Raw genomic sequence first — 57,145 nt, forward strand, 5'->3', positions numbered from 1 at the left:
CCTCGTCCGCGCCTTCACCACCGGCGGCTACGCCGACCTGCGCCAGGTGCACGCCTGGAACCAGGACTTCGTGAAGTCGTCCCCGTCCGGCCAGCGCTACGAGGCCCTGGCCCGCGAGATCGACAACGCGCTGAACTTCATGAAGGCGTGCGGTACGGACCCGGCGGAGTTCAAGGCCGTCGAGTTCTACGCCTCGCACGAGGCCCTGCTCCTGGACTACGAGTCGGCGCTGACCCGCGTCGACTCGCGGACCGGCCAGCTGTACGACACCTCGGGCCACATGGTGTGGATCGGTGAGCGCACCCGCCAGATGGACGGCGCGCACATCGAGTTCGCCTCGAAGATCCGCAACCCCATCGGCATCAAGCTCGGCCCGACGACCACCGTCGACGAGGCCCTCGGCTACATCGAGCGCCTCGACCCCGAGCGCGAGCCCGGCCGGCTGACCTTCGTCGTCCGCATGGGCGCCGACAAGGTCCGCGACAAGCTCCCGGAGCTGGTCGAGAAGGTCACCGCCTCCGGCGCGACCGTGGCCTGGGTGACCGACCCGATGCACGGCAACACCTTCGAGGCCGCGTCCGGCCACAAGACCCGTCGCTTCGACGACGTCCTGGACGAGGTCAAGGGCTTCTTCGAGGTGCACAAGGGCCTCGGCACGCACCCGGGCGGTATCCACGTCGAGCTCACCGGTGACGATGTCACCGAGTGCGTCGGCGGCGGCCACGAGATCTTCGTGGACGACCTCCACCAGCGTTACGAGACGGCCTGCGACCCGCGGCTCAACCGCAGCCAGTCGCTGGACCTCGCGTTCCTGGTCGCCGAGATGTACCGGGATCAGTAGGCATCACCGCTGGTAGCGGACGTACGACTGTGGGGCACGGATCGATGTGATCCGTGCCCCACAGGGCGTTCCGGGGCTTTTGCGGGCCTTGAGCGGCGGGTAAGGTTAGGTTAGCCTCACCGATTATCGGGGCGGCGCCCACGATCCATCCCGTCGGGAGGTGAACCGCATGTACGTCTGCTCGTGCTTCGGCGTAACGGAGCAGCAGGTCAAGAAGCATGCGGAAGACGGCGCCTGCACACCCCGCCAGATAGCGTCCGCCTGCAAGGCGGGGACCGACTGCGGCGGCTGCGTCCGCACCATTCAGGCGATGCTCGGCCGCGGCGCCTGCCCGCGCCGCGAGCTGCTCGACCAGAAGCGGACGCCGGGCACCGCGGACCGTGTCACGGCCGACGCCGCTGCCGATGCCGATCAGCGCACCGCCCCCGGCGCCGGCCCCGTTGGCGGGCCGGTCGCTCTTCCCGACGCCGCCTGACGTCGTCCTTGTCCGGTCAGCTGTCGGGCTGCTCGATCAGCTGGGCGATGTAGAGCGGTTCGCCGAGCTTCTCGACCAGTTCCAGCTGGGTGTCGAGATAGTCGATGTGGTGCTCCTCGTCCGCCAGGATCGACTCAAAGATATTTGCTGACGTGATGTCGCCCTTGCCGCGCATCAGCTCGATGCCGCGCTTGAGGCGGTCGATCGCCTCCACCTCGACCTGACGGTCCGCCTGGAACATCTCGGTGACCGTCTGGCCCACTCGTACGTGGAAGAGCCGCTGGTAGTTCGGCAGGCCGTCCAGGAACAGGATGCGGTCGGTCAGGATCTCGGCGTGCTTCATCTCGTCGAAGGACTCGGAACGGGTGTACTTCGCGAGCTTCGTCCAGCCGAAATTGTCCTGCATCTTTGCATGCAGAAAGTACTGGTTGATAGCAGTCAATTCGGCGGTCAGCTGTTCGTTCAGGAACTCGAGGACCTCGGGGTCGCCCTGCATGGCAGAGGCTCCTTCCACCGGTGAACTGGGCAAGTTGGCCGCATCCTCGCACCGCACCCGATGGGCGTCCAGTAAGTGCACGCTTAGTATGAGTTGCCCGAATCGCCTCTGCCCTGGTCATGACCACCCCTGCCTGTCTGTCACCATGGAGTCATGGGTCAGCCGGAAAGCCGGGAACACCACGCGTCAGAGCAGTCCGAGCTTCCGCCGGGACAGCGACTGCAGCGTGGTTGGCCGGTTACCCACTACGGGCCGGTGCCCAAGTTCAAGCCCGACCGCTGGGAATTCCGGGTCTTCGGGGCCACGGCCGACGGTGAGAAGCACTGCTGGAACCATCAGGAGTTCTCCGCGCTGCCGTTCTCCTCGGTCGTCGCCGATCTGCACTGCGTGACCAAGTTCAGCATGCTCGGCGCCGAGTGGGGCGGAGTTCTCGCCCGCGATGTCGTGGCACTCGCGCCGCCCGCGCCACAGGTCACCCATGTGATGGTCTGGGCCGAGTACGGATTCAGCTCGAACCTCCGGCTCGACGACTTCACCTCCGAGCGGGCCCTGTTCGCCACCCACAAGGGCGGCGAACTGCTCACCGCCGAACACGGCTTCCCGCTTCGGCTCGTCGTGCCGCACCTGTACGCCTGGAAGGGCCCCAAGTGGGTCCGGGGCATCGAGTACATGAGCGCCGACCGCCGCGGGTTCTGGGAGGAGCGCGGCTATCACAACATCGGTGACCCCTGGAAGGAACAGCGTTACTCCTACCAGGAGGAGCCCGGGGACGGACCCGAGCTCTGAACCGGCTGTTCCCCGTGTGCCGCCTCAGTGGTGGTACTGGTGCACCACCGCGTGTCCCTTGCCGCGCCCGATCATCCACTTGTTCACCGGTGTGGTGACGACGAAGGCGACGGCGAGCGAGATCGCGAGTGCCCCCCAGAACAGGGCGTCCGCAAGCGTGGCGTCCATGGCGCCGGGCCACAGGACGATCACCCCGTTGTCGATCAGTTCCATCACCGCGATGGAGAGCGTGTCGGCCGCGAGCGCGACCCGGAACGCCGTCCTGAAGTCGACACCCGCCTTGAGGATGGACCGCAGCGTCAGCGTGTAGCCGAAGAAGAACGCCAGGACGATCGCGAGGACCATCGTCGGCAGGTTGCCCCAGCCGAGCGCGGTGCCGATCACCATGCCGAGGATCTCGCCGATGGCGCATCCGGTGAGGCAGTGGAGCGTGGCGCGCGCCGCCATCGCCCAGCTCGCACTGCCCGCACCGTGGCCGGAGTGACCGTGGCTCCCGTGGCCCCCGTGGCCGGCATGGTCCGTGTGCGGTGTGTGCGGTGTGTGCGGTGTGTGGTTCTGCATGGTGAACCCCAATGCCGAGGAGTGGCTCCTGCCGACAGTAAGAACCATATACCCCCCTGGGGTATTCCTCCATGGGTCTCCGCGCGATCAGCCCAGGCCGCGCAGCTCCTTCAGCCGGGCCACGTCGGCCGCATGGCCCTCCTTGCCGCCCGGCGTCTCGATGACCAGCGGAACGCCCTCGGTGGCCGGGTGGGAGAACAGCTCACGGAACGGCTCCTCGCCGATGTGGCCCGACCCGATGTTCTCGTGCCGGTCCTTGTGCGCCCCGGTCACGTCCTTGGAGTCGTTGGCGTGGATCAGCTTCAGCCGGCCCTCGCCGACCGTCTCCACCAGCAGATCCAGGGTCTCCTTCATGCCGGCCGGTGCGGCCAGGTCGTGTCCCGCCGCGAAGATGTGGCAGGTGTCGAGACAGATGCCGAGCTTCGGATGGGTATCGAGCGCGTCGAAGTACGGTCCGAAGTCCCAGGTACGTGAGCAGAGCGAGAATCCCTGCCCCGCGGTCGACTCCAGCAGCAGGAACGGGTCGTCGTCGTGCGTCAGCTCGTCCAGCAGCGGCCGCATATGGGTACGCACCTGCGCCAGCGCCTCCTCCCGCGGCCGTCCGTTGGTCGCCGAGCCGGTGTGTACCACGACGCCCAGGGCGCCGATCTCGCGCGCCCGGCGCAGGGAGTGGCGCAGGGAGTCGACGGACCTCTCCACGGTCGCCGGGGTGTGCGAGCCGAAGTTGATCAGATACGGGGCGTGCACGTACGCCGGTATGGACTCGGCGGCGCACTCGGTGCGGAACAGTTCGTCCTGCGCCGGGTTGCCGGCCGGGGTCGCCCAGCCGCGCGGATTGGCCACGAAGACCTGGACGGCCTCCGCGCCCATCTCGCGCGCGTAGGGCAGGCCGACCTTGGCGAGGCCGCCGGCTACCGGGATGTGGCCGCCGACAGGGTTGCGCATACGTATAGGTCCTGTCTGAAGTCCCGCGTCGTCCGCGCGAAGCGCGGGCGCAGCGGCGGTCGGTGCGTGCGGTCGGTGTGCGTGGTCGTAGGTCCTGCCCTGCGACCACGTGCGGCGGGGCGCAGGCTCGGGACTCCGGACAGGGCCTAGAGCCCCTTGGTCTTGATGGTGATGGTGCTGCCCTCGGGGGCCTGGTCGCCGCCGTCGACGGACTGGCTCGCGATCGTGTCGCTGAAGGAGAGGAACGGGCGGTCGACCTTGACCTCGAACCCCGCGTCCTCCAGCTCGCTGCGGGCGTCGTCGACGTCCTTGCCGGTGACGTCCGGGACGTCGATCATCTGCGGTCCCTTGGAGACCGTCAGCGTGATGCTGTCCCCCTCGGCGGCCTCGGTTCCTTCCGGTACCGACTGGCGGGCGACGTCGCCCTCGTCCTCCGGGGAGTTGACCCGGCCGGGCGCGACGACGGCCTTGAGGCCCGCGTCCTCCAGCTCCGCCGTGGCGTCGTCGACCGACAGGCCGGTGACATCGGGGACGTCGACCGGGCTGCCCTTGGAGACCACGATCGCGACCGCGGAGTCCGGGTGGCGCTCGGCGCCCGCCTCGGGATCCGTACGCACCACCTCACCGGCGCTCACGTCGTCGCTGAACTCCTTGGTGACCATGCCGGGCACCAGGCCCCGCTTCTCCAGTTGCCGTCTGGCTTCGGAGAGCTCGACGCCCTGGACATCGGGCACCGTGACGATCTCGGGACCGCGCGAGACGACCAGCGACACCGAGTCGTTGCCCCGGATCCGGGCGCCCGACTTCGGGTCGCTGCTGATCACCTTGCCGCGGTCGACGGTGTCGCTGTAGGCCCGCCGCACGCCCTTCAGCTCCAGACCGGTGTCCGAGAGCCGCCCCTTCGCCGCCGCCTCGCTCTGGCCCAGCAGCGAGGGGACCCGGGTGAACTGCCCGGAGTTGATGTACCAGACACCACCGCCGACCCCCAGGACGAGCAGCACGGCGAGGACGGCCACGATGACACCCCGCGGCGGCCTCCGGCGGACCGGGCCCGCCCGACGGGCGGGCGGCTGCGGCGGCATCTCCAGCCGGCTGGTGTGGTGGGCGGTGCCCTGGCCGGGCGGAAGCACCCGCGGGATCACGCTCGTACGGTCCTCGGCGGCCTCGCGCACCTCGGCCAGGGCCTGCGGCGGCACGGCGTCCAGTTGCGCGTCGGTGAGGCAGGACCGGGCCCGGCGGGACTCGGCGAGCAGCGCCACGGCGTCGAACGGGCGGACCTCCGGGTCGCGGGCCGTGGCGCTCGCCACCAGCGCGTCGAGCTCGGCCGCGAGACCCGGGACGACGGCGGAGGGGGCCGGGACATCCTCGTTGAGGTGCTGGTAGATGACCTGGGCGGGGGAGTCCCCCGTGTGCGGCTTGGCGCCCGTGAGCATTTCGTACAGCACGACGCCGCACGCGTAGACGTCGGCGCGGGTGTCCGCGGTGCCGTGCTCGATCTGCTCGGGGGCGAGGTAGGAGACGGTGCCCAGGATGGTCCCGGTGGTGTTCGTGACCGAGCCCACGGCCCGGACCAGGCCGAAGTCGGCCACCTTGACCCGGCCGTCGTCGCCTATCAGCACGTTCTCCGGCTTCATGTCCCGGTGGACGAAGCCCGCCCGGTGCGCGGCCCCCAGGGCGGCCAGTACCGGCTCCAGGATGTCCAGTGCGGCCCGCGGCTGCAGGGCGCCCCGCTCGCGCAGCACATCGCGCAGCGTGCACCCCGCGACGTACTCCATTGCCAGGTAGACGTACTGCTCCTGGGCCCCCTGGTCGAAGACGGCGACCACGTTGGGGTGCGCCAGCCGGGCCACGGACTTGGCCTCGCGGATGAAGCGCTCGACGAACGAGGCGTCGGTCGCGAGCGCCGGGTGCATCACCTTGAGGGCGAGCACCCGGTCGAGCCGGGTGTCCATGGCCCGGTAGACCGTGGCCATGCCGCCCACGGCGATGCGGGCATCGACGCGGTAGCGGCCGTCGAGCAGCTGCCCGACGAGAGGGTCCTGGAGGGTCGTATCCACGGTGCTGAGTCTACGAGCCACCGCCGACACGGCCGACTGGCCGGGGCGATCCCGGGGCCGTACTGCAGCCGAGCCGTGACAGGGACATGCGATCCGCTGCCGGGGAACGGGTGTGGCCCCGGGATCGGGACGGGTCGTGACCGGCACATGAGATCCGCCACACGGACCCTCCGGGCGCCCCGGGTCAGAACGCCGGGCGCTCCGGATCCAGCACCGCCCGCCCCGCCACCGGCGACGACGCCTCGGCGAAGTGGCGGCGAGGGATCCGCCCCGCGCGGTACGCGAGCCGACCGCCCTCCACCGCGTGACGCATCGCGGCGGCCATCAGCTCGGGTTCCTGCGCGCGGGTCACCGCCGAGGCGAGCATCACGGCCGCACATCCCAGCTCCATGGCCAGCGCCGCGTCCGAGGCCGTGCCGGCGCCCGCGTCCAGGATCACCGGAACCCGCGCCTGTTCGACGATCAGCTGGAAGTTGTGCGGATTGCGGATGCCCAGGCCGGAGCCGATGGGGGAGCCGAGCGGCATGATCGCCGCGCACCCCACGTCCTCCAGCTTCCGGGCCAGTACCGGGTCGTCGTTCGTGTACGGCAGCACGGTGAAACCGTCGTCCACCAGCGTCTCCGCGGCGTCGAGCAGCTCGATGGGGTCGGGCAGGAGGGTGCGCTCGTCCGCCACCACCTCCAGCTTGACCCAGTGGGTGCCGAGCGCCTCGCGGGCCAGCCGGGCGGTGAGTACGGCCTCGCCCGCGGTGAAGCAGCCCGCCGTGTTCGGCAGCACGCGGATGGAGAGCTTCTGCAGTACGGAGAGCACGGAGCCCTGCACGGTCGGGTCCAGGCGGCGCATCGCCACCGTGGTCAGCTCGGTGCCGGAAGCGGTCAGGGACCGCTCCAGCACGTCCAGGCTCGGTGCCCCGCCCGTCCCCATGATCAGCCGGGAGCCGAGGACGGTGCCGCCGAGCGAGAAGAGGTCGTCGGACATGGTCAGCCTCCCTGGACCGCGGTGAGGACCTCGACCCGGTCGCCGTCGGCGAGCGCGGCCGCGGGCCACTGGCCGCGCGGTACGACGGTCTCGTTCAGGGCGGCCGCGACGCCCGAGGGCGCGCGGGTCAGCGAGGCGACCAGGGCCTCCAGGGTGGTGCCCGGCGCGACGGCGACGGCCTCGCCGTTCACGGAGACGGAGAGGGAGGGGGAGGCGGAGGGGGAGGCGGAGAGGGGGGCGGGCTCGGTCATGCGGGCTGCTCCTGACGTACGGGGGCGGCGGCGGGTGAGAAACGGCCGGGGGAGAAGGGGCGGGCCACCTCGGGCAGCTCGCCTCCGGCCAGCAGCTCCGCCATGGCGTCCCCGGTGACGGGGGTGAGCAGCACCCCGTTTCGGTGGTGGCCGGTGGCGAGGTGCAGGCCGGGCAGCGCGGTGCGGCCGAGCAGCGGGGCGTTGTCGGGGGAGGCGGGGCGCAGACCGGCGACGGTCTCGGTGAGCGGCAGCTCCGTGATGCCCGGCACGAGCTCGTGCGCGTCGCGCAGCAACTCGTACACACCGCCTGCCGTGACGGTGGTGTCCCAGCCCATCTCCTCGCTGGTGGCGCCGATGACCAGTTCGCCGTTCTCGCGCGGTACGAGGTAGACGTGGCTGCCCCGGACCACGGCCCGCACGGTGCGGGAGAGGAAGGGGGCGTACGCGGTGGGCACGGTCAGGCGCAGCACCTGGCCCTTCACCGGGCGGACCGGGGGCAGGACGTGCTCCGGCACCCCCGCGAGCCGGCCGCTGAGGCTGCCCGCCGCGAGCACGACCTGATCGGCTGCCGCCTCCCTGCCGTCGGCGAGCTCGACTCCGGTGGCCCGGCCGCCCGTGACCGTGAGCCGTTCGGCCCGTTGGCGGTGGAAGGTGACCCCGGCCCGCTCGCACGCCGTCAGCAGCGCGGCGGCCAGCCGTCGCGGGTCGACCTGGTGGTCGCCGTCGACCCGCAGCCCGCCGCGTACGCCGGGCGCGAGCATCGGCTCCAGACGGCGGCACTCACGACCGGTGAGCCACTCCGACTCCAGCCCCGAGCGGCGTTGCAGGGCGTGGAGCTCCCGCAGATGGGCGCGGTCGTCGGCGTCGAGCGCGACGGCCAGGGTGCCGCAGGCGCGGAAGCCGATCTCCTGTCCGCTCGCCGCCTCCAGCTCGGCCGCGAACGCCGGATAGCGTGCGGCGGAGGCGACGTTGAGACCGAGCAGCATCTCCTCGCCGTAGTGGAGTTCGGTGACGGCGGCCAGCATGCCGGCCGCGACCTGTGCGGCACCGCCGCCCGGTGCGGGGTCCACGACCGCCGTGACCAGGCCGCGCTGGGCGGCCCGCCAGGCGGTGACCAGGCCGATGATGCCGCCCCCGATGACGAGGACGTCCGACCCGTTCGTCCGGTGTATGCGCATGGGCGTCCAGCCCCTCCCTTCGCCGGCATGACCCGGATCAGGTTCGTACGGTCGGAGGCCGTCCAGCCTCCCTCTCAGCCCGGTCCGTCCGGGCTCCCGCGAGTGATGTGCACGGCCACCCTAAACCCCTGCCCCACGCCGCCTGCAAGGGAGCGGACGCCGGCGCGGGGACGGCGATCCGGTGGGCGCGTCACGGGAACCGACTTCCTGACGTTGTGTCAGGTGCTTAAGGTGGACGGGTGGACGAGCAGACCGGACAGCAGCAGACAGGATCGCGACGCAGCCGCCGCGTCGTGATCGCCGGAGCGGGCATGGCGGGCGTGCAGACCGCCGTGGCCCTGCGCGAACAGGGCTTCACCGGCCCCGTCACGCTGATCGGCGCCGAACCGCACCAGCCGTACGACCGGCCGCCCCTGTCGAAGGCGGTCCTTCTCGGCAAGGCCGAGGACTCGGCCTTCGACATCGACTTCGAGGCGCTGGGCATCACCCTGCGGCTCGGCCTCGACGTGACGGCACTGCGCGCGGCCGACCGCGAACTGGACACCCCGGACGGGCCCGTCCCCTACGACGTCCTGGTCGTCGCCACCGGCGCCGAACCCCTGGTGCTGCCCGGCTCGGAGGGTGTCCCGGGCGTCCACCTCCTGCGCACCCTGGACGACGCCGCCCGGCTGCGCCCGGTCCTCGAACGGCAGCACGACGTCGTGGTCGTCGGCGCGGGCTGGATCGGCGCCGAGTTCGCCACCGCCGCCCGCGCGGCCGGCTGCGCGGTCACCGTGGTCGAGGCCGCCGACCGCCCGCTCGCCGGCGCGCTGCCCGCCGAGGTCGCCGCCCCCATGGCCGGCTGGTACGCCGAGAGCGGCGCCGCGCTCCTCACCGGCGCACGCGTCGCCCGCATCGAACCCGGCCGCGTGGTCCTGACCGACGGCCGCACCCTCCCGGCGGACGCGGTCGTCGTCGGCATCGGCGCCCGGCCCGCTACCGGGTGGCTCGCCGGATCGGGGATCGAACGAGGCCCGGACGGATCGGTGACCGCCGGCGCATCGCTGCGCACCTCGCTCCCCGACGTGTACGCGGTCGGGGACTGCGCATCCTTCCCCTCGGCCCGGTACGGCGAGCGGCTGCTCGTCCACCACTGGGACAACGCCCTTCAGGGGCCCCGGACCGTCGCCGCCGCTGTCGTCCGGGAGGGCGAGGGGCAGCCCCCGGTCTACGACCCCGTGCCCTACTTCTGGTCCGAGCAGTTCGGCCGCTTCGTCCAGTACGCGGGTCACCACACGGGGGCCGACGCCCTGGTGTGGCGCGGCGACCCTTCCGAAGCGACGTGGACGGTGTGCTGGCTCCGGGGCGGCGCGCTCGTCGCCGTACTGGCGGTTGGCCGTCCGCGCGATCTGGCACAGGGCCGCAAACTCGTCGAATCGGGGGCGGAACTCGTCCCCGAGCGGGTCGCCGACCCCTCCGTACCCCTGAAATCGGCCACGCTCTGACGCCCGCCCGACGCCCCGTACGGTCGGCCCGGGTACCGACTGTCGGTCCGGGATGGCACGCTTGTCCCCGTGACCGAGATTGACGTAAAGATCGATGCTCTCGTCCCCGCCTGGCTCCACCTCCCCGACATCGCAGAAATGTTCGATATCGAGGTGACGCGTGTGCGCCAGCTGGTCAAGGACGGCCAGCTCATTGCCGTACGACGTGGTGAGAACCGGGCGCTCCAGGTGCCTGCCGCCTTCATCGACGGCGACAAGGTGGTCAAGGGCCTTTCGGGGACCCTGACGCTCCTGAGGGACGACGGCTACTCCGACGCGGAGATGCTGGAATGGCTCTTCACGCCCGACCCGAGTCTGCCGGGCACGCCCGCGCAGGCACTGAGTGAGAACCGCGGCACGGAGGTGAAGCGTCGCGCCCAGGCGCTCGCCGTCTGAGAGACCGGCGCCGCACAGGGGAGGCGGGCCGCATGTCGCGGCCCGCCTCCCGCGCGGCACCACACCGAACCACCGCCATCGTCGTCCCCGGGGGGAACCGCACCATGTCCACGCCTCGCACGCTGCTGTCCGACGCCCGGCTCTACCTGTGCACGGACGCCCGCCGGCGCCAGGGCGACCTCCCCGCGTTCCTCGACGCGGTCCTCACCTCCGGCGTGGACATCATCCAGCTGCGCGACAAGGGCATGGAGGCGGCCGAGGAGCTCGAACACCTCGCGGTCTTCGCCGACGCCTGCAAGCGCCACGGCAAGCTCCTCGCCGTCAACGACCGGGCCGACGTGGCCCACGCCATCGGCTCCGACGTGCTGCACCTGGGCCAGGGCGACCTGCCGGTCCCGGCCGCCCGCGCGATCGTCGGCCAGGACGTGGTCGTCGGCCGCTCCACGCACGCCGAGTCCGAGGTCGACGCGGCCCTCGCCGAGCCCGGCGTCGACTACTTCTGCACCGGCCCCTGCTGGCCCACGCCGACCAAGCCCGGCCGGTACGCCCCCGGCCTGGACCTCGTCCGCTACGCCGCCTCGCTCGCCCCCGCCCGCCCCTGGTTCGCCATCGGCGGCATCGACGCCGGCAACCTCGACGAGGTGCTGGAAGCCGGAGCACGCCGGGTCGTCGTCGTGCGGGCCGTCACCGAGGCGTCCGATCCGGCGGCGGCCGCCGCCGGGCTGGCGGGAAGGATCCGGGACCGCGCCGAGGCGTGACCGGGAGGACGGCCGGGGGCCTGTTCGGGACGGGAGTGTCCGAAGCGTGGACAAAGTTCGGGCAATCAAGTCAAATCGCCCCAGTTCGGTGGGGAGCCCGCCTCGCCCTGGTTAACCTGCCGGTATGGCCCTTGGCACACCCTCCACCAGGACAGATCACGCGCGCACCGTGCGTGAGATGCTCGCGACCGGCAAGACCTCGTACTCCTTCGAGTTCTGGGCGCCCAAGACCGAGAAGGGTGAGCGCAACCTCTGGAACGCGCTGCGCCGGGTCGAGGCGGTGGGACCGAGCTTCGTCTCCGTGACGTACGGAGCCGGCGGCTCCACCCGGGCCGGGACGGTCAAGGCGACCCAGGACATCGCCGCCGAGTCCACGCTCACCCCGGTCGCGCACCTCACGGCGGTCAACCACTCCATCGCCGAACTGCGCAACATGGTGGGTCAGTACGCGGACGCCGGAATCCGGAACATCCTCGCCGTGCGCGGAGACCCGCCGGGTGACCCGATGGGCCCGTGGGTCGAGCACCCGCAGGGCGTGCGGTACGCGGCGGATCTCGTGCGACTGATCAAGGAATCCGGTGATTTCTGTGTCGGCGTCGCCGCATTCCCCGAACGGCATCCGCGCTCGGAGGACTGGGACACCGACATCCGGCATTTCGTGGACAAGTGCCGTGCCGGTGCGGACTATGCGATCACGCAGATGTTCTTCGACCCGGACGCCTATCTCCGGATGCGTGACCGGGTGGTCGCTGCGGGTTGCGAAACGCCGGTCATTCCCGAGGTGATGCCCCTCACGAGCGTCCGGCAATTGGAGAGATTCGCGCAGCTCAGCAACGCGACCCTGCCCGCGGACCTGAAAGAACGCATCCTCGCCGCCAAGGAGGATCCCGCCGCTGTACGCTCCATTGGCATCGACTTCGCAACGCGGTTCTGCGCGAAGCTGCTTTCCGAGGGTGTCCCCGGGCTGCACTTCATCACGTTGAACAACTCGACGGCGACGCTCGAAATCTACGAGAATCTCGGACTGCACAAGCAGTCGTGACCGGCCGTACCCGCCGCGACCCGGGGCGGTGGCCGTAGAAGGGGGCGGGCATGGGCTGGACGGTCCTCTACATCGCGTTCGGCATCGTTGCGCTGTGGCTGCTCGGTGAGGTGCTGCTGCAGTACAAGGCGCGGCTGCGCTGGCGCCTGCTCGCCTTCACCGGCTTCGTCGGTGTCGTCATCGGTGTCCTGATGCCGTCCGTGTTCGTCATCGTCGTCGGTGCGATCGCCTTCGCGACGGGGCAGACGTACGTCACGCTCTCCTTCCGCCGCGGCTTCTCGACGGGCTGGGCCATAGGGGGCAGCCCCGGGGAGAGCCGGCGCCGGCGCTCCGGAGCCGACCGCGAGCCCACGCTCCAGGTCTCGGACCTGGAGATGGAGTACGACCACCAGGCACCGCCACCGCCGGAGGCCGCACCGCAGGCCGGGCCGGCCGAGGTCTACGCTCCGGAGCCGCTGCCGGACGACACCGGGCAGTACGGCATCTACACCGAACCCCGCCGGCAGGAACAGCCCCAACAGCCCCAGGGACAGCCGCAGTACGCCGCGTACGACCCGTACACCGACCCTGCCGGCTACCCGGCGCAGGGCCAGGACCTCTACGCGGGCCAGGACACCTACGCGGGAGCCGGTCAGTACGACTACGGCACGGACCAGCAGCAGTACGCCGCGTACTCCGACCCGTACATTGGTACCACCGCGAGCACCCCGCAGTACGGCACGTACGGGAACGACGGGAACTACGACAGCTACGGCAGCGGCCAGCAGTTCGCCGACCCGTACGCCCAGCCGCAGTCGTACGCCCAGTCCCAGCCGTACGCCTCCGAGACCCCGCCGGGCGGAGTCTGGGTGCCGCAGCAGCGGGAGGGCGAGCAGTATCCGCCGATGGCTCCGGAGCAGCCCGCCCAGCCGGCGCCGTACCCGAACGGCTACGACACGGGCCACAACGAGCAGTACCGCTACTGAGTCCCGGGCGCCGGTCCCCGCTCGGGCGGAGGCCGCGCCCGGCCCGCAGCGGTCACTGCGATCCGCGGAACCCGTCCCCTTCGACGACGATCCCCGCGACCAGTGCCCCGGACATCCCCGCGTGGGCGGGCCCGCCGCCCGGGTGCGACCAGCCGCCTGCCAGGAGCAGCCCCGGCAGCCGGGTGCGATTGCCCGCGTGGAGCCAGCCCCCTCCGGCGCCCGCCAGCGCGGGCGGGGGGACCGCGCCGCCCGGCGCACCCGTCTCGGCCTCCGACTCCGCGGGCGTCCGCACCTCCATGTGCAGCACCCGGTCCCGCAGTCCCGGAACGGCCGCGCTCGCGGTGTCGATCAGGGTCTCCGCGTACCGCGCCCGCAGGGCCCGGTCCGTCCAGTCCACCGGGCCGTGCGGGGCGACCGTCGCCGTCAGCGTCACGGCCTCGTGGGCCTCGTCGGGGCGGGTCGACGGGTCGTCGGGGCGCAGCACCGTGACGGTGGGGTGCGCGGCCGGCCGGCCGCCGAACACCGCCTCGCGCTCGGCCGCCCCGTCCGCCGGATGCACCAGCGTCCGGTGCGCGGCATCCGCGGGCCGGGCGCCGCGCAGCGACAGCAGCACCAGGAACCGGCCCGTCGGGGCGGCGCCCTCCGGGCGGGGCTGCACCGTCACGTCCCCGTCCTGCCAGAGCTCCTGAGCGGGCATCAGGCCCGGATGCGGCCGGGCCCCCAGCACCACGTGAGCCGCCTCCGCGACCGTGCCGTCCGCCAGCTCCACGCCCGCCGCCCGGCCGTCCTTCTCCAGGACCCGGGCCACCTCCGCGCCGAAGACGAACTCCACCTTCCGGGCCAGACACCGCTCGTACACCGCTTGCGCCAGCGCCCGCATGCCGCCGGAGACGTACCAACTGCCGAACGTCTCCTCCATGTACGGCAGCAGGGCCGCGCTCGCCGGGGCGTGCAGCGGGTCGAGACCGTACGACAGCGCGTACCCGTCCAGCAGGGCAGCCAGCCGGGGGTCCGCCAACTCCCAGGAGCCGATCTCGCTCACCGTGCCGGCCCGCAGAGCGGGGCGCAGCAGCCGCCGTCGCACGGGCGCCGGATACGGGTCGCGGGTCAGGACCTGCCAGTCGGGGCGCAGGGGCTCCTCCAGCAGCGGCCGCCGGGACCGGTCCCACGCGTCCCCGGCCCGGTCGAGGAACGCGCCCCAGGCCGCGCCCGCGCCACCGCCGAGCGCGGCGTCCAGGGCCGCGACGACACCGGCCCGTGAGGCGTTCGGCAGGGACACGTCGGTGCCGTCCGCGAAGACGTGGCGGCTCGCCGGGTCGACCTGGGTCAGGGTGACGCACCGCTCCAGCGGCTCCTTGCCGGTCTTCACGAACAGGTCGCGGTAGACGGCGGGCAGATGGAGCAGGCCGGGACCGGTGTCGAACGTGAAGCCCTCCAGGGCATGGCGGCCGACCGAGCCGCCGAACGTCTCCGACCGCTCGTAGACCGTCACCCGGTGGCCTGCCACGGCCAGCCGGGCCGCCGCCGACATCGCGCCCAACCCGGCGCCGATCACCGCAATACGTGCCATGCCAGCGACCTTAACGGCTGCCACCGACAGCTCAGCCGTCAGGCCGGTGGGAGACCGCTTCCGCCAGGCGTTTCTCCTCGCGCCGCTGTGCCCTGCGGCGCAGGAAACGGCGGATCCGGGAGGCCAGGAAGACCAGTATCACCAGGCCGAGCAGCAGCAGCGCCGCGGAGATTCCCGCCGCGATCCACGGATGGAATACGGCGAACGTGACGATCCCGGCGACCCCGAGGTCCTCGGCGATGCTCACCGCGATGTTGCTGAAGGGCTCGGGGGAGGTGTTGACCGCCATCCTGGTGCCCGCCTTCACGAGATGGCTCGTCAGCGCGGTGGACCCGCCGATGGCCCCGGCGGCGAGCTCCGGCAGCGAACCGCTCTCGCCCGCCAGCAGCGCCGCCACGACCGCCCCGGCGACCGGCCTGATGACGGTGTGCGCCGTGTCCCAGACCGAGTCCACGTACGGGATCTTGTCGGCCACCACCTCGCACAGGAAGAGCACAGCGGCCACGACGAGGACATCGGTGCGCTGCAGCGAGGCGGGCACCTCGTCGGTGACACCGGTCGCGCCGAAGATGCCGAGGAGGAGGACCACCGCGTAGGCGTTGATCCCGCTCGCCCAGCCACTTGTGAACACCAGGGGGAGTACGGACACGGGGGTGATCGTAACCAGGCGGCGTACCGGGGTGGGAGGGCTCGGGTACGCAGCCCTGAGTACTTGTACCTAGGGCGTGAGATGAGTAGGGACGCGGATGGGGTGCGACCTGCGCGGACGGCAGAGTGGGGACCACGGAAGGGGCGCTGCGCCGGTACCGCCGGCACGGGGCGGCGGAGCGGGTGCGGCACTCCTTTCCGAACGGGGGTGCACGGCGGAGGACTCGGGGCCACGGGGGAGAACGGGGTCACGGGGGAAGGTCCTCCGGCTGCACGGAAGGCGCCGGTCGGGCGAGGCTCGGGGGGATCGAGCCCCGTCCGGCCGGCGCCTTCCGTGCGTCCGCGGTCCGGGGCGAGCCGGGGTCAGCGCCCGCTGACCCGCCCGTGCAGCAGCAGGGACAGCGCGGAGTGCACGTCGTCGATCGACCGCTCCGGCTGGAACGCCTGCCAGTCCAGCGCCGCCACCAGCACCATGCCGACCAGCGCGGCCGCCGTCAGTGGGATGTCGATCTCCTCGCTGAGCTCGCCGCCCTCGACACCCTGCCTGAGGACCCCCTCGACCACGGCGACGGCCTCCTGACGCACCACCAGCAGGGTGGCCTGCCAGGCGCGGTTGGTTCGCCACAGCTCGGCCACGTACAGCTGGGTGAAGGCCGGGTAGCGGTCGATGAAGACCAGACCGGACCGGATCATGGCGTCGAGCGCCTCGACCCGGCTGCCCCCGCGCTCGTCGGTCTCCTCCGCCGCCGTACGCAGCGAGGAGGTGAGCAGCCCGACTCCGTGGCGCAAAAGCTCCTCGAAGAGCTCGGTCTTGCTCTTGAAGTTGTAGTACACCGTGCCCTTGGCGACCCCGGCGCGCTCGGCGATCTCGTCCACCGTGGTGGCGGAGAAGCCCTTCTCGGCGATGAGGGTCACGGCCGCTTCGTAGAGCTTCTGCCGGGTGGCCTGGCGGCGTGTGGCGCTACTGCTTTCCATGCTCCTGATTCTCACAGGTCCCGGAGCGCTCACAGACTCAGCTCCGGATGCAGCCGGTCCAGGGTCCAGACCTGCTTGCGGCGCGCGGAGACGGCGGTCAGCGCGAGCGCTCCGACGGTGAAGGCCAGGAGTACCGCACAGCCCTGCCAGACCGGGCCGAGTCCGCCGCCCGTGATCAGCCGGCGCAAACCCTCGACGATGTAGCTCATGGGCAGGTACGGATGGATCGCGTTGAAGAAGCCGGGACTCGTCTGTACGGGGTACGTGCCGCCGGCCGAGGTCAGCTGGAGCATCAGCACGGCGAGGACGAGGATGCGGCCCGCCGCCCCGAAGCGGGCGTTCAGCCACTGCACGATCGCGCCGAAGCAGCAGGTGACCAGGGCGAGGAAGCAGATGGTCCCGGCTGCGTGCGCCATCTGCAGGCCGAGCCCCCAGTGCAGTACGGACATCAGCGCGGCCACCTGGAGCAGACCGATCGCGGCCACCGGCAGCCAGCCCGCGAAGGCGATCCGCCACGCGGGCGCCCCCGCGGCCAGGGCGCGCCGGTTCAGCGGCTGGATCAGCATGTACGCCACCATCGCGCCGACCCAGAGGGAGAGCGGAATGAAGTAGGGGGCGAAGCCGGTGCCGTAGTTGGGGGCGGCGTGCAGCGACTGGGAGGCCAGCTGCACGGGGTCGGCCATGACCTCCGTACGGGCGTCGCGGTCCTTCTTGTCGTAGTCCGGGATCTTGCCGGCGCCGTCGTCGAGCCCCTTGGCGAGCGTGGCCGAACCGTCGCCGAGCCGGATCATGCCGCCGTCCAGGCTCGTCGCGCCCTTCTTGAGGTCGCCGACGCCGGTGTTCAGCTCGGCGGAGCCCGTCTTGGCCGTGGCCAGGCCGGTGTGCAGTTGGTCCGCGCCCTTGGCGACCTTGTGGGCGCCGGCGTTCAGCGCGTTGACCTTCTTGACCGCGCTCTCCAGGTCCTCGTCCAGGTGCGGAGAGCGTTCGGCGAGGGCGTTCGCCTGCTTCTGCAGGGTGGTCAGCTGGGTGCGCAGCTTCTTGAGGTCCCCGTTCTGGTTCTTGACCAGGACGTTCACGTCGTCGGCCACGGCGGCCACATCGGCCGCCGCCGTCACGGCCCGTTTCAGCGGGGCGCAGACGGCTGCGTCGGGGAGCGGCTGCTCCTCGCAGCGGGTGCGGTGGACCTCGGTGAGGTCGTCGGAGGCCGTGTGAGCAGCGGTGGCGGCGGTGGGCGCCGCCTTCACCAGCAGGTCGAGGTTGTCCCGTACGGTCTGCGAGGAGTCGGCGACGAGCCGGGCCGTGTCGCCGATCGCCTTGCCGTTGTCCTTCAGGAACGGGCGGACGTCGGCGGCCACCCCGTTGACCTTGTCGGCGAGCAGCTGGGTGCCGTCCGCGACCTGGCGCGAGCCGGTCTCCAGATCGCCCGCGCCCTTGTTCAGCCGGACGATGCCGGTGGCCAGCCGGCTGCTGCCGGCCTTCGCGTCCTTCAGCCCGTCCGCGAGGTCCTTCGAGCCCTTCTTGGCCTTGCCGATTCCGCCCTCGAGGTCGGCGGCGCCCTTGGCGGCCTTCGCCGTCGCGTCGTGGAGATCGGAGAAGTTGATGAAGATCCGGTCGAGGAAGCCGCGGGAGGCGTTGGTGGACGCGGCGGTGCGGACCTCGGAGAAGACCGTCCGGGAGATCTGGCCGACGATGTAGTTGTTCGCGTCGTTGGTGCGCACCTGGAGCGCGCCCGTCTCGGGGGAGTCGCCGGCGCTGGAGGCGATGCGCCGGCTGAAGTCCGAGGGCATGGTCAGCGAGAGGTAGTACGTGCCGTCCTCGACGCCTTTGTCGGCCTCGGCGGCGCTCACCTCGTGCCACTCGAAGACCTTGGAGTCGAGCAGCTTGCCGGTGATCTCGTCCCCGGCCACGAGGCGCTTGCCCGCGGCGGTGGCGCCCTTGTCGTCGTTGACCAGCGCGACCGGGATGCGGTCCAGGCGTCCGTAGGGGTCCCAGAAGGACCACAGGTACAGGGCGCCGTAGAGCAGCGGCAGCAGCAGGAGCGCGGCCAGTGCGGCGCGCGGCAGCCTTCCCCTGCCGAAGCGCCGGAGCTCAAGCGAGGCCAGTCTCGGCGAACGCATCGGCCGTCCCTTCGTCGTGTGCCGGGGCGGCCGGCGACGCGGGCTCCCCGGGGATGTCGGTGGGCTCCGTCGCGGCGGTGCCGCCGGTTCGCACGGTGACGGTCGCGCCGGTGCGCACGGTGACGGCGTCCTCGGGAGCCTGGCTGCACACGGCCAGCACGGTCGTGCCGTCTGCGGCGAGCGAGCGCAGCAGCTCCCAGGCCTCAGCGCGTTCGGCGTCGGAGAGCTTGAGGTCGGTGTCGTCCACCGCGAGGAGCCGCGGCCGGCCGATCAGCGCGAGGGCGCTGGAGAGCCGCAGCGCCTCCAGCCGCTCCAGATCCCGTACGGAGGTCCGTTCGGCCTTGGGCAGGGCGGCGAGGTCGAGCCCGGCCGCCTCCAGTGCGGCGTCGATCCGGGCCCGGGCCGTGGCGACGCGCTCGCGGCGCGGCCGCAGCAGGGCGCGCAGCGAGCCGTCGAAGCGGCGCTGCAGCAGGGCGCGTTCGCGCAGGTGCTCGGCGACGGTGAACGCCGGGTCGAGTTCGCTGACCCCGGGGACCGGTCCCAGCGCCGCGACGCGGCGTACGGCGGCGGCCCGGCGCGGCAGGCGCAGGCCGCCGGTCGTGGCTTCGCCGTCGGTGGGGCGCATCCGTCCGGTGAGGGCGAGCAGCAGGCAGGTGCGGCCCGAGCCGGACGGGCCCTCGATCGCGATCAGGGACCCGGGGGCGGCGCTGAACGTCACGCCCCGGAACGTCCATCCGCGCGGCCCCTTGAGGCCGAAGCCGTCGGCGGCGACAGCTGCTCCGTGCGGGCTGTCCAGGCTGTCCACAGACCCTCCCCGTCTCTTTTTGTACTGACCGGTCAGTACAAAAAGATAGTCCGAATGTGCGATCGAAGCAAAAGGCCAGGTCAGCTGGGGATCGGAGCTGATTGTCAGTGGGGGCCGTCACGATGGATACAGACGGCCACGAAGCCGTTACGAGACAGGAGGTTCTGTCATGGCCCACTCGTCCGCAGCAGCTGCTCCGCGACGCCGCGCAGACGGCCCTGCCCCCTCACCGACCGGTCCGGCGCACGATGTCCACCCCGTACTCCGGCGCACCACGGCGCCGCCCGCCGCTCTCGATCTCCTCGCCCAGGCCCGTGCCGGCCTCGAAGAGGCAGCTGTTCTCGACGTGCCGAACGAGCGTTATGCCACCGCCCACCTCGCCGCGCTGCGCACCGCCGCCGCGGTGCTCGCCGTCCGCGGGCGCCCCGAGACCTCCCGGCGGCGCCGGGAGCGGATCCGAAGCGCCTGGGAGGTCCTGCCGGAGATCGCCCCCGAGCTCACCGAGTGGAGCGCGCTGTTCGCCTCCGGTGCCCGTCGCCGGGCCCGGGCGGAGGCGGGCATACCCGGCGCGGCCGGGCGACGCGACGCGGACGATCTGCTGCGCGACGCGGCCATGTTCCTGCGGCTGGTGGAGCGGCTGCTGGTGCTCCAGCCGGTCCTCCCGCAACCCCGCGGGGAGCGGTCCGATGCGGGATGACGGTGACGGCGGTGCGAGGCAATAGGGTGGACAGGACCTATCACCTGCGCTGTTCACGCCCCGCCCTAAGCGGCGGCACCGTGCCGAGGAGTCAACTGCCGTGTCGGACCAGCTGCGCCCCCGCGCCTCCCTCCGTACCGCCGTGGTCTGGGAGGTCCTCAAGGACGCTCTCGACCGCCAGGTCAAGGCGACCGGCAGGGACGCCCTGGACGTGCTGGACACCGGCGGCGGTACGGGGAACTTCGCCGTGCCCGTCGCGCGCCTGGGCCACCGGGTCACCGTCGTCGACCCCAGCCCCAACGCGTTGTTCGCGCTGGAGCGCCGTGCGGCCGAGGCCGGCGTCGCCGACCGGGTCCACGGGGTGCAGGGCGACATCCTCGGCCTGTTCGACGTGGTCGGGCGCGGGGGCTACGACGCGGTGCTCTGCCACGGAGTCCTGGAGTACGTGGACGACCCCGCCGAGGGCGTTCGGCACGCGGCGGATGCGCTCCGCCCGTCCGGCGCCCTCAGTCTGCTCGCCGCCGGGCTCGGTGGCGCGGTCCTGGCCCGGGCGCTCGCCGGTCACTTCACCGAAGCCCGCCACGCGCTCAGTGACCCGGCCGGCCGCTGGGGCGAGGGTGACCCGGTGCCGCGGCGGTACACGGCGGAGCAGCTCACCCAGCTCGTCGAGGGCGCGGGCGTCGAGATCGGCGCGGTCCACGGGGTGCGCGTCTTCGCTGACCTGGTGCCGGGCGTGCTGGTGGACACCGAGCCGGGTGCGATGGAGGCCCTGCTCAAGCTGGAGACGGCTGCCGCCGAACTGCCGGCGTTCCACTCGGTGGCGACCCAGCTCCACGTTCTGGGCACCAGGCGGGCCTGAGCCACTGGCCGGATCGCGACGGCAGCGTGGCTGATCAGCAACGCAGCTGCAGACGGAGTACGCCCCAGCAGCCCCGATCGGAGCCTTGGCCCCGTATGATCGGGGGACACCATCCGGCATGACGGATCGGAGGTTGGGGAATCAACGCCTCAGCAGCTGAGCCGTCGTGGCGGCCCGGACTGGCTGATTGGCAATGAGGGCGGGTTTCACGGGGGCGATTCCCTGCCTATCCTGGAAGGGCCGCATACCGGCCGCCCCCCGCGGCCGACGACGAGGAGGACTCCGTGCCGCTCTCGGAGCACGAGCAGCGAATGCTCGAGCAAATGGAGCGAGCGCTGTACGCCGAAGATCCCAAGTTCGCGACAGCGCTCGAGGGAAGTGGGCTGCGTACATACACCCGGCGACGGGTCTACCAGGCAGTTGCTGGCTTCCTGGTGGGAATCGCGCTCCTCATGGCCGGAATGGTCGCCCAGCAGATCTGGATCAGCGTGGTGGGATTCCTCGTCATGCTGGGCTGCGCGGTGCTCGCGGTGACGGGTTGGCGCAAAGCGCCGAAGCCGGGCGAGCAGCAGGCAGTCCGTGCGGGCGGTGCGGGCGAACGGCGACAGCCCAAACAGCGCCGGTCCGTGATGAACCGGATCGAGCAGCGGTGGCAGCGCCGCCGTGATGAGCAGGGCCAGTAAGCGCTCGGAACACTTATGGGTGAGGGGCGGTCGCATTTCTGCGACCGCCCCTCACGCGTGCGCCTGCACGGAGGCCTACGGGCCTGATGCTCGGGCGGACCCGACGCCCGGGGCGGGCCAGATGCCCCAGGGCGGGCGTGGCCTGATGCTCCAGGGCGGCCGTGGCCTGATGCCCCAGGGCGGGCTTGCCGCCCGGGGCTGACCCGATGCCCCGGGCGGACCCGATGCCCCGACCAGATGCCACGGGCGGACCAGATGCCCTGGGGGTTTTATGCCCCCGGCAGACCCGAGGCCCGGGCGGACCCGAAGTGCGGTTCTGCCCGGGGCGCCGTCGTCAGCCCTCCTGGCGGGACGGGCGTCGCAGCCACGCCGGTCGCCGAGGTGCCTGCCACCGGCCGGCCAGTGCCGCCCGGCGCTCCGACACCGCCCACACCACCCGGACGGCCGATCGCGGTGCCACGACCGCGCGGAACCGGGCGAACCGGTCCGCGGAGCCCCGGAGGCCCGCCCGTACCGCCTGCGCGTCCTCCGCGAGCCCCGAGGCCGGCCGTGGCTCGGGTGCGTAGAGCACCTGCTCCACCGCGCCCGCCACCCGGTGCACCGCCCCGGCCGCCTCGGTGTCCAGCTGTCCCACCCGTACCACCCTTGCCGCGGTCTTCCGCGGGGTCTGGGACTCGTCCGGCTCGATGCCGTGGTCCCAGGCGGTATCGGTGATCTCCTGCCAGGCCGCCAGCGTTCTCGCGGCCGTGTCCGCCGGGGTGCGCCCGGTGGAGGAGCCCAGTCGCCTGGCCCGTACCCGGATGCGCCAGAGCATGGGCAGCAACGGGAGCAGCAGGACGAGCACCGCCGCCAGGACCACCCCGAGGACGACCCCCGTCGACGGGCCCGTGTCCGAGGGCGCCGCGGCCCCCGGCAGTGCGGAGCTGCCGCACTCGCCCTGCCGGCGCATCTGCGCGGGGCAGCTGTCCGAGGCGGACGGCGCGGCCGGCACCGCCGCCGAGGCATCCGTGTCCGGCAGGGCCGGATCGGCGGCGTCACCGGAAGGGGCGTCCGGCAGGGTGTAGGAGGGTGCGGAGCCACGCGTCGGCGTGGGCTCGAAGCGGGTCCACCCCACGCCCTCGAAGTACAGCTCCGGCCAGGCATGCGCATCGCGCAGACCCACCGACATCGCGCCGTTCGACTGTGCCGTGCCGGGCGTGAAGCCCACGGCGACCCGGGCCGGGATGCCCAGCGTGCGGGCCATCGCGGCCATGGTGAACGAGAAGTGGACGCAGAAGCCCCGCCGGTCCTTCAGGAAGCGGCCGATCGCCGCGCTCCCGGTACCCGAGTTCACCGCGGTGTCGTACGTGAAGCCGCCCTCGGAGGCGAAGTAGTTCTGCAGCTTCACCGCCTGCTCGTAGGCGTTGGCGGACCCCTTGGTCACCTTGTCGGCCGTCTCCCTCACCACCTTGGGCAGGGAGGCCGGAACCTGGGTGTACTCGCGGCGCAGGGCTGCCGGGACCTGGCCCGCGCTCGCGAGCTCGTCGGCCGTCGGCTGCACGACCAGGCTGGAGACCTCGTACTGCGCGCCGCCGGTGGTCTCCCCGTCGTCCCCGACGAGGGTGCGGCCCTCGGGCTCGAACCGCCAGCGCCCGCCGACCCGCACCTCGGTCGCCGGGTAGGGGAGCGGCAGGTACGTCTGCTGGTACGAAGCGGACGCGGAGATGTTCGTACTGATCTCCGTCACCGTGACGTCCGGCGACAGACCCGGCGGGTTGGGCAGCCGCTTCGGTACGTCCTTCAGCCGGCGGGTCGAGGCCCGCCACTCGGTCCCGTTGAACTGGTCCAGCGCGAGGATGCGGAGGTAGAAGTCCTGCACACCGGTCGAGTTGGTGCGGTACGACATCACCTCCCGGTTCTCCGGCTGGTTGAGGTTGTTCTGCAGCGAGACCAGCGGGTTCACGGCGGAGATGGTGCCGCCACCGCTCCCCTTGCCGTTGCCGCCCCCCCTGCCGGCCAGCAGCCCGCTGTCGAGCGCGGGCAGGGCCGCGGGCACGACCAGCGCGATTCCCAGGGCGAGCGCGCCGATGCGCCGCCCCGTGCGCACCGGGGCGAGCGCCCCGCCGCCCGAGGCGCCGATCCCGGAGGACAGGCCTCCGCCCCGGGACGCGGCGGCCCCGGCGAAGACCCGCCCCCACTGGGAGAGCCGGTCACGCCCCTCGGCCAGCAGGAGGAGCAGATAGCCGCAGGCGGCCAGCAGGAACCACAGCCAGTCCGCCCCGCCGTCGGAGAGGCCGGCGGCGACGGAGTAGAGGGCCAGTAGGGGCAGCCCCGCCGGGGCGGCGCTGCGGAACGTGACGGCCAGCGCGTCCACCGCGAGCCCGATCAGCAGGACACCGCCCACCATCATCAGCCGGATGCCCGCCGTGTCCGGTGCCGGGATCGCGTACCGCCCGACATCGTCCGCGCCCACCGTCAGCAGATCCACGAGCCGCTGCACGGACTGCGGGCCGGGCAGGAAGCCCGCCAGCGCCTGCTCCCGGGCGAACGCCACGGTCAGCAGCACCACCAGGACCAAGGCCTGTACGGCGACGGTCGCCGGCCGCGGCAGCGGCACCCGCCGGGCGAGCGCACCCACGCCCGCCTGGATGGCCAGCAGGAACGAGGCCTGCAGGATCCAGGTGACGGGATCGACCAGCGGCAGCATCGAACAAGCCGCCATCAGCGTCGCCGCAAAGGCGCACAGGGCCAGCCGACCACGACCGCTCATGACCGTCCTCTCATGACCAACCACCGGAGAAACCTGTCGTGCCACCCGTCGTGCCGCCCACGGCGGCGGACTGGGTCAGCGAACCCTGATGGCTCGCCTGCTGCCACAGCCGGGCCAGATCCATGCCGGGCCGGACCGGTACCACCGTCCACCCCGACTCGCGCAGCTGCCTGAGCCGTTGCTCGCAGGCCGCGTCGGAGGCGGCCGTGCCGCCCTGCATCCAGGCGGCGCTGTCCAGGACGAACGCCACGGCCCCGCCGCTGCGCCGGCGCATCCGGGCCGCCACCTCGGCCTGCTCCTCGTCCAGCTCGCCGAGGAAGGCGATCAGCAGGCCCTCGTTGCCGCCGCGCAGCACGTCGTAAGCGCGGGCGAGACCGCCGCCGTCGGAATGGTCGACCACGGCGAGGGCGTCCATCATCAGTCCGGCCGAGTCCGCCGAGTCCTGGGTGGAGCCGGCGAAACCGCCCTCGCCCTCGCCCGGCACCGCCGTGCCGTCGTCCGTCAGCAGCCGGACCGCGAAGCCCCGCTCCAGCATGTGCACCAGCGCGGACGCCGCGCCGGAGACGGCCCACTCGAACGACGAGTCGGGCCCCGTGCCCTGGTAGGCGATCCGGCGCGTGTCCAGCAGCACCGTGCACCTGGCCCGCTGCGGCTGCTCCTCGCGGCGCACCATCAGCTCGCCGTAGCGCGCGGTGGAGCGCCAGTGGACACGGCGCAGATCGTCGCCGTGCCGGTAGCCGCGCGGGATAACGTCGTCCTCACCCGCCAGCGCGAGCGACCGCTGCCGCCCCTCGCCGTAACCGGATGCCTCGCCGGCCAGCCGCACGGGGGGCAGCGGTTCGGTCCGCGGGATGACGACGAGCGTGTCGTACGCGCTGAACGAACGCGTCAGCTCGCACATCCCGAACGGATCGCTCAGCCGCAGTTGCAGGGGGCCGAGCGGGTAGCGTCCGCGCAGATCCGACCGCACCCGGTAGGACACCTCGCGCCGGCCGCCCGCCTCCACCCGGTCCAGGACGAACCGGGGCCGCGGCCCGAGCACGTACGGCACCCGGTCCTGGAGCATGAGCAGACCGGTGGGCAGCCGCGAGACGTTGTCCATCCGCAGATGGACCCGCGCCTCGGTGCCCGCGGGCACCCGGGACGGTGAGAGACGCCGAGTGCCGGCGACCCGGTAGCGGGTCCGGAAGAGCACCGTCACACAGACCAGCGGCAGCACGGCGAGCAGCAGGCCGACCCGCAGCAGATCCCCCTGGCCGAGCACATAGGCGCAGACCGCGGCGGCCACACCGGCCGCGAGGAAGGACCGTCCGCGCGTGGTCAGGCCGCCCAGAGCGGCCCGCAGGCCGCCCTTGTCGTCGCTGTCGTCCATCGCGGGCGGCCCCCCGGCCGCCATCAGAGCCGCCGCGCGCCGGGCTGCTGCCGGCCGTCGTACACAGAGCCCGGCTGGTGCTGGGGCACCGGGACGGCCGCGCCGCCCGAGGCCGTCGGTACGGGGGTCTGCTGCAGGATCTCCAGCACCACCTGTTCGGCGGTCCTGCGGTTCAGCTGAGCCTGGGCGGTCGGCAGCAGCCGGTGGGCGAGGACGGCGGCGGCAAGGGCCTGCACATCGTCCGGCAGGCAGTAGTCCCGGCCGCTCAGCGCGGCGGAGGCCTTGGCGGCGCGCAGCAGGTGCAGGGTGGCACGCGGCGAGGCGCCGAGCCTGAGGTCGGGGTGGTTGCGGGTGGCCCCGACGAGCTGCACCGCGTACCGCCGGACGGCCTCGGCGACGTGGACCGAGCGCACCGCCTCGATCAGCTTGACGATGTCGTGGGCGTGCGCCACCGGCTGGAGGTCGTCGAGCGGTGAGACGCCGCCGTGCACGTCGAGCATCTGCAGCTCGGCCTCGGCGCTGGGATAACCGATCGACACCCTGGCCATGAACCGGTCGCGCTGGGCCTCGGGCAGCGGATACGTGCCCTCCATCTCCACCGGGTTCTGCGTCGCCACGACCATGAAGGGGTCGGGCAGCTCGTAGGTGTGCCCGTCAATGGTGACCTGGCGCTCCTCCATCGACTCCAGGAGCGCGGACTGGGTCTTGGGCGAGGCGCGGTTGATCTCGTCGCCGATCACGATCTGGGCGAAGATCGCGCCCGGTTTGAACTCGAAGTCGCGGCGCTGCTGATCGAAGATGGACACACCGGTGATGTCCGAGGGCAGCAGGTCCGGTGTGAACTGGATGCGGCGCACCGAGCAGTCGATGGACCGTGCCAGCGCCTTGGCCAGCATGGTCTTGCCCACTCCGGGCACATCCTCGATCAGCAGATGGCCCTCCGCGAGCAGCACGGTCAGCGAGAGGCGCACGACCTCGGGCTTGCCCTCGATCACGCTCTCCACCGACCTGCGCACCCGCTCCGCTGTGGTGGTCAGATCTGTGAGGCTCGCTCGATCGTCATAGGTCGTCACCCGGCCCTCCTCGGCCCTGCCCCACGCTCACCAGAGCACGGGATTCCCCAGTCACGGGCCGGCGCCCTTGTGCGGCCCGGCCCACCCCGAAACACGGACACCGCGCCGGACGGGGTCCGGCGGGGTGTCACACCCGCATTCTTGTTGCCGTTACCGCTTCGTGTCACTCGCCTGTGGATAACCGGGGCCGAAATGTCGGGCCGATGGGGATTTTCACTGCCGGAATGTGCTCGTCCCGCACCCTCGGGACGGGAAGGGTCAGGAAACCGGAAGGATCTCGCGCAGGAGACCGGTGGTCACGTCGAAGACGAAACCGCGCACGTCGTCGGTGTGCAGCAGGAACGGCGAGGTGCGCACCCGCTGCATCGACTGCCGCACGTCCTGGTCCGCGTCGCTGTAGGCCTCCACCGCCCAGGCCGGCCGCTGGCCGACCTCCATCTCCAGCTCCCGGCGGAACTCCTCGGTGATCGACTCCATGCCGCAGTTGGTGTGGTGGATCAGGACCACGCTGCGCGTACCGAGGGCCCGCTGGCTGATCGACAGCGACCGGATGACGTCATCGGTGACCACGCCGCCCGCGTTGCGGACGGTGTGACAGTCGCCGAGCGCCAGACCGAGCGCCTTGTGGAGGTCGAGCCGGGCGTCCATGCAGGCGACCACGGCTACGCGCAGTACGGGCTTCGCGTCCATGCCGGGATCGGTGAACTCGGAGGCGTACTGGGTGTTCGCCTCGACCAGGCGGTCCGTGACGGTGCCGCCGGTGCGGGCCTGGCCCGGGGCAGGGGAGTGCGCAGAAGTCGACATGGACAAGACGTTAGCCTTCGGCGGCCCCACCGGCGTGGTGTCGAAGCGGACAAAGAACGTCAACGACGCTTGTTGTGAGGTAACCCACAAGCCTCACACTCGGTCACCCGGCCGGGTGAACAAAGCGAGGCCGACGCGCTGTCGGGTTGATTGATCGGGAATCGATCGAATGGCAGGGTGGACTAAAGTGACGGGAAGTTACCGACACCCTGCACATTCCGATGTTTTCCCCGTGTGCGCGGCGTACGTACGGCCCGGCCCTCTCCCGCTCGCCGGTCGGCTGACGCCACTTCCCCGGCGCCGGCGGACCTCCCCTTCGCGAGCGGGCGGGGACCAGGCCGTACGTGCAGCGCCCCCGGGACCTGAGCCTGAGAGGGCGCATGAGCCAGACCCGACACGTCCCGGTGATGCTCCAGCGGTGCCTGGACCTGTTGGCCCCGGCTCTGGAGGCCCCCGGCCCGCAGCCGCCCGTGGTCGTCGACTGCACCCTGGGCCTCGGCGGACACAGCGAGGCGCTGCTCTCCGCCTTCCCCACAGCCCGGCTGATCGCGCTCGACCGGGACAAGGAGGCGCTGCGGCTCTCCGGCGAGCGGCTCGCCCCGTACGGCGACCGCGCCACGCTGGTGCACGCCGTCTACGACGAACTGCCCGAGGTGCTCGACCGCCTCGGCATCCCCAAGGTCCAGGGCATCCTGTTCGACCTCGGCGTCTCCTCCATGCAACTGGACGAGGCCGACCGCGGATTCGCGTACGCCCAGGACGCCCCGCTCGACATGCGCATGGACCAGACGACCGGCATCGGCGCGGCCGAGGTGCTCAACACCTACGCGCCGGGCGAGCTGGTCAGGATCCTGCGCGCGTACGGCGAGGAGAAGCAGGCCAAACGGATCGTCTCCGCCGTCGTGCGCGAACGCGAGAAGGAGCCGTTCAGCAACAGCGCCCGGCTCGTCGAGCTGATCCGTGACTCGCTGCCGCAGGCCGCCAAGCGCACCGGCGGCAACCCGGCCAAGCGCACCTTCCAGGCGCTGCGCATCGAGGTCAACGGTGAGCTCACCGTGCTGGAACGGGCGATCCCGGCCGCGGTGCGGAGCCTCGCCGTCGGTGGGCGCATCGCCGTCCTCTCGTACCACTCGCTGGAGGACCGCCTGGTCAAACAGGTGTTGGCGGCGGGCGCCGCCAACACGGCGCCGCCCGGCCTGCCGGTCGTCCCCGAGCGCTACCAGCCCCGCCTCAAGCTGCTGACCCGCGGCGCCGAGCTGCCCACCGAGGAGGAGGTCGCCGAGAACCGGCGCGCCGCCCCCGCCCGCCTGCGCGGAGCCCAGCGGATCCGCGAGGAGGAGCGATGAGCAGCCGGCACCCGGAGACCTCGCGCAACCCGGACGGAGTGGCGCGGTGAGCAAAGCGGCCGGCCGGCTGAAAGGGCGCGCGGCGCGGCTCAGCCGGCTGATGCCCTCCGGGCCGAGCAACGCGGCCCGGGCCCCCTTCGTCCTGCTGGTCGTCCTGCTCCTGGGCGGCGGCCTGATCTCCCTGCTGCTGCTGAACTCCGCGCTCAACGAAGGATCGTTCCGGCTGAGCGAGCTGAAGAAGCGGACCACGGACCTCACCGACGATCAGCAGGCCCTCCAGCGCGACGTCGACAGCGCCTCCGAACCCGACGCCCTGGCGCGGCGCGCGCGGGAACTGGGCATGGTCCCCGGCGGCAGCCCCGCCTTCCTCGACGCGAACGGCAAGGTCCGCGGCGTACCCTCCCCCGCCGGTGCGGCGCCGAAGCCCGAAACCCCCGCGGCCTGGCCCCGCCCCACCTCTTCGCCCACCGCGTCGGCCACCGCCACGCCACGGCCGAGCACGACCGCGGCCGATCCCGGCGCGTCCGCGACCACGACCGGCACCGCCCCGGCGAAGCCGAGCACCCCCGCGAACGCGCGTACCCCGGCAGACCAGCCCTCCACGAGCCCCGGCAGGTGACGCAGTGCCTTCCCAGGAACCACCGCGCCGCCGGGTACCCGGCCCCGCGCGTCCGCGTAACGCGGCCGCCCGCTCCGGCCGTCCCCGGCCCGCAGCCCGCCCCGAACCGCGACGGCGGCCCTCGTCCGCGGCGCCGCGCGGGCGGACCCCCCGCGCCCGATCGGGCCTGCCGCTGCGCCTGGGCAGCCCACGGCCGCGGCTGCGGCTCGTCAGCCTGGCCCTGACCCTCGTCATGATCGCGTTCGTCGTCCGGCTCCTCCAGGTACAGGCCGTGGACGCCAACGCGTACGCGGCCAAGGCCGAGAAGAACCGCTACCTCAGCTACACCGTCGCCGCCGAGCGCGGCGAGATCACCGACCGCGGCGGCATCGCGCTGGCCACCAGCGTCGACGCGTACGACATCACCGCCGACCCCAAGATGTTCACTCCCGAGGACAGCAAGGCACCCGACGCGCCCCAGCAGGCCGCCGCGCTCCTCGCGCCCATCCTCGGCGTCGACGCGGCCGAACTGACGAAGAAGCTGGCCAAGCCCAAGAGCCGGTACGCGGTGCTGGCCCGCAGGCAGACCCCGCAGGTCTGGACGCAGATCAAGGACCTCAAGTCCGTCTTCGCGGAGAAGGCCGCCAAGGACAAGGCAGCCGGCGGCGTCGGGGCCAATGTGCTGGCCGGTGTCTTCCAGGAGTCGACCACCAAGCGCGTCTACCCCAACGGCGGCCTCGCCGCCGGGATACTGGGTTACGTCAACGCCGAGGGCACGGGCGCGGGCGGCCTCGAATCGCAGCTGGACAAGGAGCTCGCGGGCGAGGACGGAACGATCAAGTACGCCCAGTCCGGCGGCCGCCGGGTGCCCACCGCGGGCACCAAGGAGGTCCCCGCCGTCGCGGGCTCCGACATCGAGCTGACCATCGACCGCGACATCCAGTGGGCGGCCCAGAAGGCCATCGCCGACCAGGTCAAGAAGTCCAAGGCCGACCGCGGCTACGTCGTCGTGCAGAACACCCGCACCGGCGAGGTCCTCGCCATGGCCAACGCGCCGGGCTTCGACCCCAACGACCTCTCGCAGGCCGACGCCGCCTCACTGGGCAACGCGGCGCTCCAGGACGTGTACGAGCCCGGTTCCACCAGCAAGGTCATGTCGATGGCCGCCGTGCTGGAGGAGGGCGTCGCCACCCCCGGCACCCACGTCACCGTCCCCAACCGGCTGCACCGCGGTGACCGGTCGTTCAAGGACGACATCGACCACCCCACCTGGTACCTGACCCTCAACGGCGTACTCGCCAAGTCCAGCAACATCGGCACCATCATGGCCACCGGCCAGCTGGGGAAGACCCAGGCCGAAGCCAACAAGGTGCTCTACGACTACCTGCGGAAATTCGGCATCGGCTCGCCGACCGGACTCGGCTACCCGGGTGAGACCGCCGGAATCCTCGCCAAGCCGCAGGACTGGTCGACCTCGCAGCAGTACACGATCCCGTTCGGCCAGGGCCTCTCGCTCAACGCCATGCAGGCCGCCTCGATCTACTCCACGATCGCCAACGGCGGGGTCCGCATCGAACCCAGCCTCGTCCGCGGCACCAAGGGCGCCGACGGCCGCTTCACCCCGGCCGATGCACCCGAACAGACGAGGGTGGTCAGCAAGAAGACCGCCAAGACGCTGGCCGGGATGCTGGAGTCGGTCGTCGGCGACGAGGAGGGCACCGGAACGAAGGCCAAGATCCCCGGCTACCGGGTCGCGGGCAAGACCGGTACGGCCAACCGAGTCGATCCGGTACGCGGCGGCTACCACGGCTACACCGCCTCCTTCGCCGGCTTCGCCCCCGCCGACAACCCCCAGATCACCGTCTACTGCGCCATCCAGAACCCCACCAAGGGCAGCTACTTCGGCGGCCAGATCTGCGGACCCATCTACAAGCAGGTCATGGAATTCGCGCTGAAGACACTGCAGACCGCACCCTCCGGCAACGAGCCGGCCCGGCTGCCGGTGTCCTTCAAACCCGGCGAGTGAACTCGGGGAGACCACCAGTGACAACCATCACCCCCGATCCAGGGAACCGGAACGGGAACCACCGCGCCCCCGCCCCCTCACTTCGCGAGAGGCCGGGTGCGCCCGGTACGCTCACCGCCGTGCCCCACGCTGAACAGTCCCGAACCACCCAGAAGGACGCCCCTGTGAACTACCCGGGAGCGCCCCGCCCGGATCGGCTGCGGCCGACCTCCCTGGTCACGCTGGCAGCCCTGCTGGGAGTAGAACCGCCGGGCAACGGCGAAGTCACCGGCATCACCCACGACTCCCGGGCCGTACGCCCCGGGGACGTGTACGCGGCGCTGCCGGGTGCCCGTCTGCACGGTGCCGACTTCACCGGCCAGGCCGCCGGTCTCGGCGCCGCCGCGATCCTCACCGACCCGGCGGGCGCCGGACGCGCCGCCGCCACCGGACTCCCGGTGCTGGTCACCGAGGACCCGCGCGGCCGGATGGGCGAACTCGCCACCGAGATCTACGGCCACCCCGGCACCGGCCTGCTCCAGATCGGCATCACCGGAACATCCGGCAAGACCACGACGGCCTACCTCATCGAGGGCGGCTTCCGCGGCGCCGGACGCAGCACGGGCCTCATCGGCACCGTGGAGATGCGGATCGGCGACGAGCGCATCAAGTCCGAGCGCACCACCCCCGAAGCCACCGATCTGCAGGCCCTGTTCGCCGTCATGCGCGAACGCGGCGTGGACGCGGTGACGATGGAGGTCTCCAGCCACGCCCTGGTGCTCGGCCGGGTCGACGGCTGCGTCTTCGACGTCGCCGTCTTCAACAACCTCAGCCCGGAGCACATGGAGTTCCACTCCGGCATGGAGGACTACTTCCAGGCCAAGGCGCGGCTGTTCACCCCGCAGCGCAGCAGGCAGGGCGTCCTCAACTACGACGACGAGTACGGCCGCAGGCTGATCACCGAGGCGTCCGTCCCCGTCACCACGTTCTCCGCCGAGGGCCACCCGGACGCCGACTGGCGCGCCGAGGACGTCGAGGTGGGCCAGCTCGGCTCCACCTTCACCGTTGTCGGGCCCAAGGGGGAGCGGGCCACCGCCAAGGCCCCGCTGCCCGGCCCGTTCAACGTCGCCAACACCCTGGCCGCGATCGTCACCCTCGCCGTCGCCGGCATCGACCCGCAGACCGCGGCCGACGGCGTCGCCGCCGTGCCCGGTGTGCCCGGCCGGCTGGAACGGGTCGACGCCGGACAGCCGTACCTCGCGCTGGTCGACTACGCACACAAGACCGACGCCGTCGAGTCGGTGCTGCGCTCCCTGCAGAAGGTCACCGAGGGCAAGGTGCACATCGTCCTCGGCTGCGGCGGCGACCGCGACACGACCAAACGCGGCCCGATGGGTGCGGCCGCGGCCCGGCTCGCCGACACCGCCGTACTGACGTCCGACAACCCCCGCTCCGAGGACCCCCTCGGCATCCTCGCAGCCATGCTCGCGGGCGCCGCCGAAGTACCCGTGCACGAACGCGGTGACGTCCTGGTCGACGCCGACCGGGCCGCCGCCATCGCGGCCGCGGTCGGCCGCGCCGGCCCCGGAGACACCGTGCTGATCGCAGGCAAGGGCCACGAGCAGGGCCAGGACGTCCACGGCGTGGTGCGCCCCTTCGACGACCGGGTGGTCCTGCGTACGGCCATCGAGCGGTCCCTGGGACACGAGAACGGCACCCACCGTGCCCCCACCCACGAGAACAACAGTCAGGGATGACCAAGTGATCGCCCTTTCCCTCGCCGAGATCGCCGAAATCGTCGGCGGGCAGTCGTACGACATACCGGATCCGGCCGTGATCGTCAGCGGGCCCGTCGTCATCGACTCCCGGGAGGTGAAGCAAGGCAGCCTCTTCGTCGCGTTCACCGGTGAACGGGTCGACGGTCACGACTACGCCCAGCGCGCCGTCGAGGCGGGCGCGGCAGTCGTCCTGGCCGCCCGCCCCGTCGGTGTGCCCGCGATCGTCGTCGACGACGTGGTGGCGGCGCTCGGCGCGCTCTCCCGTGCCGTCGTCGGACGCCTCGGCACCACCGTCGTCGCCCTCACCGGATCCGCCGGCAAGACCTCCACCAAGGACCTGATCGCCCAGCTCCTGGAGCGCAAGGGCCCCACCGTCTACCCGGCGGGCAATCTCAACAACGAGATCGGCCTGCCCCTCACCGCGCTGCGCGCCACCGAGGAGACCCAGCACCTGGTCCTCGAAATGGGGGCCCGCTACATCGGCGACATCTGTTACCTCACCGGGCTCGTCCCGCCGCGGATCGGCCTCGTCCTCAACGTCGGCACCGCGCACATCGGCGAGTTCGGCGGCCGCGAGCAGATCGCCAAGGCCAAGGGCGAGATGGTCGAGTCCCTCCCCGAGGACGGACTCGCCGTACTCAACGCCGACGACCCGCTCGTCCGCGCCATGATCTCCCGGACCAAGGCCCGGGTGCTGCTCTTCGGCGAAGCCGCGGATGCGGACGTACGGGGTGAGAACGTCCGTCTCACCGAGGACGGCCGCCCCTCGTTCAGGCTTCACACACCCACCGGGTGCAGTGATGTGACCATGCGCCTGTACGGTGAGCACCACGTGTCGAACGCGCTCGCCGCGGCCGCCGTCGCCCATGAGCTGGGCCTGTCCGCAGACGAGATCGCCGTGGCGCTCTCCGAGTCGGGCACCCTCTCCCGCTGGCGCATGGAGGTCACTGAGCGTCCGGACGGCGTGACGTTCGTCAATGACGCCTACAACGCCAACCCCGAATCCATGAAGGCCGCGCTGCGCGCGCTGGCCGCCATGGGGAAGGGGCGTCGTACGTGGGCGGTGCTCGGCCAGATGGCCGAGCTCGGCGACGCCTCGCTCACCGAGCACGACGCGGTCGGACGGCTTGTCGTCCGGCTCAACGTCAGCAAGCTCGTCGCGGTCGGGGGCAGAGAAGCCTCCTGGCTGCAACTGGGCGCATACAACGAGGGTTCGTGGGGTGAGGAGTCGGTGCATGTGTCCGACGCACAGGCTGCCGTCGACCTGTTGCGCAGTGAACTGCGCCCGGGAGACGTCGTGCTGGTGAAGGCGTCCCGGTCGGTCGGCCTGGAGCAGGTCGTTACGGCACTGCTGGAGAACGCGACCGAGGGCGAGGTCGCCGGCCGATGAGGCAGATCCTCTTCGCGGGGGCCATCGGGCTCTTCCTGACCCTGGTCGGTACCCCGCTGCTGATCAAGCTGCTGGCCCGCAAGGGATACGGGCAGTTCATCCGGGACGACGGCCCGCGCAGCCACGGATCGAAGAAGGGCACGCCCACCATGGGCGGCATCGCCTTCATCCTGGCGACGATCATCGCGTACGTCCTGGCCAAGGTGATCACCGGCGAGGAGATGCGCTTCTCCGGTGTGCTGGTCCTCTTCCTGATGGCCGGTATGGGAGTCGTCGGCTTCCTCGACGACTACATCAAGATCGTCAAGCAGCGTTCGCTGGGTCTGCGGGCCAAGGCCAAGATGGCCGGCCAGCTGATCGTCGGCATCGCCTTCGCGGTGCTCTCGCTCCAGTTCGCCGACGCCCGCGGCAACACCCCCGCCTCCGACAAGCTCTCGTTCGTCGAGGACTTCGGCTGGTCGATCGGCCCGGTGCTCTTCGTGCTCTGGGCACTCTTCATGATTCTCGCCATGTCCAACGGCGTGAACCTGACGGACGGTCTGGACGGCCTGGCCACCGGCGCGTCGGTGATGGTCTTCGGCGCGTACACCTTCATCGGGCTCTGGCAGTTCCAGGAGTCCTGCGCCAACGCGGCGACCCTCACCAACCCGAGCGCCTGCTTCGAGGTACGAGATCCACTCGACCTCGCGGTCGTGGCCTCCGCGCTCATGGGTTCGTGCTTCGGCTTCCTGTGGTGGAACACCTCGCCCGCCAAGATCTTCATGGGTGACACCGGTTCGCTCGCCCTCGGCGGCGCGCTCGCCGGCCTGGCGATCTGCTCCCGCACCGAGTTCCTGATGGCGGTGCTCGGCGGTCTCTTCGTGATGATCACGATGTCCGTCGTCATCCAGGTCGGCTCGTTCAAGATGACCGGCAAGCGCGTCTTCCGGATGGCGCCACTCCAGCACCACTTCGAACTCAAGGGGTGGTCCGAAGTCCTTGTCGTGGTCCGCTTCTGGATCATCCAGGGCATGTGCGTGATCGTCGGCCTCGGCCTCTTCTACGCAGGATGGGCAGCCAAGAAGTGAGCAACGTGGACTGGCAGGGCAAGCACGTCACGGTCGCCGGACTCGGGGTCTCCGGGATCCCGGCGGCCCGGGTGCTGCACGGCCTCGGCGCCGTCGTCACCGTGGTCAACGACGGCGACGACGAGCGCTCCCGAGTCCAGGCCGCGGAGCTGGAGGCGCAGGGCATCACCGTGCGCCTCGGCGACGGGGCCACCCTGCCGGAGTCCACCGAGCTCATCGTCACCACCCCGGGCTGGAAGCCCGACAAGCCGCTCTTCGCCGCAGCCGCCGAGGCGGGCGTCCCGGTCTGGGGCGACGTCGAACTCGCCTGGCGGCTGCGCGGGCCCGATGCCGCACCCTGGCTCGCGGTCACCGGCACCAACGGCAAGACCACGACCGTACGGATGCTCGCCTCGATCCTGGAGGCCGCAGGGCTGCGCACCGCCGCCGTCGGCAACATCGGGGTCTCGCTCCTGGACGCGGTCCTCGGCGAGGAGACGTACGACGTCCTGGCCGTCGAGCTCTCCAGCTACCAGCTGCACTGGTCGCCGTCAGTGCGCGCCCACTCCGCGGCCGTCCTCAACCTGGCCCCCGACCACCTCGACTGGCACGGCTCCATGGAGGCGTACGTCGCCGACAAGGGCCGGATCTACGAGGGCAACACCGTCGCCTGCGTCTACAACGTGGCGGACCCCGCCACGGAGGACCTGGTGCGCGAGGCGGACGTCGAGGAGGGCTGCCGGGCGATCGGCTTCACCCTCGGCGCCCCCGGGCCCTCCCAGCTCGGCGTCGTCGACGGCATCCTCGTCGACCGCGCCTTCGTGACGAACCGGCAGAAGCAGGCCCAGGAGCTCGCCGAGGTCACGGACGTCAACCCGCCCGCCCCGCACAACATCGCCAACGCGCTGGCGGCCGCGGCGCTCGCCCGGGCCTTCGGCGTGGCGCCCGCCGCCGTGCGTGACGGGCTGCGGGCCTTCCGCCCCGACCCGCACCGCATCGAGCACGTCGCCGACGTCGCCGGAGTGGCGTACATCGACGACTCCAAGGCCACCAACACCCACGCCGCCGAGGCATCCCTGGCGTCCTACGACCCGATCGTCTGGATCGCCGGCGGACTGGCCAAGGGCGCCACCTTCGACGAGTTGGTGACCGGGTGTGCGAAGCGCCTGCGGGGCGTCGTACTGATGGGCGCAGACCGGGCGCTCATCCGGGAAGCCCTCGCGCGACACGCGCCCGAGGTCCCGGTGACCGACCTCGACCGGACCGACACTGGGGCGATGTCCGAGGCGGTCCGCGAGGCGGCACGGCTCGCCCGGCCGGGAGACACCGTACTGATGGCCCCGGCCTGCGCCTCGATGGACATGTTCGTCAATTACAACAAGCGGGGCGAGGCCTTCGCGGACGCCGTCCGCACGCTGGCCGCCGAGAGCGCCTGACGGGCCCGGCCTCCGCGCCGTACCGTCCCGGAGTACCCGGGTACGTACGGCTGTGCCGGGGCCCGGACCCTCGGCACCGAAGCCCCGGGCACGAGCAGTGGAGGGGACAGGGACCATGCCGGCCGAAGAGAGCTCTGCCGCAGGTGGCAGGGACCGCTCACGGGCGACCTCGGCGATCAGCCGGGCGCTCCAACCGCCCCTCCTCGCGGCCGGGGGCGCACCGCTGCCCGCCGGCCTCGCGCTGCGCGTGCGGCCCGCCGCCGGCGCCCGGCGGCCCTCCGCGGCGCGCTCCGGGACGTCCGGCGGCCCTCGTACCCCCCGGAGCGGCGGACCGCGGCGGCTGTACGAGCAGGCCCGCAGGGCGTGGGACCGCCCGCTGACCGCGTACTACCTGATCCTGGGCGCCGGACTGCTCATCACCGTGCTCGGTCTTGTGATGGTCTACTCCGCCTCGATGATCAAGGCGCTGGAGCTGGGCAAGCCGGGCACGTACTTCTTCCGCAAGCAGTTCCTCGCCGCCGTCATCGGGGCCGGGCTGATGGCGGCCGCCGCCCGGATGCCCGTCAAACTGCACCGGGCCCTGTCCTACCCACTGCTGATGGGCGCCGTCTTCCTGATGGTGCTGGTCCAGGTGCCGGGGATAGGGATGTCGGTCAACGGCAACCGGAACTGGCTCTACCTGGGCGGCCCCTTCCAGCTCCAGCCCAGTGAGTTCGGCAAGCTGGCCCTCGTCCTGTGGGGGGCCGACCTGCTCGCCCGCAAACAGGACAAACGGCTGCTGACCCAGTGGAAGCACATGCTCGTGCCACTGGTCCCGGTCGCCTTCATGCTGCTCGGCCTGATCATGCTCGGCGGTGACATGGGCACTGCGATCATTCTCACGGCCATCCTCTTCGGACTGCTCTGGCTGGCCGGAGCGCCGACCCGGCTGTTCGCCGGAGTCCTCGCCTCCGCGGGCTTGATCGCCTTCCTGCTGATCAAGACCAGCCCGAACCGGATGTCCCGCCTCGACTGCATGGGGGCCAGCGAACCGGGCCCAGGGGGCTCGTGCTGGCAGGCCGTGCACGGCATCTACGCTCTGGCGTCCGGTGGATGGTTCGGATCCGGGCTCGGTGCAAGTGTGGAAAAATGGGGCCAACTACCCGAACCGCACACCGACTTCATCTTCGCCATCACCGGGGAGGAACTGGGGTTGGCGGGGACGCTGTCGGTACTCGCCCTCTTCGCGGCTCTAGGCTATGCGGGTATCCGCGTGGCCGGACGCACGGAGGACCCCTTCGTGAGGTACGCAGCGGGAGGTGTGACCACCTGGATCACGGCTCAGGCCGTGATCAACATCGGTGCGGTGCTCGGCCTGCTGCCGATCGCCGGTGTCCCGCTCCCGCTGTTCTCGTACGGGGGGTCGGCCCTGCTGCCGACCATGTTCGCTGTCGGGCTGCTGATCGCGTTCGCGCGAGCGGATCCCGCCGCGAAGGCGGCCCTGGCCATGCGGAGGCCCGGGGTGAGATGGAAGACGATGAGACGGCGCGTCAAGAAGCGTCCGTCCGGAGAGCGGTGAATTTCGGTGCATGTCGTACTCGCCGGTGGGGGGACCGCCGGCCACATCGAGCCCGCGCTTGCCCTCGCGGATGCCCTGCGCAGGCAGGACCCGAGCGTGGGAATCACCGCTCTCGGCACGGAGCGCGGACTCGAGACCAGGCTCGTACCCGAGCGGGGGTACGAACTCGCCCTGATCCCGGCCGTACCGCTGCCGCGCAAACCCACCCCTGAACTCATCACCGTCCCGGGCAGGCTGCGCGGCACCATCAAGGCCGCCGAGCAGATCCTGGAGCGCACCAAGGCGGACTGCGTCGTCGGCTTCGGCGGCTACGTGGCGCTGCCCGGCTACCTGGCGGCCAAGCGCGCCGGCGTGCCGATCGTGGTGCACGAGGCCAACGCCCGGCCGGGCCTGGCCAACAAGATCGGTTCGCGGTACGCGCACGGGGTCGCTGTCTCCACCCCCGACAGCAAGCTGCGCGGGGCCCGCTACATCGGCATCCCGCTGCGCCGCACCATCGCCACGCTGGACCGGGCCAGGGTCCGCCCCGAGGCGCGTGCCGCCTTCGGCCTCGACCCCAACCTGCCGACGCTGCTGGTCTCCGGCGGCTCGCAGGGCGCCCGCCACCTCAACGAGGTGGTCCAGCGGGTCGCGCCGCTGCTCCAGCGCTCCGGGATCCAGATCCTGCACGTGGTCGGCCCGAAGAACGAAATGCCGCGCGTCGACAACATGCCCGGGATGCCGCCCTACATCCCGGTACCGTACGTGGACCGGATGGATCTCGCGTACGCCGCGGCCGACATGATGCTCTGCCGCGCGGGCGCGATGACCGTCGCCGAACTCACCGCCGTCGGGCTCCCCGCCGCCTACGTCCCGTTGCCGATCGGCAACGGCGAACAGCGGCTCAACGCCCAGCCGGTGATCAACGCCGGCGGCGGTCTGCTGGTGGACGACGCGGCGCTCACTCCCGAGTGGGTGCAGGGCAACGTCCTTCCGGTGCTGGCGGATCCGCACCGGCTGTACGAAATGTCCCGCGCCGCCGCCGAGTTCGGCCGCCGGGACGCCGACGACCTGCTGGTCGGCATGGTGTACGAAGCGATCGCCGCACGCCGAGGCGCGTGAGGCGGACGGGTCCGGGGGCGGTGCCCCCGGACCCGGCATAAGGAGCGAGCGTGGCCGGACCGACGACCGCCCAGCGCGGTGCAGGGCAGCAGAAGGACACCCCGGACCCCCCGCCGCGCCCACGGCAGGACGGGCGCCGGATGTCCCGGCGCACGCTCCTGATCGTGATCGCCGCGGCCGTGCTGCTGCTCGGCTCCGGCGCCGTCTGGGCGCTCTATGGATCCTCCTGGCTCCGCGCCGAACAGGTCCGGATCACCGGTGTCGACGTACTGACACCGGCCGAGGTGGAGACGGCGGCGGCGGTGCCGATGGGTGCCCCGCTGATCTCGGTCGACACGGACGCCGTCGCCGCGAGGTTGCGCCAGAAGTTGCCTCGTATCGACTCGGTGGATGTCGTACGGTCATGGCCGCACGGGATCGGACTTAAAGTGACCGAACGACAGCCGGTCCTGTTGGTGAAAAAGGGCGCAGAGTTCATTGAAGTGGACGCCGAAGGCGTGCGCTTCGCCACGGTGGACAAGGCGCCCGGGCGCGTACCCCTGCTGGAACTGACACCTGGTCAGTCCGCGGGCCTGCGCCGATTCGGCAGTGACCGACTGGTGCGGGAAGCGGTCCGGGTCGCGGGAGATCTTCCGGCCGGAGTCGCCGGGGAAACCCAGGTCGTGCGGGTCGTCTCGTACGATTCGGTCTCCCTGGGGCTCACCGGGGACCGCACGGTGATCTGGGGGAGCAGTGAAGAAGGTGTGGTGAAGGCGAAAGTCCTCACCGCTCTCATGAAAGCCGCTCCCAAAGCGGGACACTTCGACGTGAGTGCACCCACCGCTCCGGCGGTGTCGGGTAGTTGACGCACATTTGGCCTGGCCAGCACCCTGGTTGGTCAGCGCTACGGGTGATCACATAGGGTGAAAAGAAAAACGGGAGGTTCGGCGTGTTCGTTGAACGTGCGCCACTTGTCGACTTAGTGTCCTGTTCGGAAGAGTCCATGAAGCAGACACACTGGTAACCCTAAACTTCAACGTTAGGGTTTGGGTCGGCGTTCGGACCGTCCCAATCGGCATCCGTCGTCGCGGCGGGACTACCGCCAAGCGACGACACGTAACTCGAGGCGAGAGGCCTTCGACGTGGCAGCACCGCAGAACTACCTCGCAGTCATCAAGGTCATCGGTGTCGGCGGCGGTGGTGTCAATGCCATCAACCGAATGATCGAGGTCGGTCTCAAGGGCGTCGAGTTCATCGCGATCAACACGGATGCGCAAGCCCTGTTGATGAGCGACGCCGACGTCAAGCTCGACGTCGGTCGTGAACTCACCCGCGGCCTCGGCGCCGGGGCGAACCCGGCCGTCGGTCGTAAGGCGGCAGAGGACCACCGTGAAGAGATCGAGGAGGTCCTCAAGGGGGCCGACATGGTCTTCGTCACCGCAGGCGAAGGCGGCGGCACCGGCACCGGTGGCGCCCCCGTCGTCGCCAATATCGCGCGCTCGCTCGGCGCCCTGACGATCGGTGTGGTCACCCGCCCGTTCACCTTCGAGGGCCGGCGTCGCGCCAATCAGGCGGAGGACGGCATCGCCGAACTCCGCGAAGAGGTCGACACCCTCATCGTCATTCCCAACGACCGACTGCTGTCCATCTCGGACCGCCAGGTCAGCGTGCTCGACGCCTTCAAGTCGGCCGACCAGGTGCTGCTCTCGGGTGTCCAGGGCATCACCGACCTCATCACCACCCCGGGTCTGATCAACCTCGACTTCGCCGACGTCAAGTCGGTCATGTCCGAGGCCGGATCGGCGCTCATGGGCATCGGCTCGGCCCGCGGCGACGACCGCGCGGTGGCCGCGGCGGAGATGGCGATCTCCTCGCCGCTCCTGGAGGCGTCCATCGACGGCGCCCGCGGTGTCCTGCTCTCCATCTCCGGCGGCAGCGACCTCGGTCTCTTCGAGATCAACGAGGCCGCCCAGCTGGTGAGCGAGGCGGCACACCCCGAGGCGAACATCATCTTCGGTGCGGTCATCGACGACGCACTGGGCGACGAGGTGCGGGTCACCGTGATCGCGGCGGGCTTCGACGGCGGACAGCCGCCGGCCCGGCGGGAGAACGTCCTGGGTGCGAGCTCCACCAAGCGCGAGGAGCCGGCTCCGCCGGTCCGGGCCGCCGAGCCCGTGCGCCAGACGAGCGGGCTGGGCTCCGTGCCGCCGCGCGAGGAGTCCCCGGTCCAGGCCCAGCCGGTTCCGGTGGCTCATGAGAGCCACCTCCCGCCGGTCGCTCCGCCGCACGTCCCGCCGGCCCGTCCCTACCAGGACTCCCAGGCCGAAGAGCTGGACGTTCCGGACTTCTTGAAGTGATAGGTCCGTATCACTCGGTGAGCAACAAGGATTCTGTTTCTTCGGACGGCGGCGCTCACTTCTCCTTCACCGACAGGTGGGGCGGGGTGAGCGCCGCTCCGTACGCGGAGCTCAACCTCGGCGGCGCGGTCGGTGACGACCCCGCCGCCGTTCTCGCCAACCGGGAGCGGGCCGCCCGGGTCCGAGGACTCGATCCGGCGCGGGTCGTCTGGATGAACCAGGTGCACGGGCGGGATGTCGCCGTGGTCGACGGGCCCTGGGGTGAGGCCCCCGAGATTCCCGCCGTGGACGCGGTGGTCACCGCGCGACGCGGACTGGCGCTCGCCGTCCTCACCGCCGACTGCACCCCCGTACTGCTCGCCGACCCGGTCGCCGGGATCGTCGCGGCGGCACACGCGGGCCGTCCCGGTCTGATGGCCGGAGTCGTGCCCGCCGCGGTCGGGGCCATGACCGAACTGGGCGCGGACCCCTCCCGGATCACCGCCCGCACCGGACCGGCCGTCTGCGGCCGGTGCTACGAGGTGCCGGCCGAGATGCGGGACGAGGTCGCGGCGGTCGTCCCCGCCTCGTGGTCCGAGACCAGCTGGGGCACCCCGGCGGTGGACGTCACCGCCGGAGTCCACGCGCAACTGGCGGACCTCGGCGTCACCGACCGGCACATGTCGCCCTTCTGCACCCTCGAATCGGGCGACCACTTCTCGTACCGACGCGACCGCACCACCGGGCGGCTCGCCGGATATGTCTGGCTGGACGGATAGGGCATGACGGAACGTAAGGCGCAACTTGCCGCGAATCTGGCCCAGGTGGAGGAGCGCATCGCTTCCGCCTGTGCCGCCGCCGGCCGCAAGCGGGAGGAGGTGACCCTCATCGTGGTCACCAAGACCTACCCCGCGAGCGATGTGCGGATCCTGCACGAACTCGGTGTGCGTCATGTCGCGGAGAATCGTGACCAGGATGCCGCCCCCAAGGCCACCGAATGTTCTGATCTGTCCCTCACGTGGCACTTTGTCGGTCAATTGCAGACGAACAAGGTCCGTTCTGTGGCGAGTTATGCCGATGTCGTGCAGTCGGTGGACCGTACGAAGCTGGTGACCGCCCTCTCCGCCGCGGCCGGCCGTGACGGGCGTGAACTCGGGTGCCTCATCCAGGTCGCGCTCGACGCGGAGAGCGGTGAGCGGGGGGAGCGTGGCGGTGTCGCTCCCGACGGGATCGAGGAGTTGGCCGACGCGGTCGCGTCCGCGCCCGGGCTGCGGCTGGACGGCCTCATGACCGTCGCGCCGCTCGCCGGACCGTTCGCCGGAAGGCAACGGGCGGCGTTCGACCGGCTGATGGAATTCTCATCCCGGCTGCGCGGGAACCATCCGGCTGCGAACATGGTCTCTGCAGGGATGAGTGCGGACCTCGAGGACGCGGTTGCGGCCGGAGCGACACATGTGCGCGTCGGTACTGCGGTACTCGGAGTCCGACCCGGGCTCGGGTAACGTCGCCAAGCAAGTCGGACCACAGCAGAAAATATGGTCATTACCGCCTTTGGCGGGCAGGCCACAGTGGATCGCGGGCACTTGGTGACAGATGCCGATCCACCACAGAGCGGAGGACTCAGAGCATGGCCGGCGCGATGCGCAAGATGGCGGTCTACCTCGGCCTCGTGGAGGACGATGGGTACGACGGTCCGGGGTTCGACCCCGACGACGAATTCGAACCCGAGCCGGAGCCCGAGCGCGACCGGCGCCGGCACCAGCCCGCGCATCAGGTGGAGCGGGAGCGGGACGAACCGGTACGAGTGGTGCAGCCCCCCGCGCAGCGGGAGCCGGTTCAGATCCCGGCCGAAAGGGAGCGACCCGCCCGAATCGCCCCCGTGGCATCCATCACACCTGAACGCCCGAACATGGAGAAGAACGCACCGGTGATCATGCCCAAGGTCGTGTCCGAGCGGGAGCCGTACCGCATCACCACGCTGCACCCCAGGACGTACAACGAGGCCCGTACCATCGGGGAACACTTCCGTGAGGGCACTCCGGTGATCATGAATCTCACGGAGATGGACGATACGGATGCGAAGCGACTTGTCGACTTTGCCGCAGGGCTCGTCTTCGGCCTCCATGGCAGCATTGAGCGCGTGACACAGAAGGTGTTCCTGTTGTCGCCTGCTAACGTCGATGTCACGGCGGAGGACAAGGCCCGCATCGCAGAGGGCGGATTCTTCAACCAGAGCTGAGAACACGACACCGGGAACAACCCGGCCGCGAGGCCGGAGCTACGAGAGCCAGGGGAGAGGGAAGCGCGAGGATGGGCGTCGCACAAAGTGTTGTCTACATCGCGTTGATGTGTTTCCTCATCGTGCTGATCTTCCGGCTGGTCATGGACTACGTCTTCCAGTTCGCACGTTCATGGCATCCGGGCAAGCCGATGGTGGTCGTCCTTGAGGCCACTTACACGGTCACCGATCCACCACTGAAGCTCCTGCGGCGGTTCATTCCGCCGCTGCGTCTCGGGGGCGTGGCACTCGACCTGTCCTTCTTCGTTCTGATGATCATCGTTTCCATCCTGATCAGCATCGTGACCAAGCTGTGAGCGATACGGTCCTGCCGACTGCCGACGACTACGTAGAGGTGAAGAAGAGATGCCGCTGACCCCCGAGGACGTGCGGAACAAGCAGTTCACGACCGTCCGCCTCCGAGAAGGCTATGACGAGGACGAGGTCGATGCCTTCCTCGACGAGGTCGAATCCGAGCTGACCCGCCTGCTCCGTGAGAACGAGGACCTGCGCGCCAAGCTGGCCGCCGCCACGCGTGCCGCCGCGCAGAACCAGCAGCAGCAAGGTATGCGCAAGCCGGAGCCGCAGGACCGTCCCGGTGCACCTGTGCCCGCCGCCATATCTGGTCCGCCGGTCCAGCAGCAGCCCCCGCAGATGGGTCCCCCCCAGCTGCCCGGTGGAGCGCCTCAGCTGCCGGCCGGTCCCAGCGGTCACGGACCCCAGGGTCCGCACGGCCCCGGTCCGCAGGGCCCGCACGGCCCCGGCCCGATGCAGGGTGGTCCCATGGGCGGACCGATGGGTGGCCCCATGGGCGGTCACAACCCGCAGCAGCAGCAGATGCAGCAGATGCAGCAGCAGCAGCCGCCGCAGATGCAGCAGCAGGGCCCCGGTGGCGACAGCGCCGCCCGTGTCCTCTCCCTGGCGCAGCAGACCGCCGACCAGGCGATCGCGGAGGCCCGTTCCGAGGCCAACAAGATCGTCGGCGAGGCGCGCAGCCGTGCCGAGGGCCTGGAGCGCGACGCGCGCGCCAAGGCTGACGCACTGGAGCGGGACGCGCAGGAGAAGCACCGCGTGGCGATGGGCTCGCTGGAGTCGGCCCGCGCGACGCTGGAGCGCAAGGTCGAGGACCTGCGCGGCTTCGAGCGCGAGTACCGGACCCGTCTGAAGTCCTACCTGGAGAGCCAGCTGCGTCAGCTGGAGACCCAGGCCGACGACTCGCTGGCTCCGCCGCGGACGCCGGCTGCCGCTTCGCTGCCGCCGTCGCCCTCGCTGGCTCCGGCCGGTGCCGGTGCCATGGGTCACACCATGGGCGGCAACCACGGCGGTCACGGCAACCAGCAGATGGGCGGCAACCCGTCCATGGGCGGTGGGCCCTCCTACGGTGGCCAGCAGCAGATGTCGCCGGCGATGACCCAGCCGATGGCACCGGTGCGGCCGCAGGCGCCGCAGCCGATGCAGCAGGCGCCCTCGCCGATGCGTGGGTTCCTGATCGACGAGGACGACAACTGAGCGGTTCGCGCTCGCTGAGCGCGTAGCCGTCGGCAGGCTGAGGGCCGGGCCCCGGGGATTCCCGGGGCCCCGGCCCTTTGCCGTGGGCGGGTGCGGGTGGGGCTTGGGGGCCGCCGCGCGGGGCTTGTTCCCCGACCCGCCCCTTCCCGAACCTGGGGCTCCGCCCCAGACCCCGCGCCTCAAACGCCGGCGAGGCTGGGTGTGCGGGGCAGAGTCAAGCCCCTCCGGCGATTGAGGAGCGGGGGTTCGGGGGCAGCGCCCCCAAATACGGGGAGGGCCCGGCCGGAACGTGTCCGGCCGGGCCCCTTGCGCACTGCGTGGCTAGTGCTCCGTCTTGCGGAGGCGGAACGTGAGGGCCAGGCCCTCGTCCTCGAAGGGCTCGCCGTACGCCGCGTCCGCCTCGCCCTCGGCGTAGTCCAGGGCCAGGACCTCGTCCGCGATCAGGGACGCGTGCTCGGTCAGGGCCTCGGCCGTCGCGGGCGACGTGGACGTCCAGCGGACGGCGATACGATCCGCCACGTCCAGACCGCTGTTCTTGCGGGCCTCCTGGATCAGGCGGATCGCGTCACGGGCCAGGCCCGCACGCCGCAGCTCCGGGGTGATCTCCAGGTCCAGGGCGACCGTGGCGCCCGAGTCGGATGCGACCGACCAGCCCTCGCGCGGGGTCTCCGTGATGATGACCTCGTCGGGGGCCAGGGTGACCTGCTCCCCGTCGACCTCGACCGACGCCGTGCCCTCGCGCAGGGCCAGCGAGAGCGCCGCCGCGTCCGCGTTCGCGACGGCCTTCGCCACCGCCTGGACGCCCTTGCCGAACCGCTTGCCCAGGGCCCGGAAGTTCGCCTTGGCCGTCGTGTCGACCAGCGAGCCGCCCACCTCGGACAGGGAGGCCAGGGAGGAGACGTTCAGCTCCTCCGTGATCTGGCCGTGCAGCTCGGGGGAGAGGGTCTCGAAGCCCGACACGGCGACCAGGGCGCGCGACAGCGGCTGACGGGTCTTGACGCCCGACTCGGCACGCGTGGCGCGCCCCAGCTCGACCAGGCGGCGGACCAGGGCCATCTGTGTGGACAGGCCCGGGTCGATCGCCGACAGGTCCGCCTGCGGCCAGGTGGAGAGGTGGACCGAGGAGGGGGCGCCCGGCGTGACCGGCGTGACGAGGTCCTGCCAGACCCGCTCGGTGATGAACGGGGTCAGCGGGGCCATCAGCCGGGTGACCGTCTCGACGACGTCGTGCAGCGTGCGCAGAGCCGCCTTGTCGCCCTGCCAGAAGCGGCGGCGGGAGCGGCGTACGTACCAGTTGGACAGGTCGTCGACGAACGCGGACAGCAGTTTGCCGGCGCGCTGGGTGTCGTAACCCTCCAGGGCCTGGGTGACCTGGTCCACCAGGGCGTTGAGCTCGCTCAGGAGCCAGCGGTCCAGGACCGTGCGGTCCGCCGGCGCCGGGTCGGCGGCCGAGGGCGCCCAGTTCGACGTACGGGCGTACAGGGCCTGGAAGGCGACCGTGTTCCAGTAGGTGAGGAGCGTCTTGCGGACGACCTCCTGGATCGTGCCGTGACCGACGCGGCGTGCCGCCCAGGGGGAGCCGCCCGCCGCCATGAACCACCGGACCGCGTCGGCGCCGTGCTGGTCCATGAGCGGGATCGGTTCGAGGGTGTTGCCCAGGTGCTTGGACATCTTCCGGCCGTCCTCGGCGAGGATGTGGCCGAGGCAGACCACGTTCTCGTAGGAGGACTTGTCGAAGACGAGGGTGCCGATCGCCATCAGCGTGTAGAACCAGCCGCGGGTCTGGTCGATGGCCTCCGAGATGAACTGCGCCGGGTAGCGGCTCTCGAAGATCTCCTTGTTCCGGTGCGGGTAGCCCCACTGCGCGAACGGCATCGAGCCCGAGTCGTACCAGGCGTCGATGACCTCGGGGACGCGGTACGCCTCCAGCTGGCAGCTCTCGTGCGAGCAGGTGAACGTGATCTCGTCGATGAACGGCCGGTGCGGGTCCAGGCCGGACAGGTCGGTGCCGGTCAGCTCGGTGAGTTCGGCGCGCGAGCCGACGCAGGTGAGGTGGTCGTCCTCGCAGCGCCAGATCGGCAGCGGCGTGCCCCAGTAGCGGTTGCGGGAGAGCGCCCAGTCGATGTTGTTGTTCAGCCAGTCGCCGTACCGGCCGTTCTTGACCGAGTCGGGGAACCAGTTGGTCTTCTCGTTCTCCTCGAGGAGCCGGTCCTTGACCGCGGTCGTGCGGATGTACCAGGACGGCTGCGCGTAGTAGAGCAGCGCGGTGTGGCAGCGCCAGCAGTGCGGGTAGCTGTGCTCGTACGGGACGTGGCGGAAGAGCAGGCCGCGGTCCTTGAGGTCCTCGGTGAGCGCCTCGTCGGCCTTCTTGAAGAAGACGCCGCCGACCAGCGGCACGTCCTCCTCGAAGGTGCCGTCGGGGCGGACCGGGTTGACCACCGGGAGGCCGTACTCCTTGCAGACCAGGAGGTCGTCGGCGCCGAAGGCGGGGGACTGGTGGACCAGACCCGTACCGTCCTCGGTCGTCACGTACTCGGCGTTCACGACGTAGTGCGCGGGCGCCGGGAAGTCCACCAGGGCGAACGGGCGCTCGTAGGTCCAGCGCTCCATCTCACGGCCCGTGAAGGACTGGCCCGTGAGCTCCCAGCCCTCGCCCAGCGCCTTCTCGACCAGCGGCCGGGCGACGACGAGCTTCTCCTCGCCGTTCGTCGCGACGACGTACTCGACCTCGGGGTGCGCGGCGACGGCCGTGTTGGAGACCAGGGTCCAGGGGGTCGTCGTCCAGACCAGGAGGGCCGCCTCGCCGGCCAGCGGACCGGAGGTCAGCGGGAAGCGCACGAAGACCGAGGGGTCGACGACCGTCTCGTACCCCTGGGCCAGCTCGTGGTCGGAGAGGCCGGTGCCGCAGCGCGGGCACCAGGGGGCGACGCGGTGGTCCTGGGTGAGCAGCCCCTTGTTGAAGATCTCCTTCAGCGACCACCACACGGACTCGACGTACTCGGGGTCCATCGTGCGGTACGCGTCGTCGAGGTCGACCCAGTAGCCCATCCGGGTCGTGAGGTCGGTGAAGGCATCGGTGTGCCGGGTGACGGACTCGCGGCACTTGGCGTTGAACTCGGCGATCCCGTACGCCTCGATGTCCTTCTTGCCGTTGAAGCCCAGCTCCTTCTCGACCGCGAGCTCGACCGGCAGGCCGTGACAGTCCCAGCCGGCCTTCCGGCCGACGTGGTAGCCCTGCATGGTGCGAAAGCGCGGGAACACGTCCTTGAAGACGCGGGCCTCGATGTGGTGGGCGCCCGGCATGCCGTTGGCGGTCGGCGGGCCTTCGTAGAAGACCCACTCGGGACGGCCCTCGGACTGCTCGAGGCTCTGGCTGAAGACCTTGTTCTCGCGCCAGAAGTCGAGCACGGCGTGCTCCAGCGCGGGCAGGTCGACCTGGGCGGGTACCTGGCGGTACTGCGGCGATGTCATGTGCGGGCTTCCTCCGGCGGACGTTTTCCACTTCCGTCGGAGGGACGAGAACCGATGCCGGATCCCGCGGTACCACCCTCCTTGGCCCCGGGCGTGCCGCCCGTGGCCCCCTCATTGGGGTGCGATGCCGGTTCTACTGGCCCTGCGCCCGTGGGCGGAGCCCACTGTCCAGAGCTTTCTTCCGGCGGCTCCGGGATGATCTTCACGGCGCGCTCGCCCCCGGGCTTCCACCGTCCCCGGGTCGCTCTGGGCTGCGTACGACGCTACTCGTCCCATCGATGCCTCTCGCTGTGGCCAGTGTACGGGCCCCCGGGGCCGGCGGCCGACCGGATTTCCGGCGGCCTCCCGCGTGACCCGAATGGCCAGACGGGCGTACGGGTTCCGGGCGCTGCCCGGCGGGCGGCCGGAAGGCGGATTACCGGGCGGGGAGCTGGGCACAACGGTTTCAGGCGCGCGGTGATCCGGACACGGGGAGGGGCGATGCGGCGGCGTGCCCCGTTGCCGCGGGGCTGGGGTCGACTTATCGTCCCAGCACGACTCGCGAGCAAGATCACAATGCGTGAAGGGGCCGCGGCCATGGTGGCGAAGAAGACCGCCGCAGAGAAGACGGCGTCAGCGACATCCACGGGCGCGGCAGCCGGGGAGACGACCGGAGAGACCGGCCGGGACGGCGCGTCCGACACGGACGCGCGGACCGGGCCGGAGCACACGGCCGCGAAGACCACCGCGGCCGCCGAAGCCACGGAGACGACCACGAAGAAGGCAGCCAAGAAGGCGGCCAAGAAGACGACGGCGAAGAAGGCGACGACCAAGAAGGCAGCTGCGAAGAAGAGCGCGGCGAAGAAGAGCGCGGCCGGGAAGTCCACGGCCGAGAAGGCTTCGAAGACGGCCGCCGACGCGGCCACGGGGGCGGCCGAGGCCGCCGAGCAGACGGGAGCCCACACGGTGGTAGCCAAGAAGAGCGCGGCCAGGACCCGGAGGGCCGGCCGGAGCACGGCACCCGTGCCCCCGGCACGGGCCGCGGCGACGACCCCGGGAGAGCTGGCCGTACGGCCGGGAGAGGACCCCTGGACGCCGGAGGAGGTCGCGGCCGCGCGCACCGAGCTGACCGGCGAGGTCACCCGGCTGCGCAACGAGCTGGAGGCGTCGGGCCTGGCGCTGGCCGGACTGATGCGGGACTCCGGCGACGGGGCGGGTGACGACGAGGCGGACACCGGCACCAAGAACATCACCCGCGAGCACGAGATGTCGCTCGCCGCCAACGCCCAGGAGATGCTGGAGCAGACCGAACGGGCACTGGCCCGGCTCGACGCGGGTACGTACGGACTCTGCGAGATCTGCGGCAATCCGATCGGCAAGGCACGGATGCAGGCGTTCCCCCGGGCCACCCTGTGCGTCGAGGACAAACAGAAGCAGGAGCGACGCGGCTGATCCCCACCGGTGTGTCGTACCCTCGTCCTCAGTCGGGAACTAGGTTGAGGGACTCACGTGGCAGAGGCGGAGCGCATCATCGGTACGCCGGACATCCCTGAGGCTGAGGGACACGAAGGAGCCGAGCCGGAGCAGGCGGACGGGAACGTGTCCCCGGGGGCCGTCGAGCCGGACGGACAGGACGCCGGGGACGCCGAGAACGGGGAAGCGACGGTCGACCGGTCGCCGGCCACACGCCGGCGCCGGATCATCCTGCTCTTCTGCGTCGCCGTCCTCGCCTACCTGCTCGACCTGGGCAGCAAGATGCTCGTGGTGGCGAAGCTGGAGCACCAGGAGCCGATCGAGATCTTCGGCGACTGGCTCAGGCTCGACGCGATCCGCAACGCGGGCGCCGCGTTCGGCATCGGCGAGGCCTTCACGATCATCTTCACCATCATCGCGGCGACCGTCATCGTGGTGATCGCCCGGCTCGCGCGCAAGCTCTACAGCCTGCCGTGGGCGATCGCGCTCGGCCTGCTGCTCGGCGGCGCCCTGGGCAATCTCACCGACCGCATCTTCCGCGCGCCCGGTGTCTTCGAGGGCGCGGTGGTGGACTTCATCGCCCCCGCGCACTTCGCCGTCTTCAACCTGGCGGACTCCGCGATCGTCTGCGGAGGCATCCTGATCGTGCTGCTTTCCTTCAGGGGCCTGGACCCCGACGGCACCGTGCACAAGGACTAGGACGCGCAAGGCATACTCGACAGGTGAGTACGCATCCCGAGATCCGAACCCTGCCCGTACCCGATGGCCTGGAAGGCGAGCGTGTCGACGCCGCCATCTCCCGCATGTTCGGCTTCTCCCGCACCAAGGCCGCAGAGCTGGCCGCCGCCGGGAAGGTGCAGGTGGACGGTTCGGTGGTCGGGAAGTCCGAACGGGTGCGGGGCGGCGCCTGGCTGGAAGTGGAGATGCCGCAGGCTCCCGCTCCGGTCCAGGTCGTCGCCGAGCCCGTCGAGGGCATGGAGATCGTCCACGACGACGACGACATCGTCGTGATCATGAAGCCGGTCGGCGTCGCCGCGCATCCGAGCCCCGGCTGGACCGGCACCACGGTCATCGGCGGTCTCGCCGCAGCCGGGTACCGGATCTCGACCTCGGGCGCCGCCGAGCGCCAGGGCATCGTGCACCGACTCGACGTCGGCACCTCCGGGCTGATGGTCGTCGCCAAGTCCGAGCGCGCCTACACCCTGCTGAAGGCCCAGTTCCGCGACCGGGTCGTCGACAAGAAGTACCACGCGCTGGTCCAGGGCCACCCGGACCCGATGAGCGGCACCATCGACGCCCCCATCGGCCGCCACCCCACCCACGACTACAAGTGGGCCGTCGTCGCCGAGGGCAAGCCCTCCGTGACGCACTACGACCTGATCGAGGCGTACCGCGCCGCCAGCCTCCTGGACATCAAGCTGGAGACGGGCCGCACCCACCAGATCCGGGTGCACATGTCCGCCCACCGCCACCCCTGCGTCGGCGACCTGACCTACGGCGCCGACCCGACCATGGCCAAGCGGCTGGGCCTGACCCGGCAGTGGCTGCACGCGGTCCGGCTCGGCTTCGAGCACCCCTCGGACGGCAGCTGGGTGGAGTTCTCCAGTACCTACCCGGACGACCTCCAGCAGGCCCTCGACAGGATCGCGGCAGAGAGCGAATGACCGCCTACACCACCCGCACGGTCACCGCTGAGCAGGACCGCGCCGCCTGCTTCCAGGTCCGCAAGGACGTCTTCGTCGGCGAGCAGAACGTGCCCGAGGAGATCGAGTACGACGCCTACGACGCGGACGCGGTGCACGTCATCGCCGTCGCCGCGGACGGCACGGCGCTCGGCACCGGACGGCTGCTGCACGGTCCGGCCGCGGCGGCGAAGACCGGCGGCGAGCCCGCCGTCGGCTCGCTCGGCCGGCTCGCCGTGACCAAGGAGGCGCGCGGCCTCGGCGTCGGCGCGGCGCTGGTGCGGGCCATCGAGGACGCCGCCCGCGAACTCGGCCTGTCCGCCGTCGACCTGCACGCCCAGACGCATGCCCTCGGCTTCTACGAGCGGCTCGGATACGTGGCCTACGGACCCGAGTTCCCGGACGCGGGAATCCCGCACCGGGCGATGCGCCGGGCCGTGGATTCGTAGGGCCCCTCGTTCGGATCATGCCGGCCCGCGGGGTCCGCGGTGGGGGTGTTGTCCGGATTGCGGGGCCCGCATGGCAGGGTTGAACCCGAGGCCGGCCGGCCACCGAGACCGGCCCGGCGCGCTCCGGAAGGCACCTCGTGGATCAAATGGCCCTGCTGCTCCTGTTGTTGCTCGGAGCCGTGGTCACCGTGCCACTGGGGGACCGGCTCGGGCTTCCCGCGCCGGTGCTGATGACCCTCATGGGCGTCGTGATGGCCTTCCTCAGCTTCGTACCGAACGTGGACATCCCGCCCGAGATCATTCTTCCCGCGCTGCTGCCGCCACTGCTCTACGCCTCCGTGCAGCGCACCTCCTGGCGGCAGTTCGCCGCCAACAAACGGCCGATCTTCCTGCTCGCCGTGGCCCTGGTCTTCCTCACGACGGCGGCCGTCGCCGCGGTGGCCAACGCGGTCATCCCCGGACTTCCCCTCGCCGCGGCCGTCGCGCTCGGTGCGCTCGTCGCCCCGCCCGACCCGGTCGCGGCCACCGCCGTCGCCGGTTCGGTCGGACTGCCCCGCAGGCTTGTCTCCATCCTGGAGGGCGAGGGGCTGTTCAACGACGTGACCGCGATCGTGCTCTACCACGTGGCGATCGCCGCTGCGGTCAGCGGCACCTTCTCGGTGCCCGAGGCGTTCGGGCTGCTGGTCCTGTCCGCCGTCGTCGCCGTGGCGGTGGGTGCCGCGCTCGGCTGGCTCACCATCAAACTCATGGGCCTGCTCGGCGATGCCACCCTCCAGGTCGGGCTCACCCTGCTGGTGCCGTTCGTCAGTTATGTGCTCGCCGAGGAGCTGATGGGCTCCGGTGTGCTCGCCGTCCTGACCACCGCGCTCTTCCTCGCCGAGCACACCGCCGACGCCGACGACGTCCTCGGCCGGCTCACCGGCCGCACCTTCTGGGAGATCGTCGACACCCTCGTCACCGGTGTCGCCTTCGGGCTGATCGGCCTCGAACTGCACAACGTCTTCGGGACCGCCGACGGTCGTGAACTGGAGATGGCCGGCTGGGCCCTGGCCGTCGTCGCCGTCGTCGTCGGCGTACGGCTGCTCTATCTGCTCCCCGCGACCTGGCTGGCCAAGCGGCTGCACACCCGCCGCGACGTCAGCGAGGAGATCCCCACCAGCTGGCGGGAGACCGTGATCATGTGGTGGGCCGGGATGCGCGGCGTGGCCTCGGTCGCCCTGGCGCTCGCGATCCCGCTGAAGACGGACGACGGGAAGCCGTTCCCCGGCCGCGACGAGATCGTCTTCATCGCCTTCGCCGTGATCATGGTCACCCTCGTCTTCCAGGGCCTCACGCTTCCCTGGCTGGTGCGCCGGCTGGGGGTCCGGGCGGACACCGACGCCGAGGCCGCGCTGGAGCGGGACCTCGCGATCCGCGCCGCCAAGGCGGCCAAGCAGCGGCTCAAGGAGATCCAGGAGGTCGAGGAGTTCCCCGAGGACGTCGTCGAACGCCTCCAGCGGCTGGCCTACGACGTGGGCGCGCGGATCAGCCCCGACATGGTCGACGACGAGCGGCGCGAGGCGTACGCCCAGCGCACCGAGCGGTTCAAGGCGGTCAGCCGGATCCAGCGCGAGATGATGTCGGCCGCCCGCCACGCGGTGCTCGCCGCGCGCAGCGAGGCCGGTGCGGACCCCGAGGTGGTCGACCGGGTGCTGCGACAGCTGGACGTACGCAGCCTGCGCTGACGGTCGGGCCCCGGCGTCGGGAGCTCAGCCGCGCCCGGTGCGCGGCGCCCTGCCCCAGCCCGCCGGCTTCTCGTCCGGGCCGCCCGCGCCGTTCACGGTCGGCCACGCGTCACCTGGCGGCAGCGCGGCGGGGGCCGTGGCGATCCGCGGCAGCGCGTACGGATGATGGTCGCGCAGCCAGCCGATCAGCTGCTCACGGACCGCGCAGCGCACCGTCCAGATGTCGTCCGCGTCCTTCGCCGTGACCACCGCGCGCACCTGGATCGTGGAGGGTGTGGTGTCGGTGACCGCCAGCGACCAGTTCCGGCCGTCCCACGCGGCGCACTCGCCCAGGATGTCCCGCAGTTGCTCGCGCATCGCGGCGACCGGCGCCGCGTGGTCGAGGTGGAAGAAGACCGAGCCGGTCATCTGGGCCCCGCCGCGCGACCAGTTCTCGAAGGGCTGGCTGGTGAAGTACGAGACCGGCATCGTGATCCGCCGCTCGTCCCAGGTCCGGACCGCGAGGAAGGTCAGCGTGATCTCCTCGACCGTGCCCCACTCGCCGTCCACCACCACCGTGTCACCGATCCGCACCATGTCGCCGAAGGCGATCTGCAGGCCCGCGAAGAGATTGCCGAGCGTGGACTGGGCGGCGACACCCGCGACGATGCCGAGGACACCGGCCGAGGCCAGCATCGAGGTGCCGACGGCCTGCATCGCGGGGAACGTCAGGAGCATCGCGGCGACGGCGACGGTCGTCACGATCGCGATGACCACCCGCTGGATCAGCGTCACCTGCGTCCGTACCCGGCGCACCCGCGCCGGATCGCGGGTGTTCGCCGCGTAGCGGGCGTACACCGAGTCCACCACCGCCACGGCGATCCCCACCACCAGCCAGGCCGACGCCCCGATCAGCACCAGCGTCAGCACCTGCCCGATGCCCGTCCGGTGATCGCTGACCAGACCGAGCCGGGTGTGGGTGTACGTGGCCCGCAGCAGCGCCGTGCCCAGCGTCAGCTGGAACGGGATCCGGCAGCGCCGCAGCAGCCCCCACAGCGGCGTCTCGTGGTGGCGGCCGTCGGCACGCCTGAGCAGCAGGTCGACCAGCCAGCCCGCCAGCAGCGTGATCACGACCGAGCTGCCGAGGACGATCAGCGGACGCAGTACGTTCTCCATCCTGTCGCTCTCCATCCTCTCGACGGTAAATGGCACCATGGGCCTCATGAACATCATGCTTTTCCACTCGACGTACGGTCTGCGCCCCGCGGTGCACGCGGCGGCCGACCGGCTGCGCGCCGCCGGGCATGAGGTGCACGTGCCCGATCTCTTCGCGGGACACACCTTCGAAACCGTCGAGGAGGGCCTTGCCTTCAAGGAGGAGACGGGCAAGGAGGAGCTGCTGAAGCGGGCCGTGCTCGCCGCGGCGCCCTACTCCGACCGCGGTCTGGTCTACGTGGGCTTCTCCCTCGGCGCGTCCGTGGCCCAGACGCTGGCGCTCGGGGACGCGAAGGCGCGCGGGCTGCTGCTGTTCCACGGCACCTCGGACATCGCCGAGAGCGCCTCGGTGGACGAGCTGCCCGTGCAGTTGCACGTCGCCGACCCGGACCCGTTCGAGACGCACGACTGGCTGAACTCCTGGTATCTGCAGATGCAGCGGACCGGCGCCGACGTCGAGGTCTACCGGTACCCCGGCGCGGGGCACCTGTTCACCGACGCCGAGCTGCCGGACTTCGACCAGGCGTCGGCCGAGCTGGCCTGGAAGGTGGCGATCGGCTTCATCGCCACGCTGTGAGCACGCGAGAGGCTGCTTTGCCCGTCGTTATGCGGAGCGGCGAAGTGCTGCCAGCCCCGGTCTTCGCCGGAAATCCCGGCCTCCGGACGGGCGGGGATGCGGTCTCATTGCTGCTCTGACGTGACGTGACGGAGCGGACGTTCCGCTGCTTGATGTACTGCTTGGCGGCGTTCGCGCAGCGGTCTCGAATGACTGGGAGACCTTGTCACTCCTGGTCACTCCTGCGAGTGAGGCGGGTTGGTTCGCGGCGTGCTGATGTTTGTCAGCAGTAGGTTGGTTCATGGAGCCGGGTGGAGGGGATGGGCCGGTTGATTCGTGCGTACAAGTTTCTGTTACGGCCCACGGTGGGTCAGTCGATTGCGCTCGGTGAGATGCTGCGTGATCATTGCTCGCTCTACAACGGTGCGTTGCAGGAACGCCGTGACGCCTACCGGCACCCGTCGAGGACGAGTATCAAGTACGGGGTGCAGTCCGGGCAGCTCAGGGACATCCGGGCCTTCGATCCCGAGCGTCAGGGTCGCTGGTCGTTCAGCTCCCAGCAGGCCGCGCTTCGAAGGCTGGACAAGGCGTTTACCGCGTTCTTCCGCCGGGTCAAGGCCGGGGACAAGCCCGGATACCCGCGCTTTCGAGG

Annotated in this window: 52 protein-coding genes and 1 riboswitch (2 of these 53 only partly in view); of the genes, 34 read left to right on the forward strand and 18 right to left on the reverse strand. The window is 71.2% G+C overall.

The genetic code is table 11. From position 1 onward, the window contains the following. On the forward strand, positions 1 to 841 hold the 3' portion of the coding sequence (locus tag ACIBJG_RS08370; protein ID WP_399305528.1) for a class II 3-deoxy-7-phosphoheptulonate synthase. It extends 506 nt beyond the left edge of the window; the window shows 841 of its 1,347 coding nt (coding positions 507-1,347); the start codon falls outside the window, past its left edge; its stop codon occupies positions 839 to 841. Between the two features lie 169 nt (positions 842 to 1,010). Further along, positions 1,011 to 1,316 carry a bacterioferritin-associated ferredoxin gene (locus ACIBJG_RS08375; protein WP_399305530.1) on the forward strand — a complete coding sequence of 102 codons (306 nt, stop codon included), beginning with the start codon at positions 1,011 to 1,013 and terminating at the stop codon, positions 1,314 to 1,316. 16 nt (positions 1,317 to 1,332) lie between these two features. Here ACIBJG_RS08375 and bfr read toward each other — a convergent pair whose 3' ends face one another. After that, positions 1,333 to 1,812 carry a bacterioferritin gene (bfr, locus tag ACIBJG_RS08380; protein ID WP_124718145.1) on the reverse strand — a complete coding sequence of 160 codons (480 nt, stop codon included), beginning with the start codon at positions 1,810 to 1,812 and terminating at the stop codon, positions 1,333 to 1,335. A gap of 153 nt (positions 1,813 to 1,965) precedes the next feature. On the opposite strand from bfr, the gene ACIBJG_RS08385 reads away from it, so the two are divergent. Continuing rightward, positions 1,966 to 2,598, forward strand: coding sequence for a sulfite oxidase-like oxidoreductase (locus ACIBJG_RS08385; protein ID WP_399305533.1), 633 nt, complete (start codon positions 1,966 to 1,968; stop codon positions 2,596 to 2,598). Between the two features lie 24 nt (positions 2,599 to 2,622). On the opposite strand, the gene ACIBJG_RS08390 is transcribed toward ACIBJG_RS08385, so the two are convergent. The 6 genes from ACIBJG_RS08390 to thiO all read right to left on the reverse strand — a co-directional run bounded on the left by ACIBJG_RS08390 (position 2,623) and on the right by thiO (position 8,569). Next, positions 2,623 to 3,159, reverse strand: a complete 537-nt coding sequence (locus ACIBJG_RS08390) for a DUF4396 domain-containing protein (protein WP_399305535.1) — start codon at positions 3,157 to 3,159, stop codon at positions 2,623 to 2,625. 87 nt (positions 3,160 to 3,246) lie between these two features. Next, a complete protein-coding gene (locus tag ACIBJG_RS08395; RefSeq protein WP_399305538.1) occupies positions 3,247 to 4,104 on the reverse strand; it encodes a deoxyribonuclease IV in 858 nt (285 codons plus the stop codon). 146 nt (positions 4,105 to 4,250) lie between these two features. Further along, complete coding sequence (pknB, locus tag ACIBJG_RS08400) at positions 4,251 to 6,161, reverse strand: Stk1 family PASTA domain-containing Ser/Thr kinase (protein ID WP_399305540.1); 1,911 nt, start codon at positions 6,159 to 6,161, stop codon at positions 4,251 to 4,253. A 184-nt stretch (positions 6,162 to 6,345) separates the two neighbouring features. Further along, complete coding sequence (locus ACIBJG_RS08405; RefSeq protein WP_399305543.1) at positions 6,346 to 7,140, reverse strand: thiazole synthase; 795 nt, start codon at positions 7,138 to 7,140, stop codon at positions 6,346 to 6,348. 2 nt (positions 7,141 to 7,142) lie between these two features. Then, a complete protein-coding gene (gene thiS, locus ACIBJG_RS08410; RefSeq protein ID WP_399305546.1) occupies positions 7,143 to 7,391 on the reverse strand; it encodes a sulfur carrier protein ThiS in 249 nt (82 codons plus the stop codon). Continuing rightward, complete coding sequence (gene thiO / locus ACIBJG_RS08415) at positions 7,388 to 8,569, reverse strand: glycine oxidase ThiO (protein WP_399305549.1); 1,182 nt, start codon at positions 8,567 to 8,569, stop codon at positions 7,388 to 7,390. Before thiO ends, thiS begins: the two co-directional genes overlap by 4 nt. After that, positions 8,567 to 8,679: riboswitch (TPP riboswitch) on the reverse strand. Its footprint overlaps the gene before it by 3 nt. A 201-nt stretch (positions 8,680 to 8,880) precedes the next feature. Here thiO and ACIBJG_RS08420 point away from each other — a divergent pair. The 5 genes from ACIBJG_RS08420 to ACIBJG_RS08440 all read left to right on the forward strand — a co-directional run bounded on the left by ACIBJG_RS08420 (position 8,881) and on the right by ACIBJG_RS08440 (position 13,253). Next, complete coding sequence (locus ACIBJG_RS08420) at positions 8,881 to 10,053, forward strand: NAD(P)/FAD-dependent oxidoreductase (protein WP_399306259.1); 1,173 nt, start codon at positions 8,881 to 8,883, stop codon at positions 10,051 to 10,053. 69 nt (positions 10,054 to 10,122) lie between these two features. Further along, entirely contained in the window at positions 10,123 to 10,488 is a 366-nt protein-coding gene (locus tag ACIBJG_RS08425; RefSeq protein ID WP_399305552.1) for an Rv2175c family DNA-binding protein, read from the forward strand. Between the two features lie 104 nt (positions 10,489 to 10,592). Further along, on the forward strand, positions 10,593 to 11,246 hold the full coding sequence (gene thiE / locus ACIBJG_RS08430) for a thiamine phosphate synthase (RefSeq protein ID WP_399305554.1): 654 nt from the start codon (positions 10,593 to 10,595) through the stop codon (positions 11,244 to 11,246). A 124-nt stretch (positions 11,247 to 11,370) separates the two neighbouring features. Then, positions 11,371 to 12,288: a methylenetetrahydrofolate reductase [NAD(P)H] gene (metF, locus tag ACIBJG_RS08435; protein WP_399305557.1), complete on the forward strand. Its 918-nt coding sequence runs from the start codon at positions 11,371 to 11,373 to the stop codon at positions 12,286 to 12,288. Positions 12,289 to 12,338: 50 nt separating this feature from the next. Then, the gene (locus tag ACIBJG_RS08440) at positions 12,339 to 13,253 is read left to right on the forward strand and encodes a hypothetical protein (RefSeq protein ID WP_399305560.1); all 915 of its coding nucleotides are present in this window, start codon (positions 12,339 to 12,341) and stop codon (positions 13,251 to 13,253) included. A gap of 52 nt (positions 13,254 to 13,305) precedes the next feature. On the opposite strand, the gene ACIBJG_RS08445 is transcribed toward ACIBJG_RS08440, so the two are convergent. The 5 genes from ACIBJG_RS08445 to ACIBJG_RS08465 all read right to left on the reverse strand — a co-directional run bounded on the left by ACIBJG_RS08445 (position 13,306) and on the right by ACIBJG_RS08465 (position 19,359). Further along, positions 13,306 to 14,823: a phytoene desaturase family protein gene (locus ACIBJG_RS08445; RefSeq protein WP_399305563.1), complete on the reverse strand. Its 1,518-nt coding sequence runs from the start codon at positions 14,821 to 14,823 to the stop codon at positions 13,306 to 13,308. 31 nt (positions 14,824 to 14,854) lie between these two features. Then, positions 14,855 to 15,472 carry a DUF4126 domain-containing protein gene (locus ACIBJG_RS08450; protein ID WP_399305566.1) on the reverse strand — a complete coding sequence of 206 codons (618 nt, stop codon included), beginning with the start codon at positions 15,470 to 15,472 and terminating at the stop codon, positions 14,855 to 14,857. A gap of 362 nt (positions 15,473 to 15,834) precedes the next feature. Further along, positions 15,835 to 16,446 (reverse strand): TetR/AcrR family transcriptional regulator, encoded by a 612-nt coding sequence (locus tag ACIBJG_RS08455; protein ID WP_399305569.1) that lies wholly within the window; start codon positions 16,444 to 16,446, stop codon positions 15,835 to 15,837. 29 nt (positions 16,447 to 16,475) lie between these two features. Then, positions 16,476 to 18,563: a YhgE/Pip family protein gene (locus tag ACIBJG_RS08460; RefSeq protein WP_399305572.1), complete on the reverse strand. Its 2,088-nt coding sequence runs from the start codon at positions 18,561 to 18,563 to the stop codon at positions 16,476 to 16,478. Beyond that, the gene (locus ACIBJG_RS08465; protein ID WP_399306261.1) at positions 18,535 to 19,359 is read right to left on the reverse strand and encodes an ATP-binding cassette domain-containing protein; all 825 of its coding nucleotides are present in this window, start codon (positions 19,357 to 19,359) and stop codon (positions 18,535 to 18,537) included. Before ACIBJG_RS08465 ends, ACIBJG_RS08460 begins: the two co-directional genes overlap by 29 nt. Positions 19,360 to 19,537: 178 nt before the next feature. On the opposite strand from ACIBJG_RS08465, the gene ACIBJG_RS08470 reads away from it, so the two are divergent. From ACIBJG_RS08470 to ACIBJG_RS08480, 3 genes are all read left to right on the forward strand, one after another. Further along, positions 19,538 to 20,065, forward strand: a complete 528-nt coding sequence (locus ACIBJG_RS08470; RefSeq protein ID WP_399305575.1) for an SAV_6107 family HEPN domain-containing protein — start codon at positions 19,538 to 19,540, stop codon at positions 20,063 to 20,065. Positions 20,066 to 20,165: 100 nt separating this feature from the next. Then, positions 20,166 to 20,924 (forward strand): methyltransferase, encoded by a 759-nt coding sequence (locus tag ACIBJG_RS08475; protein ID WP_399305578.1) that lies wholly within the window; start codon positions 20,166 to 20,168, stop codon positions 20,922 to 20,924. A gap of 284 nt (positions 20,925 to 21,208) precedes the next feature. Next, positions 21,209 to 21,607: a DUF3040 domain-containing protein gene (locus tag ACIBJG_RS08480; RefSeq protein ID WP_350998553.1), complete on the forward strand. Its 399-nt coding sequence runs from the start codon at positions 21,209 to 21,211 to the stop codon at positions 21,605 to 21,607. A 334-nt stretch (positions 21,608 to 21,941) separates the two neighbouring features. Here ACIBJG_RS08480 and ACIBJG_RS08485 read toward each other — a convergent pair whose 3' ends face one another. The 4 genes from ACIBJG_RS08485 to ACIBJG_RS08500 form a co-directional block, all read right to left on the reverse strand. Next, positions 21,942 to 24,356, reverse strand: coding sequence for a DUF3488 and DUF4129 domain-containing transglutaminase family protein (locus ACIBJG_RS08485; protein ID WP_399305580.1), 2,415 nt, complete (start codon positions 24,354 to 24,356; stop codon positions 21,942 to 21,944). 10 nt (positions 24,357 to 24,366) lie between these two features. Continuing rightward, on the reverse strand, positions 24,367 to 25,752 hold the full coding sequence (locus ACIBJG_RS08490) for a DUF58 domain-containing protein (protein WP_399305583.1): 1,386 nt from the start codon (positions 25,750 to 25,752) through the stop codon (positions 24,367 to 24,369). Further along, positions 25,752 to 26,801 carry an AAA family ATPase gene (locus tag ACIBJG_RS08495; protein ID WP_399305586.1) on the reverse strand — a complete coding sequence of 350 codons (1,050 nt, stop codon included), beginning with the start codon at positions 26,799 to 26,801 and terminating at the stop codon, positions 25,752 to 25,754. Before ACIBJG_RS08495 ends, ACIBJG_RS08490 begins: the two co-directional genes overlap by 1 nt. Before the next feature lie 258 nt (positions 26,802 to 27,059). Then, the gene (locus ACIBJG_RS08500; protein ID WP_399305589.1) at positions 27,060 to 27,605 is read right to left on the reverse strand and encodes a beta-class carbonic anhydrase; all 546 of its coding nucleotides are present in this window, start codon (positions 27,603 to 27,605) and stop codon (positions 27,060 to 27,062) included. Between the two features lie 380 nt (positions 27,606 to 27,985). On the opposite strand from ACIBJG_RS08500, the gene rsmH reads away from it, so the two are divergent. The 16 genes from rsmH to ACIBJG_RS08580 all read left to right on the forward strand — a co-directional run bounded on the left by rsmH (position 27,986) and on the right by ACIBJG_RS08580 (position 45,965). Further along, the gene (gene rsmH / locus ACIBJG_RS08505) at positions 27,986 to 28,951 is read left to right on the forward strand and encodes a 16S rRNA (cytosine(1402)-N(4))-methyltransferase RsmH (RefSeq protein ID WP_399305592.1); all 966 of its coding nucleotides are present in this window, start codon (positions 27,986 to 27,988) and stop codon (positions 28,949 to 28,951) included. 46 nt (positions 28,952 to 28,997) lie between these two features. After that, positions 28,998 to 29,570 (forward strand): hypothetical protein, encoded by a 573-nt coding sequence (locus ACIBJG_RS08510; protein WP_399305595.1) that lies wholly within the window; start codon positions 28,998 to 29,000, stop codon positions 29,568 to 29,570. 4 nt (positions 29,571 to 29,574) lie between these two features. Further along, a complete protein-coding gene (locus ACIBJG_RS08515) occupies positions 29,575 to 31,575 on the forward strand; it encodes a penicillin-binding transpeptidase domain-containing protein (protein WP_399305598.1) in 2,001 nt (666 codons plus the stop codon). A gap of 17 nt (positions 31,576 to 31,592) precedes the next feature. Next, positions 31,593 to 33,311, forward strand: a complete 1,719-nt coding sequence (locus ACIBJG_RS08520) for a UDP-N-acetylmuramoyl-L-alanyl-D-glutamate--2,6-diaminopimelate ligase (protein WP_399305601.1) — start codon at positions 31,593 to 31,595, stop codon at positions 33,309 to 33,311. 4 nt (positions 33,312 to 33,315) lie between these two features. Then, positions 33,316 to 34,722, forward strand: a complete 1,407-nt coding sequence (gene murF / locus ACIBJG_RS08525; RefSeq protein ID WP_399305603.1) for a UDP-N-acetylmuramoyl-tripeptide--D-alanyl-D-alanine ligase — start codon at positions 33,316 to 33,318, stop codon at positions 34,720 to 34,722. Continuing rightward, the gene (gene mraY / locus ACIBJG_RS08530; RefSeq protein WP_399305606.1) at positions 34,719 to 35,789 is read left to right on the forward strand and encodes a phospho-N-acetylmuramoyl-pentapeptide-transferase; all 1,071 of its coding nucleotides are present in this window, start codon (positions 34,719 to 34,721) and stop codon (positions 35,787 to 35,789) included. The genes murF and mraY overlap by 4 nt, the downstream gene beginning before the upstream one ends. Then, complete coding sequence (murD, locus tag ACIBJG_RS08535) at positions 35,771 to 37,204, forward strand: UDP-N-acetylmuramoyl-L-alanine--D-glutamate ligase (protein ID WP_399305609.1); 1,434 nt, start codon at positions 35,771 to 35,773, stop codon at positions 37,202 to 37,204. Before mraY ends, murD begins: the two co-directional genes overlap by 19 nt. 115 nt (positions 37,205 to 37,319) lie before the next feature. After that, entirely contained in the window at positions 37,320 to 38,762 is a 1,443-nt protein-coding gene (gene ftsW / locus ACIBJG_RS08540) for a putative lipid II flippase FtsW (RefSeq protein WP_399305612.1), read from the forward strand. A gap of 6 nt (positions 38,763 to 38,768) precedes the next feature. Then, positions 38,769 to 39,863, forward strand: a complete 1,095-nt coding sequence (gene murG / locus ACIBJG_RS08545; protein WP_399305615.1) for an undecaprenyldiphospho-muramoylpentapeptide beta-N-acetylglucosaminyltransferase — start codon at positions 38,769 to 38,771, stop codon at positions 39,861 to 39,863. 50 nt (positions 39,864 to 39,913) lie between these two features. Further along, a complete protein-coding gene (locus ACIBJG_RS08550; protein WP_399305618.1) occupies positions 39,914 to 40,708 on the forward strand; it encodes a cell division protein FtsQ/DivIB in 795 nt (264 codons plus the stop codon). A gap of 276 nt (positions 40,709 to 40,984) precedes the next feature. Beyond that, entirely contained in the window at positions 40,985 to 42,199 is a 1,215-nt protein-coding gene (gene ftsZ, locus ACIBJG_RS08555) for a cell division protein FtsZ (RefSeq protein WP_399305621.1), read from the forward strand. A gap of 17 nt (positions 42,200 to 42,216) precedes the next feature. Then, positions 42,217 to 42,957, forward strand: a complete 741-nt coding sequence (gene pgeF, locus ACIBJG_RS08560; RefSeq protein WP_399305624.1) for a peptidoglycan editing factor PgeF — start codon at positions 42,217 to 42,219, stop codon at positions 42,955 to 42,957. Between the two features lie 3 nt (positions 42,958 to 42,960). Beyond that, a complete protein-coding gene (locus tag ACIBJG_RS08565; RefSeq protein WP_399305627.1) occupies positions 42,961 to 43,680 on the forward strand; it encodes a YggS family pyridoxal phosphate-dependent enzyme in 720 nt (239 codons plus the stop codon). Positions 43,681 to 43,805: 125 nt separating this feature from the next. Then, positions 43,806 to 44,417 (forward strand): cell division protein SepF, encoded by a 612-nt coding sequence (locus ACIBJG_RS08570; protein ID WP_136328319.1) that lies wholly within the window; start codon positions 43,806 to 43,808, stop codon positions 44,415 to 44,417. 71 nt (positions 44,418 to 44,488) lie between these two features. Then, a complete protein-coding gene (locus ACIBJG_RS08575) occupies positions 44,489 to 44,773 on the forward strand; it encodes a YggT family protein (RefSeq protein WP_399305630.1) in 285 nt (94 codons plus the stop codon). A 49-nt stretch (positions 44,774 to 44,822) separates the two neighbouring features. Beyond that, positions 44,823 to 45,965, forward strand: a complete 1,143-nt coding sequence (locus tag ACIBJG_RS08580; RefSeq protein WP_399305633.1) for a DivIVA domain-containing protein — start codon at positions 44,823 to 44,825, stop codon at positions 45,963 to 45,965. Between the two features lie 321 nt (positions 45,966 to 46,286). Here the strand turns inward: ACIBJG_RS08580 and ileS are convergent, their stop codons facing one another. Next, a complete protein-coding gene (gene ileS, locus ACIBJG_RS08585) occupies positions 46,287 to 49,436 on the reverse strand; it encodes an isoleucine--tRNA ligase (protein WP_399305635.1) in 3,150 nt (1,049 codons plus the stop codon). Between the two features lie 576 nt (positions 49,437 to 50,012). Between ileS and ACIBJG_RS08590 the strand changes: the two genes are divergently transcribed. From ACIBJG_RS08590 to ACIBJG_RS08610, 5 genes are all read left to right on the forward strand, one after another. After that, positions 50,013 to 50,867 (forward strand): TraR/DksA family transcriptional regulator, encoded by an 855-nt coding sequence (locus ACIBJG_RS08590; RefSeq protein ID WP_399305637.1) that lies wholly within the window; start codon positions 50,013 to 50,015, stop codon positions 50,865 to 50,867. 57 nt (positions 50,868 to 50,924) lie between these two features. Continuing rightward, positions 50,925 to 51,587, forward strand: coding sequence for a signal peptidase II (lspA, locus tag ACIBJG_RS08595; protein WP_399305640.1), 663 nt, complete (start codon positions 50,925 to 50,927; stop codon positions 51,585 to 51,587). Between the two features lie 23 nt (positions 51,588 to 51,610). Continuing rightward, entirely contained in the window at positions 51,611 to 52,552 is a 942-nt protein-coding gene (locus tag ACIBJG_RS08600) for an RluA family pseudouridine synthase (protein WP_399305642.1), read from the forward strand. Next, complete coding sequence (locus ACIBJG_RS08605; protein WP_399305645.1) at positions 52,549 to 53,019, forward strand: GNAT family N-acetyltransferase; 471 nt, start codon at positions 52,549 to 52,551, stop codon at positions 53,017 to 53,019. Before ACIBJG_RS08600 ends, ACIBJG_RS08605 begins: the two co-directional genes overlap by 4 nt. Before the next feature lie 137 nt (positions 53,020 to 53,156). Continuing rightward, a complete protein-coding gene (locus ACIBJG_RS08610; RefSeq protein ID WP_399305648.1) occupies positions 53,157 to 54,743 on the forward strand; it encodes a Na+/H+ antiporter in 1,587 nt (528 codons plus the stop codon). 24 nt (positions 54,744 to 54,767) lie between these two features. On the opposite strand, the gene ACIBJG_RS08615 is transcribed toward ACIBJG_RS08610, so the two are convergent. Next, positions 54,768 to 55,898, reverse strand: a complete 1,131-nt coding sequence (locus ACIBJG_RS08615) for a mechanosensitive ion channel family protein (RefSeq protein WP_399306264.1) — start codon at positions 55,896 to 55,898, stop codon at positions 54,768 to 54,770. 37 nt (positions 55,899 to 55,935) lie between these two features. Between ACIBJG_RS08615 and ACIBJG_RS08620 the strand changes: the two genes are divergently transcribed. After that, positions 55,936 to 56,514 carry a dienelactone hydrolase family protein gene (locus ACIBJG_RS08620; protein ID WP_399305651.1) on the forward strand — a complete coding sequence of 193 codons (579 nt, stop codon included), beginning with the start codon at positions 55,936 to 55,938 and terminating at the stop codon, positions 56,512 to 56,514. Between the two features lie 308 nt (positions 56,515 to 56,822). Continuing rightward, positions 56,823 to 57,145, forward strand: partial view of an RNA-guided endonuclease InsQ/TnpB family protein gene (locus ACIBJG_RS08625; RefSeq protein ID WP_399306267.1) — the 5' end (the start) only. The gene runs 892 nt beyond the window's last position; 323 of the gene's 1,215 nt are visible here — the first part of the coding sequence; it begins with the start codon at positions 56,823 to 56,825; its stop codon lies beyond the right edge, outside the window.

It is taken from the genome of Streptomyces sp. NPDC050422, assembly GCF_044458665.1.
GTDB lineage: Bacteria > Actinomycetota > Actinomycetes > Streptomycetales > Streptomycetaceae > Streptomyces.

Coding starts and splice junctions, on each gene's coding strand:
- ACIBJG_RS08375 (WP_399305530.1), top strand. CDS start 1,011: ATGTACGTCTGCTCGTGCTTCGGCGTAACGGAGCAGCAGGTCAAGAAG.
- bfr (WP_124718145.1), bottom strand. CDS start 1,812: ATGCAGGGCGACCCCGAGGTCCTCGAGTTCCTGAACGAACAGCTGACC.
- ACIBJG_RS08385 (WP_399305533.1), top strand. CDS start 1,966: ATGGGTCAGCCGGAAAGCCGGGAACACCACGCGTCAGAGCAGTCCGAG.
- ACIBJG_RS08390 (WP_399305535.1), bottom strand. CDS start 3,159: ATGCAGAACCACACACCGCACACACCGCACACACCGCACACGGACCAT.
- ACIBJG_RS08395 (WP_399305538.1), bottom strand. CDS start 4,104: ATGCGCAACCCTGTCGGCGGCCACATCCCGGTAGCCGGCGGCCTCGCC.
- ACIBJG_RS08405 (WP_399305543.1), bottom strand. CDS start 7,140: ATGTCCGACGACCTCTTCTCGCTCGGCGGCACCGTCCTCGGCTCCCGG.
- thiS (WP_399305546.1), bottom strand. CDS start 7,391: ATGACCGAGCCCGCCCCCCTCTCCGCCTCCCCCTCCGCCTCCCCCTCC.
- thiO (WP_399305549.1), bottom strand. CDS start 8,569: ATGCGCATACACCGGACGAACGGGTCGGACGTCCTCGTCATCGGGGGC.
- ACIBJG_RS08420 (WP_399306259.1), top strand. CDS start 8,881: ATGGCGGGCGTGCAGACCGCCGTGGCCCTGCGCGAACAGGGCTTCACC.
- thiE (WP_399305554.1), top strand. CDS start 10,593: ATGTCCACGCCTCGCACGCTGCTGTCCGACGCCCGGCTCTACCTGTGC.
- metF (WP_399305557.1), top strand. CDS start 11,371: ATGGCCCTTGGCACACCCTCCACCAGGACAGATCACGCGCGCACCGTG.
- ACIBJG_RS08440 (WP_399305560.1), top strand. CDS start 12,339: ATGGGCTGGACGGTCCTCTACATCGCGTTCGGCATCGTTGCGCTGTGG.
- ACIBJG_RS08445 (WP_399305563.1), bottom strand. CDS start 14,823: ATGGCACGTATTGCGGTGATCGGCGCCGGGTTGGGCGCGATGTCGGCG.
- ACIBJG_RS08455 (WP_399305569.1), bottom strand. CDS start 16,446: ATGGAAAGCAGTAGCGCCACACGCCGCCAGGCCACCCGGCAGAAGCTC.
- ACIBJG_RS08460 (WP_399305572.1), bottom strand. CDS start 18,563: ATGCGTTCGCCGAGACTGGCCTCGCTTGAGCTCCGGCGCTTCGGCAGG.
- ACIBJG_RS08470 (WP_399305575.1), top strand. CDS start 19,538: ATGGCCCACTCGTCCGCAGCAGCTGCTCCGCGACGCCGCGCAGACGGC.
- ACIBJG_RS08485 (WP_399305580.1), bottom strand. CDS start 24,356: ATGAGCGGTCGTGGTCGGCTGGCCCTGTGCGCCTTTGCGGCGACGCTG.
- ACIBJG_RS08490 (WP_399305583.1), bottom strand. CDS start 25,752: ATGGCGGCCGGGGGGCCGCCCGCGATGGACGACAGCGACGACAAGGGC.
- ACIBJG_RS08500 (WP_399305589.1), bottom strand. CDS start 27,605: ATGTCGACTTCTGCGCACTCCCCTGCCCCGGGCCAGGCCCGCACCGGC.
- rsmH (WP_399305592.1), top strand. CDS start 27,986: ATGAGCCAGACCCGACACGTCCCGGTGATGCTCCAGCGGTGCCTGGAC.
- mraY (WP_399305606.1), top strand. CDS start 34,719: ATGAGGCAGATCCTCTTCGCGGGGGCCATCGGGCTCTTCCTGACCCTG.
- murD (WP_399305609.1), top strand. CDS start 35,771: ATGGGCAGCCAAGAAGTGAGCAACGTGGACTGGCAGGGCAAGCACGTC.
- ftsW (WP_399305612.1), top strand. CDS start 37,320: ATGCCGGCCGAAGAGAGCTCTGCCGCAGGTGGCAGGGACCGCTCACGG.
- ACIBJG_RS08565 (WP_399305627.1), top strand. CDS start 42,961: ATGACGGAACGTAAGGCGCAACTTGCCGCGAATCTGGCCCAGGTGGAG.
- ACIBJG_RS08570 (WP_136328319.1), top strand. CDS start 43,806: ATGGCCGGCGCGATGCGCAAGATGGCGGTCTACCTCGGCCTCGTGGAG.
- ACIBJG_RS08575 (WP_399305630.1), top strand. CDS start 44,489: ATGGGCGTCGCACAAAGTGTTGTCTACATCGCGTTGATGTGTTTCCTC.
- ACIBJG_RS08580 (WP_399305633.1), top strand. CDS start 44,823: ATGCCGCTGACCCCCGAGGACGTGCGGAACAAGCAGTTCACGACCGTC.
- ileS (WP_399305635.1), bottom strand. CDS start 49,436: ATGACATCGCCGCAGTACCGCCAGGTACCCGCCCAGGTCGACCTGCCC.
- ACIBJG_RS08590 (WP_399305637.1), top strand. CDS start 50,013: ATGGTGGCGAAGAAGACCGCCGCAGAGAAGACGGCGTCAGCGACATCC.
- ACIBJG_RS08605 (WP_399305645.1), top strand. CDS start 52,549: ATGACCGCCTACACCACCCGCACGGTCACCGCTGAGCAGGACCGCGCC.
- ACIBJG_RS08615 (WP_399306264.1), bottom strand. CDS start 55,898: ATGGAGAACGTACTGCGTCCGCTGATCGTCCTCGGCAGCTCGGTCGTG.
- ACIBJG_RS08620 (WP_399305651.1), top strand. CDS start 55,936: ATGGGCCTCATGAACATCATGCTTTTCCACTCGACGTACGGTCTGCGC.